This window comes from Campylobacter sp. LMG 7929 (genome assembly GCF_024723595.1).
Classification (GTDB): domain Bacteria; phylum Campylobacterota; class Campylobacteria; order Campylobacterales; family Campylobacteraceae; genus Campylobacter_D.
The window spans coordinates 112,783-156,494 of record NZ_JANQCY010000002.1 but is presented as its reverse complement, the minus strand read 5'-3'; the positions used below and the strand labels follow the sequence as shown (position 1 = coordinate 156,494).

The 43,712-nt window shown below is 28.5% G+C and carries 39 protein-coding genes and 1 tRNA gene (1 of these 40 running past the window's edge); 22 read left to right on the top strand and 18 right to left on the bottom strand.

Annotated features, from left to right (window positions below; all coding sequences use genetic code 11):
* Positions 1–20: 20 nt before the first annotated feature.
* The 9 genes from CAMP5118_RS01690 to rpsU all read right to left on the bottom strand — a co-directional run bounded on the left by CAMP5118_RS01690 (position 21) and on the right by rpsU (position 6,846).
* The gene (locus CAMP5118_RS01690) at positions 21–440 is read right to left on the bottom strand and encodes a PepSY-like domain-containing protein (RefSeq protein WP_263679336.1); all 420 of its coding nucleotides are present in this window, start codon (positions 438–440) and stop codon (positions 21–23) included.
* A gap of 63 nt (positions 441–503) precedes the next feature.
* Complete coding sequence (locus CAMP5118_RS01685; RefSeq protein ID WP_337205835.1) at positions 504–2,216, bottom strand: ATP-binding protein; 1,713 nt, start codon at positions 2,214–2,216, stop codon at positions 504–506.
* Between the two features lie 8 nt (positions 2,217–2,224).
* Positions 2,225–2,704, bottom strand: coding sequence for a hypothetical protein (locus tag CAMP5118_RS01680; RefSeq protein WP_337216448.1), 480 nt, complete (start codon positions 2,702–2,704; stop codon positions 2,225–2,227).
* Positions 2,701–3,192, bottom strand: coding sequence for a YajQ family cyclic di-GMP-binding protein (locus CAMP5118_RS01675; protein ID WP_337216447.1), 492 nt, complete (start codon positions 3,190–3,192; stop codon positions 2,701–2,703). The genes CAMP5118_RS01680 and CAMP5118_RS01675 overlap by 4 nt, the downstream gene beginning before the upstream one ends.
* Positions 3,182–4,114: a D-2-hydroxyacid dehydrogenase gene (locus tag CAMP5118_RS01670; RefSeq protein ID WP_337205838.1), complete on the bottom strand. Its 933-nt coding sequence runs from the start codon at positions 4,112–4,114 to the stop codon at positions 3,182–3,184. Before CAMP5118_RS01670 ends, CAMP5118_RS01675 begins: the two co-directional genes overlap by 11 nt.
* Positions 4,114–5,286: a glutathionylspermidine synthase family protein gene (locus CAMP5118_RS01665; protein ID WP_337215180.1), complete on the bottom strand. Its 1,173-nt coding sequence runs from the start codon at positions 5,284–5,286 to the stop codon at positions 4,114–4,116. The genes CAMP5118_RS01670 and CAMP5118_RS01665 overlap by 1 nt, the downstream gene beginning before the upstream one ends.
* Positions 5,287–5,295: 9 nt before the next feature.
* The gene (locus CAMP5118_RS01660) at positions 5,296–5,913 is read right to left on the bottom strand and encodes a UPF0323 family lipoprotein (protein WP_263702378.1); all 618 of its coding nucleotides are present in this window, start codon (positions 5,911–5,913) and stop codon (positions 5,296–5,298) included.
* Between the two features lie 72 nt (positions 5,914–5,985).
* Entirely contained in the window at positions 5,986–6,591 is a 606-nt protein-coding gene (locus CAMP5118_RS01655) for a LysE family transporter (protein WP_337216446.1), read from the bottom strand.
* Positions 6,592–6,633: 42 nt separating this feature from the next.
* Positions 6,634–6,846, bottom strand: coding sequence for a 30S ribosomal protein S21 (gene rpsU / locus CAMP5118_RS01650; RefSeq protein WP_002780697.1), 213 nt, complete (start codon positions 6,844–6,846; stop codon positions 6,634–6,636).
* A 184-nt stretch (positions 6,847–7,030) separates the two neighbouring features.
* On the opposite strand from rpsU, the gene ccoG reads away from it, so the two are divergent.
* From ccoG to CAMP5118_RS01625, 5 genes are all read left to right on the top strand, one after another.
* On the top strand, positions 7,031–8,407 hold the full coding sequence (gene ccoG / locus CAMP5118_RS01645; RefSeq protein WP_337216445.1) for a cytochrome c oxidase accessory protein CcoG: 1,377 nt from the start codon (positions 7,031–7,033) through the stop codon (positions 8,405–8,407).
* Positions 8,404–9,030, top strand: a complete 627-nt coding sequence (locus CAMP5118_RS01640; protein WP_263682807.1) for a TetR/AcrR family transcriptional regulator — start codon at positions 8,404–8,406, stop codon at positions 9,028–9,030. The genes ccoG and CAMP5118_RS01640 overlap by 4 nt, the downstream gene beginning before the upstream one ends.
* An 81-nt stretch (positions 9,031–9,111) precedes the next feature.
* On the top strand, positions 9,112–10,209 hold the full coding sequence (locus CAMP5118_RS01635; protein ID WP_337215177.1) for an efflux RND transporter periplasmic adaptor subunit: 1,098 nt from the start codon (positions 9,112–9,114) through the stop codon (positions 10,207–10,209).
* Positions 10,209–13,331 (top strand): efflux RND transporter permease subunit, encoded by a 3,123-nt coding sequence (locus CAMP5118_RS01630; RefSeq protein WP_337216444.1) that lies wholly within the window; start codon positions 10,209–10,211, stop codon positions 13,329–13,331. The genes CAMP5118_RS01635 and CAMP5118_RS01630 overlap by 1 nt, the downstream gene beginning before the upstream one ends.
* Positions 13,324–14,766: a TolC family protein gene (locus tag CAMP5118_RS01625; RefSeq protein ID WP_337216443.1), complete on the top strand. Its 1,443-nt coding sequence runs from the start codon at positions 13,324–13,326 to the stop codon at positions 14,764–14,766. Before CAMP5118_RS01630 ends, CAMP5118_RS01625 begins: the two co-directional genes overlap by 8 nt.
* Positions 14,767–14,784: 18 nt before the next feature.
* On the opposite strand, the gene CAMP5118_RS01620 is transcribed toward CAMP5118_RS01625, so the two are convergent.
* Positions 14,785–14,976, bottom strand: a complete 192-nt coding sequence (locus CAMP5118_RS01620) for a mini-MOMP protein (protein ID WP_039627274.1) — start codon at positions 14,974–14,976, stop codon at positions 14,785–14,787.
* A gap of 74 nt (positions 14,977–15,050) precedes the next feature.
* On the opposite strand from CAMP5118_RS01620, the gene CAMP5118_RS01615 reads away from it, so the two are divergent.
* The gene (locus CAMP5118_RS01615; protein WP_263679321.1) at positions 15,051–16,388 is read left to right on the top strand and encodes a coproporphyrinogen III oxidase family protein; all 1,338 of its coding nucleotides are present in this window, start codon (positions 15,051–15,053) and stop codon (positions 16,386–16,388) included.
* 25 nt (positions 16,389–16,413) lie between these two features.
* Here the strand turns inward: CAMP5118_RS01615 and hemJ are convergent, their stop codons facing one another.
* The 3 genes from hemJ to glmM are packed head-to-tail and all read right to left on the bottom strand — an operon-like array spanning position 16,414 to position 18,642.
* On the bottom strand, positions 16,414–16,863 hold the full coding sequence (hemJ, locus tag CAMP5118_RS01610; protein WP_263663669.1) for a protoporphyrinogen oxidase HemJ: 450 nt from the start codon (positions 16,861–16,863) through the stop codon (positions 16,414–16,416).
* Positions 16,857–17,312, bottom strand: coding sequence for a signal peptidase II (gene lspA / locus CAMP5118_RS01605; RefSeq protein ID WP_337216442.1), 456 nt, complete (start codon positions 17,310–17,312; stop codon positions 16,857–16,859). Before lspA ends, hemJ begins: the two co-directional genes overlap by 7 nt.
* On the bottom strand, positions 17,305–18,642 hold the full coding sequence (gene glmM, locus CAMP5118_RS01600) for a phosphoglucosamine mutase (RefSeq protein ID WP_039629248.1): 1,338 nt from the start codon (positions 18,640–18,642) through the stop codon (positions 17,305–17,307). The genes lspA and glmM overlap by 8 nt, the downstream gene beginning before the upstream one ends.
* Positions 18,643–18,773: 131 nt before the next feature.
* On the opposite strand from glmM, the gene CAMP5118_RS01595 reads away from it, so the two are divergent.
* From CAMP5118_RS01595 to CAMP5118_RS01580, 4 genes are all read left to right on the top strand, one after another.
* Complete coding sequence (locus tag CAMP5118_RS01595) at positions 18,774–19,949, top strand: DUF945 family protein (protein WP_337216441.1); 1,176 nt, start codon at positions 18,774–18,776, stop codon at positions 19,947–19,949.
* Positions 19,946–21,136, top strand: coding sequence for a replication-associated recombination protein A (locus tag CAMP5118_RS01590; RefSeq protein ID WP_337216440.1), 1,191 nt, complete (start codon positions 19,946–19,948; stop codon positions 21,134–21,136). Before CAMP5118_RS01595 ends, CAMP5118_RS01590 begins: the two co-directional genes overlap by 4 nt.
* Positions 21,137–21,181: 45 nt before the next feature.
* A tRNA-Val gene (locus CAMP5118_RS01585) sits at positions 21,182–21,257 on the top strand.
* A gap of 175 nt (positions 21,258–21,432) precedes the next feature.
* Positions 21,433–22,698: a tyrosine-type recombinase/integrase gene (locus tag CAMP5118_RS01580; RefSeq protein WP_039668989.1), complete on the top strand. Its 1,266-nt coding sequence runs from the start codon at positions 21,433–21,435 to the stop codon at positions 22,696–22,698.
* 268 nt (positions 22,699–22,966) lie between these two features.
* Here the strand turns inward: CAMP5118_RS01580 and CAMP5118_RS01575 are convergent, their stop codons facing one another.
* Complete coding sequence (locus CAMP5118_RS01575) at positions 22,967–23,626, bottom strand: helix-turn-helix domain-containing protein (RefSeq protein ID WP_002871903.1); 660 nt, start codon at positions 23,624–23,626, stop codon at positions 22,967–22,969.
* A 112-nt stretch (positions 23,627–23,738) separates the two neighbouring features.
* Here CAMP5118_RS01575 and CAMP5118_RS01570 point away from each other — a divergent pair, with 112 nt between their 5' ends.
* Positions 23,739–23,957 (top strand): helix-turn-helix domain-containing protein, encoded by a 219-nt coding sequence (locus tag CAMP5118_RS01570; RefSeq protein ID WP_002871904.1) that lies wholly within the window; start codon positions 23,739–23,741, stop codon positions 23,955–23,957.
* Positions 23,954–24,937 (top strand): AAA domain protein, encoded by a 984-nt coding sequence (locus CAMP5118_RS01565; protein WP_039668990.1) that lies wholly within the window; start codon positions 23,954–23,956, stop codon positions 24,935–24,937. The genes CAMP5118_RS01570 and CAMP5118_RS01565 overlap by 4 nt, the downstream gene beginning before the upstream one ends.
* Positions 24,938–25,010: 73 nt before the next feature.
* On the opposite strand, the gene CAMP5118_RS01560 is transcribed toward CAMP5118_RS01565, so the two are convergent.
* Positions 25,011–27,044 carry a DEAD/DEAH box helicase gene (locus CAMP5118_RS01560; RefSeq protein WP_337216439.1) on the bottom strand — a complete coding sequence of 678 codons (2,034 nt, stop codon included), beginning with the start codon at positions 27,042–27,044 and terminating at the stop codon, positions 25,011–25,013.
* The gene (locus tag CAMP5118_RS01555) at positions 27,044–28,657 is read right to left on the bottom strand and encodes a site-specific DNA-methyltransferase (protein WP_337216438.1); all 1,614 of its coding nucleotides are present in this window, start codon (positions 28,655–28,657) and stop codon (positions 27,044–27,046) included. Before CAMP5118_RS01555 ends, CAMP5118_RS01560 begins: the two co-directional genes overlap by 1 nt.
* Before the next feature lie 343 nt (positions 28,658–29,000).
* Between CAMP5118_RS01555 and CAMP5118_RS01550 the strand changes: the two genes are divergently transcribed.
* The 6 genes from CAMP5118_RS01550 to CAMP5118_RS01525 all read left to right on the top strand — a co-directional run bounded on the left by CAMP5118_RS01550 (position 29,001) and on the right by CAMP5118_RS01525 (position 37,936).
* Complete coding sequence (locus tag CAMP5118_RS01550) at positions 29,001–29,462, top strand: hypothetical protein (protein ID WP_039668992.1); 462 nt, start codon at positions 29,001–29,003, stop codon at positions 29,460–29,462.
* A 591-nt stretch (positions 29,463–30,053) separates the two neighbouring features.
* The gene (locus CAMP5118_RS01545; RefSeq protein WP_337216437.1) at positions 30,054–31,964 is read left to right on the top strand and encodes an N-6 DNA methylase; all 1,911 of its coding nucleotides are present in this window, start codon (positions 30,054–30,056) and stop codon (positions 31,962–31,964) included.
* Positions 31,961–33,262 (top strand): restriction endonuclease subunit S, encoded by a 1,302-nt coding sequence (locus CAMP5118_RS01540; RefSeq protein WP_337216436.1) that lies wholly within the window; start codon positions 31,961–31,963, stop codon positions 33,260–33,262. The genes CAMP5118_RS01545 and CAMP5118_RS01540 overlap by 4 nt, the downstream gene beginning before the upstream one ends.
* Positions 33,263–33,288: 26 nt before the next feature.
* A complete protein-coding gene (locus CAMP5118_RS01535; protein WP_087684860.1) occupies positions 33,289–33,963 on the top strand; it encodes a DUF4145 domain-containing protein in 675 nt (224 codons plus the stop codon).
* Between the two features lie 15 nt (positions 33,964–33,978).
* Positions 33,979–35,001, top strand: coding sequence for a DUF4917 family protein (locus tag CAMP5118_RS01530; protein ID WP_087684859.1), 1,023 nt, complete (start codon positions 33,979–33,981; stop codon positions 34,999–35,001).
* A gap of 13 nt (positions 35,002–35,014) precedes the next feature.
* On the top strand, positions 35,015–37,936 hold the full coding sequence (locus CAMP5118_RS01525) for a type I restriction endonuclease subunit R (RefSeq protein ID WP_337216435.1): 2,922 nt from the start codon (positions 35,015–35,017) through the stop codon (positions 37,934–37,936).
* Positions 37,937–37,967: 31 nt separating this feature from the next.
* Here CAMP5118_RS01525 and CAMP5118_RS01520 read toward each other — a convergent pair whose 3' ends face one another.
* Positions 37,968–38,588 carry a DUF305 domain-containing protein gene (locus CAMP5118_RS01520; protein ID WP_047208734.1) on the bottom strand — a complete coding sequence of 207 codons (621 nt, stop codon included), beginning with the start codon at positions 38,586–38,588 and terminating at the stop codon, positions 37,968–37,970.
* Positions 38,589–38,709: 121 nt separating this feature from the next.
* Between CAMP5118_RS01520 and CAMP5118_RS01515 the strand changes: the two genes are divergently transcribed.
* Positions 38,710–39,342 carry a hypothetical protein gene (locus CAMP5118_RS01515; protein WP_337216434.1) on the top strand — a complete coding sequence of 211 codons (633 nt, stop codon included), beginning with the start codon at positions 38,710–38,712 and terminating at the stop codon, positions 39,340–39,342.
* Positions 39,343–39,344: 2 nt separating this feature from the next.
* On the opposite strand, the gene ruvC is transcribed toward CAMP5118_RS01515, so the two are convergent.
* Positions 39,345–39,821: a crossover junction endodeoxyribonuclease RuvC gene (gene ruvC, locus CAMP5118_RS01510; protein WP_039619511.1), complete on the bottom strand. Its 477-nt coding sequence runs from the start codon at positions 39,819–39,821 to the stop codon at positions 39,345–39,347.
* Positions 39,822–39,944: 123 nt separating this feature from the next.
* On the opposite strand from ruvC, the gene dnaA reads away from it, so the two are divergent.
* The 3 genes from dnaA to gyrB all read left to right on the top strand — a co-directional run.
* Positions 39,945–41,273, top strand: a complete 1,329-nt coding sequence (dnaA, locus tag CAMP5118_RS01505; protein WP_087684857.1) for a chromosomal replication initiator protein DnaA — start codon at positions 39,945–39,947, stop codon at positions 41,271–41,273.
* A gap of 132 nt (positions 41,274–41,405) precedes the next feature.
* The gene (gene dnaN / locus CAMP5118_RS01500; protein WP_337216433.1) at positions 41,406–42,473 is read left to right on the top strand and encodes a DNA polymerase III subunit beta; all 1,068 of its coding nucleotides are present in this window, start codon (positions 41,406–41,408) and stop codon (positions 42,471–42,473) included.
* Between the two features lie 9 nt (positions 42,474–42,482).
* Positions 42,483–43,712, top strand: partial view of a DNA topoisomerase (ATP-hydrolyzing) subunit B gene (gyrB, locus tag CAMP5118_RS01495; protein WP_263679304.1) — the 5' portion only. The gene runs 1,089 nt beyond the window's last position; only the first 1,230 of its 2,319 coding nucleotides appear in the window; the start codon lies at positions 42,483–42,485; the stop codon falls past the right edge of the window.

Sequence of the window (43,712 nt, the reverse complement as noted above, 5' to 3'; positions counted from 1 at the left end):
CAATGAAGGATTTAAGTGAATTAATCATCAAATTTTTGACCTAAAATATTGCCTTTAAAATCTGTATAAATTTCCATCATATTATTTGTTCTAAATTTATAGCCATTTATTCTTTTATCTACTTCTACAATAGCTGCATTTGGTTGCGCTGCTTGTACTTTAGTTATTACTTCTTTTGGGATAAATCCTGTTGGAATGCCTTTGTATTTACCATCAACTTCTTTCCAGTCTCCATTAATGATAAAGTCAATTTCTGTTCCATCAACCAAATTTACTTCGTAAGAATCCACGTCTTGTTTTACATAACCTACATTTACACCTTTAAAATGAGTGTTTAAAAACTCTTGAGCCTTTTGAGGTAAAGCACTTGGACTAACAATCATATCTGCAAACATAGAACTTGCACAAACCAAACTAGCCAACATTAATTTCATTTTCATTTTTTCTCCTTTAAATAAAAGTTGAAAGAATGATATTATTTGCTTGTGAAATTTGTGTGAATTTTAATTTTTAAAGCCAACTATCTTATTTTTGTCAAATGAAGATTCTATTTCTTTTTCTATGGTGTGTAAAAAATCACTCATTTTAAAAACACCATCTTTAGAAATAGCCGCTTTTAAAGCCGTATTTTTAACCACCATTACAATTTGAGCTCCACTTAATTCATATGAGGCTAATTTTTTTAAATCAAAACTACCTTCAAATTTAGCATTTTTAGGTAAAGCTTTTTGCCATATCATTAAGCGTTGTTCATAATTTGGCTTTTTAAATTCTATTTTATACTCAAATCTTCTTGAAAAAGCCACATCTAAACTTTCTAAAAAGTTAGTTGTTGCTATGATAACTCCACTAAAGCGCTCGATTTGTTCCAAAAAAATATTTTGCATTTGATTATGCATTTTATCAGCACCGCCACTGCTTTCTACTCTAGTACTTAAAAACTGATCCGCCTCATTTAAAAGTAAAATAGGGCTTTGCTTACTTGTTTGACAAAGCTCTTTATAAGTATCAAAAATCTTTCTTACATTTTGTTCACTCTCGCCCACATATTTACTTAAAATTTTCGAGCAATCAAAACTCAAAATGGATTTTTTCATAGCTTTTGCCATACTTAGCGCACTCATAGTCTTACCCGTACCAGCAGGGCCATAGAAAATTATCTTAGCTTCTATATTTTTATTAGTTTTTATACCCCATTTATTTAATCTTTCTAAAACCTTTTTATCTTGTTGTTTTAATATGCTTTCTAATAAATCTTTAGTGCTTTGGGGCATAATAACATCATCTATATTGGTATTTGGCTCGATTAGCTCAAAAATATCTTGCTCTTTAACCAAATTTTGAAGTTTAATTTTTTTATTCTTCTTTGGTTCTTTAAAATTAATAATTCTTTGTAAAATATCATCACTTAAATAAAAAATCTTAGTTATATCACCCAAAGAATTAACAAATTCATCATATTCTAAAAGATTTGAACTAAGTAGCTTAGAATCTTCTTCCAATAAAGCTTTGTTTTCTTGTTTTTGAGCCTCATCCTCGCTAATTAAATGAAGCAAAAAATTAAAATCTCTACTATAAGAATTTTCAGTATTTAGCAAATACTCTTCTTTTAACAAACTAATAAATATCAAGCATTCTTTATCATTTAAAGCATATTCTTTAAAAATCTCTGCTAAAACATTAGAAATTTTACTTTTCTTTAAACGCTCTTTAATGTATGCTTCAAATATAGCTATATCTTTTTTAATATTCTTGCTTTGAGAGCTTTTAGCAAAAAAACGCAATCTTTGATAAAGCTCGATTTTAAAAAATTCATCTTTTAAATATGCAATATGATCTTCATAAATTTGATCTTGCATATAATCTTGTATGGTTTTATTTTCTAAGACTTGCAAGAAAACTTCACTTAAACTTAACTCACATTGTAGCAAATTTAAAAGCAAGCTTGAGTTTTTACTTGCTTTAAAATCAGAAAAAATTTGAACAATAAAACCTTTTTCTATAAGATTTTTAAGATCTTTTAAATGATCTAAATACTCATACTCATCATTTTTAAAAACTTCGCTAAGAAGATTATAAGCATTAATACTTGCATTTGCCTGCAAATAATTTTTGCATAAATGCTTTAAAATTAAAATTTCATCTTCACTGCATTGTAAGTTTTTATAAATATTGCTTTTAAAAGTATCATTAAGAAAAAGTTTTAAATCTTTCATATTTTCCTTTATATTGACTTTATGCTAAATTTGATTTTGGATTTTTTATCATTAAAACTCATATTTTTATCACAAACCTCATAAAAAATATCATAATTTTTACTTACAATCTTTTGAGTAAAACCACAAGAAGTAGTTTGTTTATTTTTTCCATAAAAAATAGGTTTTTTATAGATTAGATCTTGCAAAAAATCATCATAATATTCATTATTAAAAAATCTTTTATTAAAAAAAGTTTTTGCATAGCATATGCCATTAACACAAATTTTATCGCTAATTTTTAATTCAAGTAAGGCTTTAGAAGCACTATAAAGCTCTAAACTTGTAAAATTTTTTCCCTCATATAAAAAACAATAATCAGCAAATTTAAACTCTGGGGTTTTTAAAATAACATAAGTACTTTGTGCTTGTGTTTTGCTTTTTAAAGCACAAGAGCTTAAAAAAACACACACAAAACACAAAAAAACTATTTGAAGTAAAGTTTTCATTTAAGGTTTTTAAAACTAAGATTAAGTTCTAAATTGAGTTCTTTTACTATTTTCATCACGCTTTGTAAATCATCAATTTGCTTACCAACTACGCGAATTTCATTACCTCTAATGCTTGAAGTTACCTTTAGCTTGCTATCTTTTATAGCTTTATTAATCTTCTTAGCACTATCAGTATCAATAGCGTCATTAACTTTTAAATTTAGTCTAAAATTTGCTCCACTTTCCCTGCTTAACTCTTTAATACCATTAGGGTTTATCCCTCTTTTAATAAGCTTTGAAATAACAATATCTTTTAGCACTTCAAGCTTTGCTTCGCTAGAGCAAATAAATTTATAAACACTTTCTTTTTCATTTAACTCTATTTCACTTTTAATACCTTTTAAATCATATCTGCTATCAAGCTCTTTTTTAGCTTGCTCTAAAGCATTTTTTAACTCTTGCTTATCAATTTCCCCGCTAATATCAAAACTATGTTCACTTGCCATTTTCTATAAACTCCTTAAGATTATTAAATACAATTTGGACTAAATTTTGTATAGATTCTTCACTTGCCCATGCAACATGTGGAGTGATGATTAAATTTTCTTTATTTTTTATACCAAGTAAAGGATGATTTTTAATCATAGGTTCTATTTCAAGCACATCAAGCCCTGCTTTGATGTTTTTCTCATTCATAACTTGAGCTAAATCTGCTTCGTTGATGATTCCACCGCGTCCTACATTAATCAAAATAGCATCATCTTTTAAAAGCATTAGTTCTTTTTTACTTAATAAATTTTTTGTCTTATCATTTAAAGGTGCGTGGATGCTAATTACATCACAAGTTTTTAAAAGCTCTTCAAGGCTTACTTTTTCATATTCATCATTATTATTAGTCCCTGAGGTAGAATAATAACAAATTTTAGAACCAAACATTTGAGAAACCTTAGCCACTTCTTTACCTATAGCTCCAAGTCCTATAATGCCATGTTTTTTACCAGTTAAAGTATGCAAAGTCTTGCTAAAATCACAAAACATTTCACTCTCACACCATTTACCCTCTTTGCTCCATTTATCATAATATGGAATTTGATTTAAAAAAGCAAAAAGCAAGGCAAAGGTATGGCTTAAAACACTTTTTGTAGAATAACTAGCTACATTTTTTACCACTATACCTTTAGAATTTGCATAAGCTACATCTATATTATTTACCCCTGTACCAAGTTGTAAAATAAGTTTTAGATTAGTGTTGTCTATCACTTTTTTGTCAATGATGATTTTATTTATCATCACAACTTGTGCATTAGCTATTCTTGCAATAACCTCATCTTTAGAAGTTAAATCATAACTTACAAACTCGCCAAAACTTTCAAAAGCCGTTAAATCCGCTCCACCTAAGGTAGCAGCATCTAAACACACTATTTTCATTAATCTTTTACTATATGTCCTACAAATTTAGAATAATTATCAAGTACTAATCCACCTTTTCTAAAACCTAACCCACAACCCTCATAAGCAAAGAAAACTCCTGCTTGATAATAATCATTTTCATTTTTGTTAAACTCAGCAAATTCTTGATATACAAAGCGATTATTTTGATAATCTCCCTTTGTTTCAAAACTTACATCTCCATTAGCTTCTATAATAGAAACATTGGCTCCTTCTCTACCAAAAACAGGTTTTTTAACACATTTTTTACCCACTAAAGGTTGATCACTTGTTTCAAGCAATAAAGGATGATTTGGATAAAGCTCCCATAAAATTTTCATTATACCTTTACTTTGAAAAAGTAAAGTATAAGCAGGATTTAAAATGATTGCTTTTTGATTTTGCATGATTTGAGTTAAAAGCATAGCAAGCTCACCCTCTTCTATGGCTATACTCTCCCAAGGAATGAGTTTGAAAAAATACTCAAAATTTACATCATTTTTAAAAATACCTTCAGGCGAAAATTCAACCTCATCTATGTAAGAAAATTCACTCTCAAAACCTGCTTCACTAGCAATATGTGCTAAAAGTTTGGTTGTAATCATATCCTCATCACTTCCTGCAATTGAAGAAAATAATATCTTCCAACCTTCATAATATTTTTCAAACTCACTTACATCTTCTTCTAAAGTGATAAGTCTTTTAAAATTATCTTTTAAGGCTTCATATATATTATTAAATTGCGAGCTTTCATCTAGGTTGTTTTGCTTTAAAATAGCCCATTGTAAAATAGCACTTTCAAATAAAGATGTTGGAGTATCAGCATTAAATTCTATTAGTTTTATAGGCTTACCATCAAGCCCACCTGCTAAGTCAAACCTACCATATAAATGCCAATGCACATCATTTTCCCAACTCATCTTAATCGCATCAACCAAATTAAAAGGAATTCCAAGCTCATCAAAACGATCATTATCAATCACTTCTTGCGCAGCAGCTACAAACATATCATAAAGCTCATTCACTGCTTCATAATATGCATTTGCTTCATTTTCCCTCACGCAAACTAAGTTAGAATCTAAATAATCACTTCCATCATTATCTGTATGCCATGAAAAGCCAATTTGATCTAAATATGATTTTTCTAAAGGATTTACTTTTAAAAAATTCATTTTTTACCCTTAAGATCCAAAAGAGTTAGAAGAACTTGAGGTAGCCTTAGAGCCACCACCAAAAAAGCCTGATTTTTTCGCACTTGAGCTTGAAGTAGCACTTGTACTTGCTTTATTAAAGCTATTTACACTTCTTTGATAAGCACTTTGATTTGAAAATGCTCCTCTTTGTTGATTTGCAAAATTTTGATTATTAAAAAGCTTTGAACCTATCCAACTACCAAGTATAGCACCAGCTGCACTTGCAAGCAATGTTTCGCCTAAAGAAAGTCCTCCGCTACTCATTTGAGCGTTATTTGGATTTGTTAAATTTGAGGTACCATTGTCTATTTTAGCAGCTTCTTCTTGGATTAATTTATCCATTTCTTCTTTACTTAAAACTCTTTCAGTTCCATCAAGTTGTTTTAAAACCACCCTAGTTTCATCACTTGGAAATTGATCTTTGATTTTGTATTGATTTGGAGCGGTTTCTTCAATGATAACAAAAGCACCTTGAGTATTTGCTGCTTGGCTTAATGCATTATTAGAATCATTTGTATTGTTGCTACACGCACTTAAAGCACCGCCACTTATAGCAGCAATACCGCTTATCATACTAAGCTTAAGTATAGTTTTTATATGTTTCATAATCTTTCCTAAATTTATAAGTTTAACTTAATAAGATTTTAACAAAAAAAGTATTAATAAAAATTAATTGCTTTAATTTATCATAATCATTAAATTACTACTTAAAATAAATACAGCAAAAGCAAAAAATATAAAAGCACTTAAATAATCAATAAGTTTTAAATTCTTTTGATAAATTCTTACCATGAAAGGTTTTGAAAATAATAAAGAAATCAAAGAAAAGTAAATTATGGTTTCTAAGATCAAAACAAACACTAATATTATCAACATCCATCGCATTTGAGCAAAATCAAAACTTGCAAAAACACTAGCAAAATAAAAAATAACTTTTGGATTTGATAAATTTGTTATAATGCCACTTAAAAATGTAGATATATGAGTTTTTTGAACTTTTATATTACCTATTTTTGTATTTTTATAAATCCCATAAGCTAAATACAAAAGATAGCAAGCTCCAAAACTTGATAAAACGATTTGCAAAAATGGAAATTGATGAAAAATCACACTCAAACCGAGTATAGAAAGTATAATCCACATACTCATGGCCAAACTCACACCCAAACTTGCTTTTAAAGCACTTTTAATACCTTCTCTTAAAGCACAAGAACTTACTAAGAAAAAATCAGGTCCTGGTAAAATAAGTCCAAAAAAATGAATGATTAAAATCCAAAGAAACATAAAAAATAATCGAAGAAAAGCCGAAAATTCGGCTTTTTGGTATTAGAGTCTTGACTCGTAGCGTCTAAGCATATAAAGTCTTTTAAGCATTTTTTTGCGTGCTGAAATTTTTTGTTTTTTGCGAATTTCAGTCATAGGCTCAAAAAATCTTCTTGCGCGAACTTCAGTAACAACTAGATTTCTATCTACTTGTTTTTTGAATTTTCTATACGCTTCATCAAAAGACTCGTTAGGATGTACCTTGATTCCTGGCACGACCCTCACCACCTTTCGTTAAAAATTTGAAAGTTTTAATTATACCATAATTTTACTTGAAAATAAAATTTATTTTTGTAATAATTACATAAATAAAAATTAAATACAAATTCTTAATTAAGACAAAGTTTGGTTTAATTTTTCTAGTATTACAATTAAAAAAATATTCTACAAGGAAATCAAAATGAGTGCCTGTGTCACTAATTATACTAAGAAAAGATATATAGCTTATATCGTTTCCATGGTTATTTTCATTGCTTTGCCTTTTATCAAAATCAATGGAAATCATTTCTTTTTATTGAGTTTTGATCATAAAAAACTTAATTTATTTTTTATAGCTTTTGATACCCAAGAGCTTTATTTAATGCCATTTCTTATTATGGGTATGTTTTTAACCATACTTTTTGTTACTACCTTAGCAGGAAGAATTTGGTGTGCATGGAGTTGTCCTCAAACCATTGCTAGGGTTATTTATAGAGATTTATTGCAAACAAAAATATTTAAAATACACAAAAGCACAGCAAACAAACAAAAACAAGTAGATGGATTTTTTATCAAAAAAGCTTTAAGCATTGTGATTTTTTATCTTTTTTCTCTATTAATGATGAGTGCTTTTTTATGGTATTTTGTACCACCTGAAGATTTTTTTGTATATATTCAAAATCCTGCTGATCATTTATTGCTTTTGGGAATTTTATTTTGCGCTTCTTTGGCCTTTACTTTTGATATAGTGTATTTGGGCGAAAAATTTTGTGTTTATGTATGCCCTTATGCAAGAATTCAATCTGTAATGTTTGACAATAATACCGTTCAAGTCATTTATGATGATAAAAGAGGCGGAGTGATTTATGATGGGCATACTAAACTTTATCAAAAACCACCACAAGGTGAATGCATAGGATGTGAAGCCTGTGTAAAAATTTGCCCTACACATATAGATATACGCCAAGGAATGCAACTTGAGTGTATTAATTGTCTTGAATGTGCCGATGCTTGCTCGAAAATTCAAGCTAAATTTGACCGCCCTAGTTTGATTAATTGGACTAGTGCAAAAGCTATTGAAACAAGAGAGAAGGTAAAATATTTCAGATTTAGAACTATCGGATATTTAGTAGTTTTATGTGGTGTTTTTGCAGCCTTAGTTTTAATGGGAAGCAAAAAAGAAAATATGCTTTTAAATATTAATCGTTCTAGTGAGCTTTATCAAATTAGAAAAGCACATGATGGAGAATTAATTATTAGCAATGCTTATGTATTTTTATTCCAAAACACTGATAATAAAGTTCATGAGTATTATTTTGATGTGAAATTACAAGGCATTGATGATGGCTTAGAAATCATTAGACCAAAAAAACCTTTTAAATTAAAAGCCGGAGAAAAAGATAAACAAATAGTTGTACTAAAAGCTACTAAAAAACTAGCTGATAACGATAGAAAAGATACCGTAATACCTTTAATTATTCAAGCATATGCGCTTGATGATAAAAATATCATAATCACAAGAGAAAGTAATTTTGTCTATCCTAAAAACTCAATTATAGAGCACAAAAAACACCAATGATAAAAAAACTTTCTTCAAAATCTCAAGCAAGGCTTGAAAAAATCAAACAAATTGCTGCGGAGTCGTTTTTAGAAAACGGCTACGAAGCAACTAATCTTAAAGATATTATCAAGCAAGCTGGTGGTTCATTTTCTTGTGTATATGAGCATTTTAAAAGTAAAGAAGGTTTATTTGAAGCGGTTTTAAATGATTTTGCAGAAAATCATTTTCTAGCTATTTTGAAAAAAAATATGCAACTTTCACCCAATGCTAATTTAGAAGAATTTTTATATCAATTTGCTAAAGCTTATTTGGGAATTTTTAATGATGCTAAAACCATAGCTATAGTAAGGCTTTTATATTCTGAAATTTATAATGAAAAATTTGATTTTGGGAAGTGGTTTAAAGGAAGTAATAGAAAAGAAGTAGAATATGTTCTTCAAAAAAGATTTGAAGAAGAAAATAATGAAAATTTAGCCAAAAATGCTGAATTTTTAAGCTATACATTTTGTGCTATGCTTAGGGGAACCTTTTTTATACAAAGTACTTTTGAAAATAAGGTTTTAATGAGTAAAAAAGAGCAACAAAATCATGCAAAAAAAGTTGTTAAGCTTTTTACTCAAGGAATTGTTAATTTTAATTAACCAAAGATTGATAGAATAACAATCATACAATTTTGTAATATAAATTACTTTTTTAGCTAAATAAATAATTTAAGGAAACCAATGAAAACAAAACTTTTAACTCTAGCTTGTGCCTCGCTTATATTTGTAGCATGCTCAGATGATAAAAATGCACAAGTTAAACAACTCCCTCCTCAACCTGTAAGTATTATGACTATGCAAAGTGCTAATTTACCTTTAGAATTTACCTATCCTGCAAGATTAAGCACTGAATTAGATGTGGTGATCAAGCCTAAAGTAAGCGGTGAAATCAAAGCAAAATATTTCAAAAGTGGCCAAGCTGTTAAAAAAGGCGATAAGCTTTTTCTTATAGAGCCTGATAAATACCAAGCAACTGTAAATATGGCTTATGGAGATGCTTTAGTCGCAAGAGCAAATTTTGATGATGCTGAAAAAAATTTCAAAAGAGATCAAATTCTAATAGAAAAAAATGCTATTTCACAAAAAGAATTTGATGCAAGTTTGGCTAAATTTAATTCTACCAAGGCTAATTTAGAAAGTGCTAGAGCAAAGCTTGCTAATGCAAGATTAGACTTAAAATACACCGTGGTAAGCGCTCCATTTGATGGGGTTTTAGGAGATGCGCTAATGGATGTGGGTGATTATGTAAATGCTTCATCAACTGAGCTTGTACGCATTACAAACATTAATCCAATCTTTGCAGACTTTTATATTTCTGATGTAGATAAAATCAATATGAATAAAAATATTCAAAGTGGCAACTGGCAATTAGAAAATATCCAAGTGCAAGCTAATGTTGGCGGTGAGCTTTTCAATGGAAAATTGTATTTTATAGATAGTGTTATAGACACTCGTAGTGGTGGAGTAAAAGCAAAGGCTATTTTTGATAATAATAACTCAAGCTTAATGCCTGGTTCTTTTGCAAATGTTCATGTTGGTGGTTTTGTTCAAAAAGATGGTTTTGAAATTCCTCAAGCTGCACTTTTACAAGATGATAGCGCTACTTATGTTTATACCTTAGTAGATGGAAAAGTAGTTAAAACTATTGTTAATGTTATCTATCAAACTTCTGATAAAGCAATCATCGACAAGGGCTTAAAAAATGGCGATAAAGTGATTTTAAATAACTTCAAAAAAATCCGACCTGGTGCAAGCGTTAGCGTAATGGAGAATAAATAATGTTTTCTAAATTTTTTATAGAAAGACCTGTATTTGCTTCTGTTGTAGCTATTATCATTTCTTTAGCAGGGATTATAGGGCTTTATTCTTTACCTGTAGAACAATACCCTTCTCTAACTCCACCCGTTGTAAAAGTAAGTGCAAATTACTCAGGCGCTGATGCTCAAACAGTGGCTCAAACAGTGGCTATTCCTCTTGAAGACGCAATCAATGGGGTTGAAAATATGATTTATATGGATTCAACTTCAAGCTCTTCAGGCGATATGAGCTTAAGTGTGTATTTTAACATAGGTACAGATCCTGACCAAGCAACAGTTGATGTTAATAATAGAATTTCAGCTGCTATGGCAAAACTACCTGAAGATGTTAAAAAAACCGGTGTTAGTGTAAGAAAAACTGGTTCAAGCATTTTAGAGGTTGCCACTTTGTATTCTCCTGATGGTTCTATGGATTCACTTGAAGTATATAACTATGCTGCATTAAATATCTTAGATGATCTTGCTAGGGTTCCTGGTGTGGGTAATGCTGTGGCTATTGGCTCAAGAAATTATTCTATGAGAATTTGGCTTAATCCTGATTTATTAAATAAATACCAAGTTACTGCAACTGATGTTATCGCTGCAGTTAGTGAGCAAAATGCTCAATATGCTACTGGTAAGATAGGTCAAGAGCCTGTGGTAGAAAGATCTCCTTATGTGTATTCAGTAACTATGCAAGGAAGGTTAAAAAATACCAAAGAATTTGAAGATATTATCATAAGGGCCAATAGTGATGGTTCTTTTTTAAGACTTAAAGATGTGGCTGAAGTTTCTTTGGGCTCAAGAGAATATACATTCAATGGTAGATTAAATGGAAATGATGCAACTCCTATTTTGATTTTCTTACAAACTGGAGCAAATGCAGTAAGTACAGCTGAATTGGTACAGAAAAAATTTGAAGAACTTTCTAAAAGTTTTCCTGAGGGCTTAGCCTATAAAGTGCCTTATGATACAACTATATTTATTAAAGCTTCTATTAAAGAAGTGGTAAAAACTTTTTTTGAAGCACTTATTTTAGTTGTGATTGTAATGTATTTATTCTTAAAAAATTTCCGCTCAACTATCATACCTATGATTGCTGTGCCTGTTTCTATTTTAGGAACTTTTGCAGGATTATATGTCTTAGGCTTTAGTATTAACTTACTTACACTTTTTGCTTTAGTTTTGGCCATTGGTATTGTTGTTGATGATGCGATTATTGTGGTTGAAAATATCGATAGAATCATGCATGAAGATCCAAATATAAGCATAAAAGAAGCAGCTATTAAAGCCATGGATGAAGTTGCTGCACCTGTTGTATCTATCGTTCTTGTACTTTGTGCAGTATTTATACCTGTTTCATTTATATCTGGCTTTGTGGGAGAAATTCAAAAACAATTTGCTATAACTCTGGCAATTTCAGTTACAATTTCAGGTTTTGTGGCTTTAACTCTAACTCCTTCTTTGTGTGCGATTTTTTTGAAAAGAAACGAGGGTGAACCATTTTATTTTGTGAAAAAATTTAATGATATTTTTGATTGGTCTACTGAAGTTTTTGGAGCCGGTGTAGCTTATATACTTAAAAGAACTGTACGTTTTGTTATAATATTTTTTCTTTTAATAGGTGGTTTATATGGATTATTTAAATTAGTACCAAACTCACTTGTTCCAGCTGAAGATCAAGGAAATTTTTTAACTATTGTTAATCTACCTGCAGCATCTTCTCTTAATAGAACTACTCAATCCATGGATGCTATGGCAGAAGAACTACGCAAAAATGAAAACATAACAAATATTGTAGGTCTTATAGGTTATGATCTTTTCACAGGCTCTTTAAAAGAAAATGCCGGTGCAATGTTTGTGAATTTAAAAGATTGGAACGATAGAGATACTAGTAGTTTTGATTTAACAGGAATGTATAACAAACAATACTTTTTAAATCCAAATTTCCAAACTTTCTTTGTTAATCCACCGCCAATCCAAGGCTTAAGTTTAACTGGTGGTTTTGAAATGTATGCACAAAATCGTGGTGGTAAAAGCTATGATGAAATTCAAGCAGATGTAAATAAATTAGTTGAAGCAGCAAACAAACGTCCTGAGCTTAACAACGTAAGAACAACGCTTGATACTAATTTCCCACAATTAAAATTAGAAATTGATCGTGATAAAGTAAAACTTTATGGTTTAAATTTAGCTGATGTATTTAGTACACTAAATGCTACTATAGGAACTTATTATGTAAATGATTTTTCTATGCTTGGGAAAAATTATCGTGTAAATATTAGTGCCATTGGAGATTTTAGAAATACACAAAATGCCTTAAAAAACATCTTTGTTAGAGCAAAAGATGGTTCTATGATAGCCTTAGATAGCGTTTTAACACTTCATAGAGGAGTTGGACCTGATGATGTAAAACGCTTTAATATGTTCCCATCAGCACTAGTGCAAGGCGATCCTGCTCCTGGTTATACTTCAGGACAAGCAATTGATGCTATTGCTCAAGTTGCTAAAGAAACTTTGGGAGAGGATTATTCTATTGCCTGGGCAGGTTCGGCTTATCAAGAAGTCACAAGTAGTGGTGCAGGTCAAGTAGCTTTTGCGCTAGGACTTTTATTTGTATTTTTAATTCTAGCAGCACAGTATGAAAGATGGCTCATGCCTTTAGCGGTAATCACTGCTGTACCTTTTGCGGTATTTGGTTCTTTACTTCTTGTATGGCTTAGAGGCTTAGAAAATGATATATATTTTCAAACAGGGCTTTTACTTTTAATAGGTCTTTCAGCTAAAAATGCCATTTTAATTGTTGAGTTTGCTATGGAAGAACACCTTAAAAAAGGAAAAAGTATTTTTGAAGCTTCTATTAGTGCGGCAAAATTAAGATTTAGACCTATTGTAATGACTTCATTGGCATTTATTTGTGGTATTTTACCTTTATATTTTGCTTATGGAGCAGGAAGTGCAAGCCGTCATGCAATAGGCACAGGTGTTATAGGGGGTATGATAGCAGCTTCTACTATAGCCATTTTCTTTGTGCCTTTATTTTTCTATTTACTAGAAAGCTTTAATAAATGGCTTGATAAAAAAAGAGGTAAAATCAATGCGTAAGTTAATAATTTTTGCAAGTTGTTTTTTAATAACAGCTTGCAGTTTAAAACCAAATTTAGAAATCAAAGATGTAAATTACACTAAAAGTTTAGATCAAAACATTAGCATTAATAAACAATGGTGGAAAGCTTTTAATGATAATTATTTAAACACCTTAGTTGATCAAGCTTTAAAAAACAATAATGACTTGCAAATTGCATATATGAATTTACAAAAAGCTTATGAAACTTTAGGTATAGCAAGAAGTGATTTGCTTCCTAAGCTTGATGGAAGTGCTAGTGGAGCAAGAGGAAAAACTAGCATTAATGCTCCAAGCAACAAAAGTAATGAATTTGTCTATGGTAATGATTTTAACATGGGTTTAAATTTAAGCTATGAAGTAGATTTATGGGGCAAATACAGAGATACTTATGGTGCTTCAAAAGCAAAATTACAAGCTAGTGAGTTTGACTATGAAAGTGCGAGATTAAGCTTAATTTCTAATGTAGTAAAAACTTATTTTAATCTAGCAAGCTTAAGCGAGCAAGTAAAAATTTTAGAAGAAACAACCCAAAGTTATCAAAAAACTTATGAGTTAAAATTAGAGCATTTTAAACTTGGAGTAATTAGTGAGTATGAGCTTAACAAATTTAAAGCTGAGCTTGAAAATTCAAGAGTTTTACTCACAAATGCTAAAATTCAAAAAGAAGCTAACACCAAAGCTTTAAAAATCTTAACTTCAAATGATATTGATGATATACTTTATAATAGCATAGAGTATAAAAAAATAGGACAATACGAACTTAGCATACCTGAGGGCATTGGTAGTGAAATTTTACTTCAAAGACCTGATGTACAAGCTAGTTTAAAAACTTTAGAAGAAAAAAACTATCTTGTTGGAGTAGCTAGAACTGCATTTTTACCAAACCTTTCTTTAACAGGACTTTTGGGCTTTCAAAGCAATGATTTAGATCTTTTAGTCAAACATGGAAGCAATACTTGGAATGTAGCTGGAAATTTTGCAATGCCGATTTTTCATTGGGGTGAGATTATGAATAATGTTAATATTGCAAAACTTACCAAAGATGAAGCATTTTTACAATATGAAAATACCTTAAAAACAGCCTTTGGGGAAATAAGACTTGCTTTATTTAACCGCCAAAGCTATTATGAGAATGAGCAAAATTATAAAAATTTATTTCTAGCTCAAAGTAAAATTTATGAAATTTCCACCTTAAGATATGAAAATGGTGTGATTAACTTGGCTGATTTTTTACAAGATCAAAGAAATTACTTAAATGCTAAACTTTCTTATACTAACTCATCTTATGAGCTTGCAAATTCTATCGTAGATGTTATGAAAGCTTTTGGTGGAGGATTTAACGCTAAAGAAGAATCAAAAGAAAACATCAAAGCTATGGAAGAAAACTTAAAGGAAAACTTTTATAACGACTAAGTCTTTAAGGCTTAGTTGTTAATGCATTTGAATTTGAATTCTTTGATTAAAATTATTATTTCCTCTATCTTTTGGGCTATTATGCTCAAAACGATAACGCATACTACCTGAAACATTAACATCTTGAAAAATTTCATCTAAAGGCGCAGAATTTGACACGCTTATAAGCCCTAATAAAAATACAAAAAATGCTATAAAAATCTTTTTCATTATAAAGCCTTTGTAAAAATATGATACAATTATAGTCTTTTTAAATAACTACAAAATGAAAATTTAGGAAAAATATGAATTTTTTACAAAACTTAGCTCTTTCTTACTCACACAAAGCTATGCAAAAATCTTTAGAAAATGGTTTTGATGTGAAACTTTTAAAAGAAGGACAAGAAAAAAAAGTTAATCCAAAAAAATCTTATATGCTTTATGCTCACATACCATTTTGTCATACTTTTTGCCCATATTGTAGTTTTCATAAGTATTATTACAATGAAGATTTAGCAAAAAGATATTTTGAAAGTTTAAGAGAAGAAATCAAACAAGTCAAAGATAAAGGATTTGATTTTACTTCTATGTATGTGGGTGGTGGTACTACTTTAATCAACGAAGAAGAGCTTGCTAAAACTTTAGAACTTTGCAAAAAATTATTTAACATCAAAGAAATTTCTTGTGAAACCGATCCAAACCATATTGACCCGAAAAAATTAGAAATGTTTAAAGGGCTTATAGATCGTTTAAGTTGCGGTATACAAAGTTTTGATGATGATACTTTAAAAAAAGTAGCAAGATATCATAAATTTGGTTCAAGTAAAGAACTTCAAGAAAAACTCTCTAAAGCCATAGGCGTGCTTCCTATTATGAGTCTTGATTTGATTTTTAATTTTCCTTCTCAAACCAAAGAGCAATTACTCAATGATTTAGAAATAGCTAAGAGTTTAAAACCTCAACAAATCACAACTTATCCTTTGATGAAATCCAATTTAACTAAAGATAATATCGCAAAAACTTTAGGAGTAAGTTTTAAAGATAATGAATTTGAGTTTTATAAAATCATTGTAGATTTTTTCAAAGATTATGAAAGAAATAATGCATGGTCATTTTCTTTAGAAAAAAGTAGCTTTAATGATGAGTATGTAAGTAGCCATCATGAGTATTTAGGCGTTGGAAGTGGGGCTTTTAGCTTTTTAGATGGAGAACTTTTAATCAATGCTTTTAATTTAAATGATTATTCTAAACTCATCAAAGAAAAACAAAATGCAAATATTGCTAAAGCTAATTTTGGTAAAAAAGAAATCATCAAATATGTCTTTTTAACCGAAATGTTTACTGGTAAAATCGAGATTGATAAATTTAATAAAACTTTAGATTGTAATTTAGAAAAAGATCTTTTCATCGAACTTTTAGGCCTTAAACTAAGTAAAGCTATAAAAAAAGAAAACAATACTTTATATACAAGTGAATTTGGACGTTATTTGTTTATGGTATTAATGAAAGATTTTTACACCGGTATGGATTTAGTGCGTGCTGTATTTAGAGATGATAAACGCTTACAAGATAAAGAACGCATTAATATCATGCAAGAAAATGTTGATCCACTTGATTTTAAAAGTATGGAGTTTAAAGGATAAAAAGCCTTTAAAAAAAGGCTTTTTACTAAAACGGTCTTACCACCATCATAATAGCGATGATTATAAATAATATTGTTGGAATTTCATTATAAGCTCTAAAGAATTTCCCACTTTTTTTGCAAGTATCATTTTGAAGTTGTCTATAATAATAATAATTTTGCAAATGATAAATGATTAAAAGTAAAGCACAGGTTAATTTAGCATGCATATATCCACCTACCATTAACACATCTTTATTAGCCATCATCATCAAACTTCCAGTGATTGCAGTAGCTATCATAGCAGGAGTTTGGATATAAAAATACAATTTTCTTTCTTGAATTTTCACCACTTCCACAAAGCCTTTATTGTCTTTATGCTCTGTGTGATAAACAAAAAGTCTTGGCAAATAAAACATTCCAGCCATCCATGAAACAAAAGCCAAATAATGCACCATTTTAATCCATAAATACCATTCATTCAAAAAATCTAACATTTTTCTCCTTTTTTATTAAAAATTTCTTTTATTAAAATCAAAGCTACGCTAATGTTTATCATCACATCAGCTAAATTAAACACAGCAAATTCAAACCACTTATGCCAAAATACAAAATCCACTACACCTATATGCACAAAGCGATCAAGTAAATTTGAACACCCAGCAGATAGCATAATGGCAAAAGCGATCAAATGTGTTTTAAGAAACTCTTTTTGATAAAGCAAATACCCAAACAAAGCCAAAATAAAAACAAGCTGTATGTATTTTAAATACTCTCCTAAAAATGCAAACATTGAAAAGGCCACACCGGTATTATAAGTTAAAACTAAATCAAAAAATTCACCCTTATACTCAAGCCCTTGTAAAAACAAATACTTACTTGCTTGATCAAGTATAAAAATCAAAGCAAAAACAAGCCAAAATTTTAAAGGCAGGGTTTTAAGCATTCAATGCTTTCATAAAAAAGCTTTCAACAGCTTTCATTTCTTTTTCTAAAAGCTTAATGTCTTTTGCTTCAAGCAATAAGCGTATTAAATTTTCTGTACCTGAATACCTAAACAAACTAGCAATTCCTTTTTTTTCTAAATCTTTTTTTAACTCTTCTAAACCTGCAAGCTTGCTTAAGTCTTTTTTCTCTGAAATTTTAAGATTATGCAAAAGTTGTGGATAAGGCTTAACTTGATTTAAAATTTCACTTGCACTTTTTGCTTCACTAAGCATTAAAGCACTAAATTGTAAAGCAGCTACCAAACCATCTCCAGTTTTTGCATAGTCACTAAAGATAATATGCCCGCTTTGTTCCCCGCCAAAATTTCCACCACATTCTTTGAGTTTTTCAAGCACGTATTTATCGCCTACATTGCAAGTCTCATGCGTGATTTTATGTTTAGTTAAAAACTCTTTTAAAGCACCATTACTCATTATAGTGCTAACCACGCTTGATTTTAACTTGCCCTGTTTTTTCAAAAATAAAGCTAAAACACCTAAAAGACTATCTCCATGGGCTACTTCGCCTTTTTCATCCACAACAACCAAACGATCTGCATCCCCATCAAAAGCAAAGCCCACATCTGCTCTAAATTTCTTTACTTCCAAAGCTAAATTTAAAGGATGTAAAGCCCCACAATTTTCATTGATATTTAAACCATTTGGCTTATCATTGATCACAATTACATCTGCACCAAGTTCTTTAAAAACCGTAGGTGCTACCTTATAAGAAGCCCCATGAGCCACATCTAAAACAACGCGTAAAGACTTTAAAGTCAGCTCTTTAGGAAAAGAATTTTTTATAGAAACAATATATCTTCCTATCACATCATCAATTCTTTTTGCTTGACCAATTTGAGATTTTGTTGTTCTTGCTTCTTCTATGAGTTTATCATTAAAATAAATTTCTTCTATTTTTGCTTCTGCTTGCTCATCAAGTTTATTTCCATGTGCATCAAAAAATTTAATACCATTATCATAGTAAGGATTATGTGAAGCTGATATCATAATCCCTGCATCACAACGCATATCTTCAGTTAAAAACGCGATAGCAGGTGTTGGCATAGGACCTATTTCTATAACATTATAACCTATAGAAGTAAGTCCTGAAACGATAGCATTTTCTATCATATAACCGCTTCTTCTTGTATCTTTTCCTACTAAGATATTGTTTGTAAGGGCTTTGTCTTTAAAATAAATTCCAGCAGCCATAGCCAAACGCATAGCTAAAAACGAATCCAAAAACTCCCCTGCTTTACCGCGTACTCCATCTGTTCCAAAAAGTTTCATTTTTTTACCTTTGATTTTAAATAGTGCAATTATAAGAAAAAAAGTTAAGTAATGTATAAATGTGAGAATTTTATAAGCATTAGTTAGTAATAAAAATATATAATTTTTAAAATTTCACTTAAGGAAAATGAATGAAAAAAATCATCGCAGGGGTTGTAGTAGTAGTTTTACTAGCTATAGGGTTTTTTGTTTCAACTTCTTACATTAACACTATCAATGGAAAAATATTTGCTCAAATGAGCCAAGATACACCATATTACAGTGTTGAAGATGCTAACTATACCAAAGGACTTTTAAATTCCAAAGGAAGTTTTATAGCTACACTAAATGACTTGCCTTATAGTTTTAAAGTGAATGTGGATTTTTCTAATAATTTTTTTGCAAGTAATAATGCCATCGTTTCTATTTTAAATGAAAATGAAGATTTAAAAGGCATTTTCCCAAATGAAGAAATCTTTAAAATATTAGTTAGTGCAAAAGGTGGAGACATTAACATCAATGCAAAAATAAATGATATTAATTTTACCCGCAATGATACAAATTTAGTTTTAAATAATACATCTTTTAAGATTATAGGCTCTGAGGAATTTGTAAAAAATATGGAACTTAATCTAGGTTATGTTTTATTAGAACAATTATCTCATGAAGAAAAATTAGAAGCAAAAAATATCAAAATTTCTGAATTTCCTATACAAAAATTAAGTTTTAGTGATATTTTTAGCCCTAGTAGAAATAGTGAGCAAAATATAAGCATTGATAGTGCTAATTTTATAAGTTCTATTGCTTTTGACTTTGATAAATTAAAAATTTTTGCAAAAACAGCTCAAAATGCTCAAAATGATTATGATAGTGTTTTAAAACTAGATTTAGCTAAATTTAACCTTGCAAATGAAAATTTTATGCTAAATAACATTAACTTAGATATGAATTTTAATAATCTTTCTAAAAAAGCTTATGATAGCTTAGTACAAAACTCAAATACTGATATTTTTTCTATGATGCTTTTAGCAAGTCAGTTTTTAAAAGCAAACCCACAAATCATCTTAAATAACCTAAGCTTTGAAAAAGAAGATAAAAAATTTGACGCAAATGGACAAACTATTTTCACTGAAAATAATATAAAATCACAATTTCACGCAAACACAGAAATTCTTCCTAGTCAAATTTGGCCTGATTTTGCAAATTTTGATACTTATTTTGTAGATAATAATGGCTCTTATGTGCTTGATTTTATCTATGATGATTCTAATAAAAGTGATGTTACAACTATCATTAATGGCGAAAGACTTACCATAAATCCACAATGACAAATTTAAGCTTAACTTTTCGTCCTAAAACTTTAGATGAGGTTTTAGGACAAGAAAATTTAGTAGAAATTTTTAAAAAATTCATACAAGTTTCAAAACTCCCCCATAGTGTATTTTTTGGTCCAGCAGGTTGTGGAAAAACCTCTTTTGCAAGGGCTATAGCGTATGAGTATAAACTAGACTTTTATGAGTTTGATGGAGGAAATTTTAAGCTTGAAGAACTTAGAAAAATACTAAGTAATTATGAAAATTCTTTATATAAACCTTTGATATTTATTGATGAGGTACATAGGCTTTCAAAAACCCAACAAGAAATGCTTTTAATCCCTTTGGAAAATCAAAAATGCCTTTTCATAGGTGCAAGCACTGAAAACCCTTACTTTACTTTAACTTCAGGCATAAGAAGTAGAAGTATGCTTTTTGAATTTAAAGGTTTAGAGTATAAAGACTTAGAAAAACTTGCCACAAAAGTGCAAGAAAAACTCCAATGTAAAATCGATGATGATGCCAAAGACTTTTTAATCACTTCTAGTGCAAATGATGCAAGAAGTTTTTTAAATTTATGCGAGTTTGCTTTGGCTTTAGATAGCACTCATATCACGCTTAAAACTTTGAAAAAATTAAGAGCAAATGTTTTAAGCGATGGTACTTCAAGTAAAGACACACACTATAAACTAGCTAGTTCTATGATAAAGAGCTTAAGAGGAAGTGATGTGGATGCGAGTTTATATTATCTTGCGAGGTTGATTGATGGGGGCGAAAGTGCGGATTTCATCGCTAGAAGATTAGTGATATTTGCAAGTGAAGATATCTCAAATGCAAACCCGCAAGCACTTAATCTAGCCACAAGCACACTCATAGCAGTAAAAAACATAGGCTATCCTGAAGCTAGGATCATCTTAGCTCAGTGTGTGGTATTTTTAGCAAGTTCGCCCAAGTCAAACTCAAGCTATCTTGCTATAAATGAAGCACTAAATTATGTGCAAAACAACCCCGCATTAAAAATACTTCCTTATCTTGATAATAACAACCCACAAAGAAAAAACTACCTTTATCCGCATGATTTTGGAGGCTGGGTTAAGCAAAAATATCTAGAAAAAGATTTGAAATTTTATCATAGCAAAGGCATAGGTTTTGAAGCGCAGCTAGACTTATGGCTAAATGATATAAAAAAAGTTAAAAAGTGATTTTAAGCACAATGTAAAAATATTTTTATATAATTTTCATTTTTTGGTTCCGTAGCTCAGTTGGTAGAGCACCACCTTGACATGGTGGTGGTCGTTGGTTCAAGTCCAATCGGAGCCACCATTTTTTATTTCTTTCGATTTCTTTAATTTCCAAAAAATGCTTTTAAAATGCTATATATAAACAAACTAAATGATCTTTGATTTCAATTAATTTCTTTTGTGTTATAATTATTTTCAATTAATTAAGGTCATTATTAGGGTTCTTAAAACCTAATAGGGTTCTTTAAAGGAAAATAATGGCAAACATAGCAAAACAAAGCTTACAAGATAAAGATATTAGAAATTTAAAACCTAGTGATAAACGATACAAAAAAGCTGTAGGTAATCCAAAAGAGCTTTATGTTTTTGTATATCCTAGTGGCCAAAAAACTTTTAGTATTAAAATTAATGACAAATACACAAAACTTAAAGAATTTAGAGAAGGAATTTATAGTGTAGCTGAAGCTAGAAAAGAAGCTATTCAGTTTTTAAAAGAATTTGAAAAATGTAAAGATATACGATTGCTAAAAAATGGAAATGATAAATATAAGTTTAAAAACTTATTTATTCTTTATATAGATCAAAAACAAAAAAAATGTCTTAGCGATAGCTATGTTAAAAAAATTATACAAATGGTAGAAAAATATCTCATGCCAAGTTTAGGAAATTTAGATGTAAAAAACATAAAATATAGTGATTTATTATCTATATTTAATGCTATTTATAATCCAAATAATCCTTATACAAGTAGGTTAGAAACCATACACCGTTTAATCAATCATGTTCAGGGTATTTTTAGAATAGCCTTAAAAGATAGATATATTGATTTTGATCCTAGCGATGGCTTAAAAGATAACTTTGCTTCCCCTAAAAGATTTCAAAACAACCATAATATAGATACAAGATACCCTGCCTTAATTCAATCAGAAGATTTAAAAGAATTTATTCAAGATCTAAAGCAAGATAATAGAATGGAAAAACAAACAAAAAGGGCTTTGTATTTACAAATTCTTAGTATCAATAGACCTTTTAACACTGCTAGTGTAAAATGGGCTAATATTGATTTTGAAAAACAAATTTGGACTATACCAGCAAATGAAACAAAAACAAAAATTGCACATGAAATTCCACTTACAAAAACAATGATTAAGGTATTAAAAGAGCAATTTTTATTTAGCGGAGAAATTAGCGATTTTGTTTTTCCTGCACAAACCATACAAGGACATATTAATAGAGATAGCATAGGTAAAGCCATTAAAAATTTAGGAGGTAAAAATAAATGGCACAAGCGAGCTAGCTCTCATGGTTTTAGAGCTACATTTAGAACTATTTGCTCTCAACATAAGGCAGAGCTCTTAAAATTAAATATTAGCGAAGAAGTTATTGAAAGCGTTTTAGCACATAAAGAACTTAATCAAATAAAATTTTCTTATGAAAGAGAAAAAGCAACCATCATTCAAAAAAGAAAACTTTTACAATGGTATGATGATTATTTAAATAATTTAGAATTTTTAGGAATATAAATATATTATATTTTATTTCTCATAATTATTTTTATACTCTTTTTAATTTCATTAAAAAGAGTATAAAACCTTATATTACAGAACTTGAAACAGATTATAAAATTTTCTTTTTACTTTCTGTAGGAAAATTATCCATAAAATCAAACTTTTAGAATGTTTAACATATTTTTTTAAATATTCAATACTTCTTTACCTTATAAAAGCTTTCCTAACTCATTGTAAAGCTTAAGAATTCTAAGCCCTTTATTCATTTCTATCTCTTTAGTAATCATACTTCAAAATAAAATTTACCTTTTATAATTGCTAAAATGTCTACACAATCACTAAATTCACTATTATAAAATTTTATTTCTTCTCCACTCATAGTTTTAAGTATTATTTTATCAAACTCATGAAAATATTGAACTATAAGAATATTTTCTTTGTAATTAATGATGATTTTATCTCCATTTTCAGCATTTTTATTACTTGATACAACTAAAATATCACCATTTTTTGCATAAGGCTCTAATTCATTATGTTTTACTTTTAAAAAACACAAATCAAAATATCCCATACCATCAAATAAATGATTTAAAAATAATGATTTTATATTAAATGTTTCTAAATATTTTCCATCTATATAGTTTTTAACTCCATCACATATAGCACAAATACTTTCTTCTATTTTCTTAAATTCAAGTTTTTTACTTATATCTATATTGTATTTTTTAAAGGCCTCACTTAGTGTCATATCAGAATCAAAGTATTCAAACCCTATCCCTGTTGCTTGCAAAATTTTCCATTTTGCACCTTGAGTAATAGAATTTACATTGTTTTCATAAGAATTGATACTACCTTTAGTAATACCTACTTTTTCTCCAAATTCTCTTTGGCTTAATCCGTAAGCATTCCGCAAATCTCTTAATTTTTCACCTATCGTTTTCATAAAATATATTCTACAATAAAATAATTTTAAAGAAAATAAAAAAATTTAATGATAATTATTGACAATTTTTAGAAAATAAATTATTATTTTATGAAAATATAAAGGATAATACATGCAAATTATAGAACCAAAAAACAAAAATTTTTTAACCCCTAAGCAATTAGAATGCGAATTTGGAATTAGTCTTAGTAAACAATATAAAATGCGTATGCAAAAAAATCAAAATCAAGCTAACTCCTTGCCTTTTATTAAATTAGGAAAAACAATTCTATATAAAAGAAGTGAGATTGAAATATGGCTAGATAAAAACATGGTCAAAGGGAATTTATGAATTCTATAAAGAGCAACAAGCTACTACTTGATATTGTTTTTGAAAAGAATTTCAAGCAAGTAAATATAGAAAAACTAGAAAACATTGATTTTGAATGGTTGATAGATAGTTTTCTTGTAAAACAGTCTTTAGTAATGTTTTATGCTAGCGCAGGAAGCGGTAAGAGTTATTTTATGTTATATTTAAGTAAATATCTACTTGATAATAACAAAATAGATCGTATATTTTATTTTGATGGCGACAATAATGAAAGAATACTGAAAGAACGAAAAGGAAGTGAATTTTTAAAAAGTTCAAATTTTTATTATTTTTTTTCTAACAATACAAATAAGTTTAGTCTTTTTAGAGATTTAAAAAAAGCTAAAGATTTAAAAAACACATTAATTGTAATTGATAGTATTAGAAATTTTATTCAAGATGATTTTAATAAAGACTTTACAATGATTAAAGTTTTTGATGAATTGCAAAAAATAAGAGATAATGGAGCTACTATTATTTTTCTGCATCATCAACCAAAACAAAAACCAGATGAAAATAATAAAGCCTACAAAGGTGCAACAACTTTTTTAGATAGTGTAGATGAAGGATATTTTTTACATAAAAAAGATATTAAAACAGATGAAGAGTTTGTCATTCTTTTAGAGCCTCAAAAAAGAAGATTTGTTACAAAATCTCAGGCATTTAAAATAAACACATTAAATTTAGAATTTGAATTTGTGGATTATTTAGAATTTGCAGAAAATCATAAAACACAAATTACCCTTAATCTCGTTAAAGAAATTCTTAATGAAAACAAAAATGGTATTTGTCAGCAAGATTTAGCAAGTAAAATCAAAAAGAAAATTGAACAAGATTATGTAGAAATAGTAGGTAGAAATGCTTTATGGAAACTGCTAGATAAATATAAAAACATTTATTGGAGTATTTTTTATGAAGCACAAGAAAAAGGTGGAAAGAAGAAAATTTTTAAGATATTATAATTAATCTTGATTTGATAGTTCTTTAAGTAAAACTATTCGCTCATACTCAAGAACTATCACATGCTAACAAAAATCAAAATAACCTACCTTGCTTTTCACCTCTCATATATTCAACAAACATTTCTTCATTTATATTTTCTTCAACCACTCCATTTTCACATTTCCATATTTTCCAATCACCACCGATTTTCACGGGAATGTAAAAAATATACCCTGTTTTTTCACTTGCATAAGTATAAGCTTCTTTTAGTTTTTCAATTTTTTCTTTATATGAAGTCTCATCTATATTTGAAGAACTACTTTTATTTACACTTTTTACTTCAAAAATATGAATTTTATTTTGCTTATCTTTAAAAATAAAGTCGGGATAACTTGTGTGTTTTCTTGTGTAATAATAATCAAATTTAATATTTGATTTATCTATGAAATTCTTACCAAATAAAGAAACTTCTACATTATTAATTTTTATTTTTTTGCAACATATATCTTTTAAATTAGCAAGGATTGTAAACCACTCCTCTTCAGCTTCACTATCAAATTGAAATCTACTCCCTTTACTTTCCCATATCCAATCAGTAAATATAACTGAACTTCCGTTGCTATCAAAAAAACTATAAATATCATCTCTTAATTGAACTTCAACTACATCTCCATATTTTTCATAATCTTCAACAACAGAACTTACCTTATTGCTGATATTATCTAAATTAGCATTAAACACAAACCATTTATTAAAATCTGTAACAAAATCTCTTTGCTTTTCTTTTACTTTATCACTACAAGATTGAAATTTTTTATAAGCTTTAAAAATAGACTCATTATAGTATTCTATATCATTGTTAATACAATCTGATATATCTATATCATCTAAAGCAACCTCTCTAAGAACAGTGATTTTAAATGGAGCAAATTCTTTAATTATTTCGTTTTCAAATAAACCTTTATTAATTTCACCCTTTAATTTTACTATTGTGCGTTTATTTTGATCTTCTTTAGGTTTTATACCATAAACATAAGCTGTGCTAAAAATTTCTTGAGTATTTTTATCTAATTTTTCAAAATATGTTAAACAAGGATTACGCCTTATACGTCCAATAACTTGCTCATCAAGTTGTTTAGATTGTGAATTTCTAACTTGATAAAGCATACAAGCTCTAGGCATATCAAAGCCTTCTGTTATAACCATTTTAAAGATTACAACGTCAATAGGAAAATCATTTTGTTTAACATAGTTTTGCCACAGGCTTTTATTTTTTACTTTTTCTAATCTACTATTACTTTCATAGCCATTTTCTTTTTCTACAAAACATACCCATTTTAAATCTTTTTCTTTCAAAACTTTTTTGATGATTTCCATTTCATATTCTGCATTATTTTGATTAGAAATTTGTATTATAAAAGCAGGAACTATCCCTTCTTTATTATAAACTTCTTTAATGCTTTTAAATTTATCTAAAGCTTTGCTTAATCCACTTTCTAAATCTTCTTCATCTTCTATATATTCTACTTTTTTAATCAAATTTGCACTAACAGCGTCGTTTTCTGATATACAAACATCAAATTGATCGTTTTTAGGAGTAGCTGAAAAATTAATAACTTGAGTAAAATAATTTGATAACTCATTTAGCAGATTTGTAGCTATATGGCTTTCATCTCTTATTAAAATTATTTTTTTACCTAGATTTTTGCAAGTTTCTAAAAATACTAATAAGCTTTTTTCTTTACTAATTCTACTTGCTTTAGTATATTGTGAAGTAGGCAAAACAAACACATTATGATTTATATCAATATATAGACTATATTCTGTATTTTTTGTATTTTCTGCACCACTACTAATGTAAAAAGGGTTTAATCTTGTAAAAGTATTTAAAGATAAATTTGCAAAACTTTCAAAATTTTGTCCTGCTAATTTTCCTTTAGAAAGAGTAGAAACTATAAAAATAAAATCATCATCAATTTCTAGCATTTTATTCATCAAGCTTGCCATCATATATGTTTTACCACTTCCAGTGGGTGCTTTTAAGGTGATATTTTCTTTCCCTTGCATGGCTAAATTAAACAAGGAATTTACAGTTTCATTTTGTAATTCTATAATTTCTTGTTTCATCATTCACCTTCTATTTTTCTGCAAGTTAGCTCAAATTCTTTACATATCCATTCTATTTTATCATGGATATTTTCAAAATCTTTTCCATAAAGTTTTTCATCTATTTTTTCAAAAACTGAATGATCGCTTGAAGCAATATTTTCAATTTCACTAACTTCTAAGCTATCTCCATAAGGAGTATTTTTTTCCAACCATTTAAAATCTTTACTTTCATCATAACATTCTCCACTCATGATTCTTTTTAAACGCTTTGAAGTAACATCTAGGGCAATTCCATTTGGATTTAAATCTGTTATTTCATTATTAGTAACTAAAATAAATTGTCTATTACCACCATCTTGTTTGTTTAATTCCAAAACAGCATGTCCTGTAGTTCCACTGCCTGCAAAGAAGTCTAAAATGATAGATTCGTTATCATTAATAATTTTACAAAGATATTGAATTAAACTAAGTGGTTTGTTGTAGTTAAAAATTTTATTTTGAAAAATTTCTTTCAGCTCACTAGTAGCTGTTTCATTTGTACCAACATTATCTTTTTTAGAAATTTCTTTCGATATTTCATATAATATTTTATTAGAAATATAATTTGTTGGAGTTACACTTCTACTTCCATCTCTACAATATCTAATTGCAAATTTGTCACCTTTCACAATCAATTTTGTACCATCTTTAACTTCTTTATCTAAAAATTCTTGCGTCCACCTAAAATTACCTTGTAATCTAAAATTATTAACTATTTTTCCATTTTGCACTAAAACATCATCCAATAATTCTATTTTATCTCGTTTTCCTTTAAGATATACACCATCTTTTAAATTAGTATCAACATAATTAGCTAAAAAATTTAATTCTATTACAGAATTACTCTCATTATACAATGGAGCATCTCCTCCAGAAATATATTTAGCAATCATCTTATCATTATTAATATTTTTCTGATAGCAAAGGACATATTCATGTGTTTTTCGCGTTTTGCAAGATAAACTTGGAGGTGTTTCTGTTTTGTTCCAAATAAAAGTTTCTACAAAATTTCCCTCACCAAAAACTTCATCAAACAAACATTTAACATAAGCTTGATTTCTATCATCGATACTACAAAAAATAACACCATCATCTTTTAAAAGTTGTCTTGCTAGTATTAATCTTGGATAAAGCATGGAAAGCAAATTATCTCTTGTGATTGCATTGTTGTAATTAGTTTGTGCAAATGCACCTAAATCATCTTTTCCATAAGGTGGATCTATATAAATTACTTTAATTTTGTTTTTATAGCTAATCAAAAGATTTAAAAGTGCAGGATAATTATCGCCTATTATAAGTTTATGAGTAATTCCACCTTGATCAAAACTAAGATTCTCATTCTTTTTCAAATATCTTATTGTTTGTCCTTCATTTTTCTCCAAACGCACATCAAAATGAAAACCTGTTCTTTTATAAGTCATACCTAGAGCTGATATTTTCAAAACTTCTGTTTTATTTTCTGCATTATCGATAAGTTTTATTAGAAAATCTGCATTTTCTTTTTCTAATATACCATTGCTTGCACGATCTAAAATTTTTATTTTTTCTTCTTCTTTTAATTCTTGTAAGCTTTGCAATTCATTTCTTTCCATTTTACGCCTTTCTTAAATATTATCTAATAAATTATTATTCATTTGTTGAGTAAAATCATGATATTTATTTTGTGAAATTATAATAAAAATACATAAGATAATTATTTAAAATATTTTTAGATATACATAAAAATTACGAATCATAAATTAAAAAAATAATCTCAAAAAATCATTTTTTCTATGAGCCTCGCAGAGAATATTTTGTTATTTACTTAAAAAATGGTGTCATTTTTTGGAGTAAATAGCTATCCTGCTTTTACTAAAATTTTCATCTTAATTTTTATATTTATAAGACAAAATATTTTATACTTGTAATTAAATAAAAATCAAAAAAAGGAATGTTATGAATTTTAATTATCCAAATATAAAAAGACTAGAATCTATTTTAAATGAAACATCATTTCATCAAATTTATAATTTATGGATAAATAAACAAATTTCTCACTATGCTTTAAAAATATTAGAAAGATGGGCTGAAAATTATCCAAATACAATCAAAACTTTAGGAATGTCAGATCTAATAACTTTGGTATTACCACAGGAAAAAATGGAAATTGAAATTTTATCTAGTGCAAATTCAAAAAAACAAATAGAAAATGGTTTAACTACTATGGAAATATTACAAGAAGCAGAAATAGATTTGAACTATTATATAAAAACAAATCCTCAACTTTATTCTCCACTTTTTCAAGAAACCATGCAAGAAGATAAAGTACAAAAACTAGAAAAAAATATTAACGATGACTACTGGAAATTACAAACACAAATCATGGATTTACAACATGAAATAAAAGATTTAAATTAGTTAGTAATTTAGAACTATCAATAAATAAATCACAGAATGCATAAATACTTAAAAAGTATGTATTGTAATTAATATAATACTACTATAAAATGTCGCTTTATTCTCTTTTTATAAAAATTAAAAAGAGAATAAAAATAACCAAAAAGAAAAATAAAAAATTTTCTTATTAAATTATCAGGATAAAAAGTTATAATAATCTCATCAGAGGAGGATAGTGGCGGGATGAGACCCTCTCCTTTGATTAATCTGCATTAAAAATTCTACAAATAGCTTTGCTTTAAATTTTTGGCTTATTTTAATATTCTTATTAAAAAAAGAAGATATAATTTTGCTAGAGGGGGATAGTGGCGGAATGAGACCCTCCCCTTTTTATATTTTAAATAGGGTTCTTTTTGGGGTTCTTTAAAAAATATAAAAAACTGTAAATATCTAAAAATAAGCCTTTATAAATATTAGTTAAAACTCAATCGGACCACCATTTTTTATTTCTTTCGATTTCTCTTATTCAAAGCATAGATTTAAAACTATTTATAAGATTTTTATTGATGATTTTATATAATATATTATAAATAAAAATAAAAGGAAAACATCATGAATCAAAGTCAATTCCAACCCATTATCAACTTCATATGGAGTGTGGCAGATGATTTACTTCGTGATGTTTATGTAAAAGGCAAATACCGCGATATTATTTTACCTATGACGATTATAAGAAGAGTAGATGCGGTTTTAGAACCTACAAAAGATAAAGTTCTCAAAACTTACGACACTTATAAAGATAAATTTGAAAATTTAGATTTTATACTAGGTGGAAAACAAGGAAACAACCTAGGCTTTTCTAATTATTCTAAATTTAGCCTACAAACCCTTCTAAATGATCCAAAAAATATCAGAATAAATTTTGAAAATTATTTGGATTGTTTTAGTGAAAATATCAAAGATATCATCTCAAAATTCAAATTCAAAAACCAACTTGACACCCTAGAAGAATCAAACATACTTTTTGGAGTGATAGAGAGATTTTGCTCACCTAGGGTAAATTTTGGTATAGAAGATATCTTAGATGAAAAAGGAAATGTTATCCATAAAGGCTTAAGCAATCTTGGCATGGGGTATGTTTTTGAAGAGCTCATTCGTAAATTTAACGAAGAAAACAACGAAGAAGCCGGAGAGCATTTCACTCCAAGAGAGATCATAGAGCTTATGACACATCTTGTATTTTTACCCGTAAAAGAACAGATCAAAAAAGGAACATGGCTTATTTATGATAATGCTTGCGGAAGCGGTGGAATGCTCACAGAGTCAAAAGAATTCATCACAGATCCTGATGGTCTTATACAATCAAAAGCAAACATCTATCTTTACGGACAAGAAATCAACCCCGAAACATACGCTATATGCAAAGCAGATATGCTAATAAAAGGCGAAGATCCAGATCATATAAAATTTGGCTCCACTTTAAGTAATGATCAACAAGATAAAAAATTTGATTTCATGCTTAGCAATCCACCTTATGGCAAGTCTTGGGAAAATGATCAAAAAATTCTAGGTGTAGAAAAGAAAGGTTCAAACTCAACTTGCAATGACCCAAGATTTAGCGTAGGTATCACAAGCAAAAGCGATGGACAAATGATGTTTTTGCTCAATATGCTTAGCAAGATGAAAACAGATACCCCTTTAGGCTCTCGCATCGCAAGCGTGCATAATGGCTCATCACTTTTTAACTCAGATAGTGGCATGGTAGCCATAAGAAAACACATCATAGAAAAAGACTATCTTGAAGCTATAGTCGCTCTACCTACAAATATGTTTTACAATACAGGAATTCCTACTTTCATATGGATCATCACCAACAAAAAGCCAGAACATAAAAAAGGCAAAGTCCAGCTTATAAACGCTACAAGCGAAGAGTATTTTTCAAAAATGAAAAAGTCTTTAGGCTCTAAACAAAATGAAATGACAAAAGAACATATAGAAAAAATCACTAAGTTATTTTTAGAAAATGTTTCTAACAAAGACTGCAAAATTTATGACAATGAAGACTTTGGCTATATTAAAATCACCATAGAAAAACCAAAAAGTATAGAAGTTTTAAAAGAAGATGAAAAATTTGCAAAACTCAAAGATAAAGACAAAATCTTAGAAAAATTACAAGAGTTAGAGCAAAACCCACAAGATTTTGAAGATAGAAACGAATTCATAAGCTTTTTAGGTGTAAAACTCAAAAAAAGCGAAGAAAACCTCATCATCGATAGTGACAAAACCAACAATACAGAAAAAATCCCACTCAAAACAAACATACAAAGCTACTACGACACAGAAGTAAAACCCTATGTGAAAAATTCTTGGATAGCTTGGGATAGTGCCAGTGTGGGTTATGAAATACTTTTTAACAAATACTTTTATACCTATACTCCACCAAGAAAACTAGAAGAAATAAACAGCGAATTAGAAAAGCTAGAAAAAGAAGTGCAAGATCTTTTAAAAGAGATCATGCAATGAAAAATTTCAAAGATAGCGGTATAGAATGGCTTGGGGAAATTCCAGAGCATTGGGAGGTAGTAACACTGAAATATCTTGTAGAAAAAATTATTGGAGGAGGCACACCTGATACATCAAATTTAGATTATTGGACAAATAATAAAAAAGATGGGTATTTGTGGGTATCTATTGAAGATATAACAAAATCAAGTTTTATAACAGATACCAAAAGATATATTACACAAAATGGTTTAAAATCTTCATCTGCAAAATTAATTCCACCATTTTCTATTCTTTATTCTATTTATGCGTCTTTAGGAAAAATTGCTTATTCTGATCAAATATTGACAACAAATCAAGCAATTTTAGGTATTCAATCAAATCATAAATTAGTATTTTATAAGTTTTTATTTTATTATTTATGCAATACCACAAATTATGTAACAATCCTTTCTAGTATGACTACCCAAAACAATATTAGCTTATCAGTGGTAGCAAATCTTAAAATCCCACTTCCACCATTAAAAGAGCAAGAACAAATCGCAAATTTTTTAGATGAAAAATGCGAAAAAATTAAAAATTTCATAGAGAAAAAAGAAAAACTCATCAACCTTTTAAAAGAACAAAAGCAAGCCTTGATAAACGAAACCATCACAAAAGGACTTGATAAAAATGTAAATTTTAAAGATAGTGGCATAGAATATCTCGGAGAAATTCCACAGCATTGGAAAGTAGTTAGACTTGGGTTAATATTAAAAACAAGTAGCGGCACTACTCCGGATAGTGGTAATGATAAATATTACAAAGGAGGACAAATTGTTTGGATTAACTCAGGAGATTTAAATGATGGCTTTTTGAAAGATAGTAAGAGAAAAATAACTCAAGATGCTCTTGATGATTATTCGGTTTTAAAAATTTTTGATAAAGATTCTTTAATTATAGCAATGTATGGAGCAACTATTGGAAAAACGGCTATATTAAAAGTGAATGCCTGTGTTAATCAAGCCTGTTGTGTATTGGAAAAAAGTGCTTGGTATAATACTTTTTATTTGTTTTATTTATTTAATAGATATAAAAAAGAACTTATTTCAATGGGAAGTGGAGGCGGACAACCAAATATTAGTCAAGATATAATTAAAAATCTTAAAATTCCACTTCCACCATTAAAAGAGCAAGAACAAATCGCAAATTTTTTAGATGAAAAATGTAAAAAAATAGATTTATTGATAGAAAAAACCGAAAAACAAATAAAACTCATAAAAGAATACAAAACCGCACTCATAAACCAAGCCATATGCGGTAGGATTAGAAAGAACTAAATTAACTATAATTTGGAGGTTAAATTATGAATAAATATATTAAACCATTTTTTAAAGGAAAAGCATTTAATTGTCCTCATTGTAGAGCATATTCAAGTATGCAATGGGATGATTTTTTAGAAAGAAATATTTTGAATACTATAACTATAAAACAAGTAGAAGGATATTCTTTTTTTGAATCTACTTGTTATCTTTGTAAAAGGAGTGTTATTTGGTATTTAAAAGATGAAAATCCGAAAATATTCTTTCCAAGGGAAGTTGCTATTCCTCCTGAAGAAAATATGCCTGAAAATGTTAAAGAAATTTATGAAGAAGCATCTTTAGTTTTAGGTGACTCTCCTAGAGCTTCATGTGCTTTATTGCGTCTAGCCTTGCAAGAATTAATGAAGTATCTTAAAGAAAATATTCAAATATATAATGGATTAAAAAATAGAAATATTAATGAAGATATCAAAGAAATTATAAATATTGGAAATTTTTATCAAGAACAAAAAGAGAGTTTAGAAGAAGCTATGAATTCTATCAGGTTGATTGGCAATAAGGCTTCTCACCCTTCTGAATTAGATATTAATGATAATTCAGAAATTGCAAATATTCTTTTTGAAATGATTAATTTTATCGTAGGAGAAATTATTACAAAACCAAAAGAAAGAGAAGAAAGATTAAATAAATTAAAAAGTGCTATAGGTGAAAAACAATAAATCATAAGGAAAAATATGGAAAATAAATTATTGACATACGATGAAGTTTTAAAACAAACAGATGAAAAAAGACACCTTCTTTTAGGAAATGGTTTTAGTATGGCTTATGATAAAAATCGTTTCTCGTTTACAAGTTTGTTGCAAAGTGCTATTGATAAAGGTATTATAAAAGAAAATTCAAATATTCATCAAATATTTAAAAATAATAATACTAGTGATTTTGAAGAAGTTGTTAAAATCTTAGAAAATACTTCTAAAATTTTAGAAATTTATACCCAGAATGAAAGTTTATGTAAGCAATTATTAGATGATTCTAAAAAATTAAAACAATTTTTAGTTGATATTGTTACAAATAATCACCCAGAAAAAATAACAGAAATTTCGGATAATAAATTTAATTCAACTATAAATTTTATAAAAGAATATAGGAATATATATTCATTAAATTATGATTTATTATTATATTGGACTACTGAAAAATTAAGAGAAAAAATAAATGATAAATTAATACAAGATAAAGTAAAATTTATTGATGGTTTTCACAATAGCGATAATGGATATGATGTAGTATTTGATAATAATTCTCGTAAAAATACATGTTTCTATCTGCATGGAGCTTTACATATTTTTGATAGTGGTAATGAAATAATTAAAAAAACATATTCAAGAACAGGTAAACCATTAAAAGAGCAAATTACAGAAGAACTTAACAATAATAGATATCCAGTTTTTGTATCAGAAGGTACATCAAAACAGAAAAAAGCAAAAATTATCCACAATGCATATCTAAATCATTGCTATAAAAGTTTATCTTCTATAGGGGGAAATTTAATTATTTTTGGAACAATGTTAAAATCAAACGATGAACATATACAAGATGCTATATTAAAAAGTAAAGTTATAAATATATATTTTGGAGTTTCAAATTTAGAAAAAGGCAAAAATGACTTAAATAGTTTTATTGAAAAAAACAATAATTTAGAAGAAAATAAAAAGCAAATTTTCTTTTACGATTATAAAAGTGTAAAAATTTGGTAAAACAAGGAAAACAATGACTAACTACCAAGAGAAAGATTTAGAAAATTTCATAGAATCATATTTATTGGAAAATAATGGCTATATCAAAAGAACAAATGAAAATTACGATAAAAATTTATGTTTAGATGTAGAGCTTTTTGAGAATTTTTTACAAGCTACGCAAAGTGTAGCACTCGAAGAGCTTAAAAAGCGTTGTGGGCAAAACTATAAAAAAGAACTTTTTAATCGTATTTTCTCACAGATCAAAACCAAAGGCATAGTCAAAGTCTTACAAAGCTATGTGGAGATCAAAGGCATTAAAATTTACCTAGCCTTTTCAAAACCAAACACTAGCGCAAACGAAGAAAGCGTGAAAAAATACGAGCAAAACAACCTTTCTATCATACGCCAGCTTCACTATAGCACACAAAATAAAAACTCCCTTGATATGGTGATCTTTTTAAATGGCTTGCCCCTTATCACTATAGAACTTAAAAGCCATTTCACCGGACAAAATGTCTTCCATGCTATAGATCAGTATAAAAAAACCAGAAACCCAAAAGAAGCTATATTTAGCCTTACTATAGTGCATTTTGCACTAGATAATGATCTTTGCTATATGAGTACAAAATTAGATCAAGATGCGACTACGTTTTTGCCTTTTAATCTTGGTTTAAACAATGGTAGTGGCAAAATAGGCTTAGCAAATGGAGCAGGCAACCCACCAAGTGATGGTATAAAAACAGCTTATTTATGGGAAAAAATCTTTAAAAAAGATACTTTGCTAAATTTATTTTTTAATTTTGTACAAGTTGTGAAAAAGGAAAACGAAGAAATCATCATCTTTCCTAGATACCATCAATTTGATGTAGTAGAAAAACTACTCGCCCATGCAAAAGAAAACGGCACAGGGCAACGCTACTTGATACAACATAGTGCAGGAAGTGGCAAGAGTAATTCTATATCTTGGCTTGCACATAATCTCGTAAGCTTACATAGACTTGAAAAAAACATCTTTGATTCTATCATCGTAGTAACCGATAGAAAAGTGCTTGATAGGCAAATAAGAGAAAATGTAAAATCTTTTTCACAGAAGACAAAAGACCTAGTCGAAGCCATCACTCATGGAAGCAAACAGCTTAAAAATGCTTTAGAAGAAGGTAAGAAAATCATCATCACAACCATACAAAAATTTCCTTTCATTTTAGATGAGATCAAAACCTTAAAAAGCAAAACTTTTGCTATCATCATCGATGAAGCACACTCTAGCCAAAGTGGAAGCAATGCTCAAAAAATGGCTGAAGTCATAAGAAGCAAAAGCTATGATGAAAATCAAAATTTAGATGATGAAATTTTAGAAATCATAAAAAATAAAAAACTCCAAAGCAATGCTTCTTATTTTGCATTTACCGCTACGCCTAAGCCAAAAACCTTAGAAATGTTTGGTATGCCTTGTGATGTTAATGGAGAGCAAATGTTTATCCCTTTTCATCTTTACTCGATGAAACAAGCCATAGAAGAAGGTTTTATACTTGATGTATTAAAAGGCTATACAACGTATAAAAGTTACTATAAACTCATATCTTGCACAAATGACAATCCAAAATACGATAAAAAAAGAGCAAACGCAAAACTAAAAGCCTATGTCCAAAACAATATAAAAACAATCGAACAAAAATCACAAATCATGTGTGAGCATTTTTTCCAAAATAGTTTTAAAAAGATAAATGGCAAAGCAAAAGCTATGGTTGTAACAAGCTCAAGAGAAAATGCTGTGAAGTATTATCTTGTTTTTAGAGAGTATTTAAGAAAAAATTATCCACATTTTAAAGCTATAGTGGCTTTTTCAGGTGAAGTAAATTTAGAAGGTGAAATTTATAGCGAAAGTAGTTTGAATGGTTTTTCAGAAAATGCTTTAAAAGATGAGTTTAAAAAAAATGAGTATCGTTTTTTAATCGTTGCGGAAAAATACCAAACCGGATTTGATGAGCCATTATTACATACGATGTATGTAGATAAAGCATTAAGCGGAGTAAGTGCAGTGCAAACTCTATCAAGACTAAACCGAACTTGCAAAAACAAAGAAAATACTTTCGTACTAGACTTTGCAAACACCCATGAAGATATAGCAAAATCTTTTAGTGTATTTTATGAGCAAACTTACTTAAGTGAAGCTACAGATGATAATAGAATTTTTGATTTAAAAGCAAATCTAAATGAATATGAAATTTACACCCAAGAAGAAATAGATGATTTTACAAATGCCATTTTAAAAAATGAAAAAGAAAATGTCATTCATTCAAAATTAGACACAATGTTAACTAGATTTGATCAAAAAAGTGATGATGAAAAATTAGATTTTTATAATAAAGCAAGGACTTATCTTAAAGAGTATTCTTTTTTAGCTCAAATATTACCCTATGAAGATATAGAACTTGAAAAGCTTTATATACTACTTAAAAAACTTACTAGTAAGATTATCTTACCTAAACCAGAGGACTTAGCTAAAGGAATTTTAGATAATGTGGATTTTGATAGTTATCGCTTACAACTTAATAAAACACAAGATATCATTTTACAAGGAAATGGAGAGCTAAAACCTTCTTTTGCAGATGGTTCGAGCAAAAGTGCCGAAGCTGAATTAGAAGAGCTTTCAAACATCATCAAAGATTTTAACAACAAATACGCAAATATAGACTTTAACGAAAGCGACAAAATAGCTAAAATCTTATATGATATAAAAGATGATATAGCAAAAAATGAAGAAATACGCGAAACTTTTAACAAATCAGGTATGCAAAATTCGCGCATTAGATTTGATGAAATTTTAGAAGACAAAATTCAAGATCTTTTAAATTTAAATTTAGAGCTTTTTAGACAATTTACTCAAAATAATGATTTCAAAGACAAAATAGCAAATACAATGTTTAATATGATCTATGAAAATGCAAAATGATATCTAGGTAGTTTTACCAAACTACCTATTTTTACATATATTTTAATAAATTTGTAAATTCTTGAATTTCTTTTTCTTGATCTAAGATGATTTTTTTCGCTATATCAGTGATAGTTTTGTCTTTAGAGTAAAATAAAATTTGTTTTGAAGCATCAACCGCACCTTGATGGTGTGCTATCATCGCTTCTAGAAAGTCTTTATTAATGTTTTTGCTTTCTTTAACCGAACTCATTAAAATCATCATTTTTTGCATTAACTCTTTTTCTTCTTGGACAAATTTTTTATAAGTTTCTTCATCAATTTGAGTTTTTGTATAAAGATTTTTATCTAGAATTTCTTGAAATTCTTGGATTTCTTTTTCTTGAGCTTTGATGATATTTTGAGCGATTTTTTTCATCTCTTCACTTTTAGTATGTTCTAATAAAAGCTTAGATGAATCAATAGCACCTTGATGATGTGGGATCATATTAGCTAAAAAATCTCTTTCTATATCATTGCTTTGTACTAAAGGATTTTTCATCATAGGTTCATGCATACTCATCATGATTTGTGATGAAATACTTCCAGAAGCTCCATGATGAGCATGGTGAGAATTTGCAGCAAATAAAGCACTTGCTAAAACTAAACTTGAAACTATAGTTTTTATTTTCATTTTTTTCCTTAAACTTTTAATTTAAAATCAAAAATATATAAAAATATCACAAACTAAAATTAACAAAAAAATTCAATTTTTTTTTGTTATAATTTATATAAAAATATCACAAGGATGGAAAATGCTTAAAGAACTACTTGAAATAAAAAAAGAAATGGAACCTATAATTCATGATTGTTCAGTAAAAATTCAAGTAGCCGCAAGAGAAGTAATCGTAAGAAAAAGAGAATATGAAATTTATGGGCCTATGATAGATAGAGTATATCTTGATAATGCCATTTATATTAAAATTTTTGGTAGTGGGCGTGATACAAAAAGCACTAAAGTAGATATTAAAAACGGCCTTTATATGGTGTATGTAGCTCCTGATAAACCAACTAATCAAGAAATCATGAATAAACTAAAAATCGCATTTGAAAGTATAGATAATAAATTCATTTCAAGAATTTTAGAGCTAAATAGAAGAATGAAAGAAGTGATTAATAAAACCCAAGCAACCCTAGCAAAAGCATCTAATATGAATGTTTTAATAGAAACTAATCTAGGTGAAGCAAGTGCAGCACATAAGTTTGTAATAACCATCAAATACCTGAAAGATAATCAAAAACTAGAATTAAAAAATTCAAAATCTGCAGGTAGCTTTAGAGATACCAAAAATCACATCAACCTAGTAGTAGAAAAAAGCACTGATTCAGCAGTATGTGAAAAACTTTTACATGATGTTGAAATTTATTTCATAGGTAGTGGAAAATAAAATCACTTTTTTACTCTCAAATTTGCTAAATGCGTCAAAGCCACCGCAATAGCATCTGTGATATCAAGTGGCTTGATATCTTTTGAAATTCCAAGCAATCTTTTCACCATAAAAGCTACTTGTTCTTTAGTAGCTTTTGCTTTACCTGTTACGGTTTTTTTCACTTGTAAAGGTGTGTATTCTGCAAATTCTCCATGAGTTTGTAAGATTTTTAAACTCAAAGCTCCACGAAATTGTGCTAACTTTAAAACCGTTTTTGGATTATAAGCAAAAAATATATCTTCTATAGCTACCTCATCAAATTGATGATTTTTAAAGATTAGATCAAGTCCTTCACATAATTCTGTGATTTGATACTGTAAATCATTAGGTTTGATTTTGATAAGCCCTGCTTCTATGAGTTGATTTTTATTATTTATTCTTTCTACAATAGCATATCCACAATATCTAGAACCAGGATCTATCCCTAAAACTTTCAAACTTTTCACCTTTTTATTCACATAGATGTGAAATTTAAATTTTTATGTGAATAATTTTAACCATTTTTTATAAAAAATAAGCTAGAATTTTAAGTTTTACATCATAAATTTATAAGAAAAATAATGAATATAAAAGATTTTTTACTTGAGTTTAAAACTGAAATTAGTAATAACGAATACAATACTTACATTTCTCACTTACAATTTAGTGAAAAATTAAGTAAAAATAATATCTTAGTATTTATCGCACCAAATCATTTTTTGGCTAAATTTATACAAACAAAATACGCACAAAAACTAGCTTATTTTTATGAAGTAAAAACAGGGATTAATCCTCAAGTTAAAATCATCACAAATGATCAAAAGGTAGAGAAAAAACATTTTTCTACAGATATTTCACAGATTAAATTTCAAAGCACTATTTTAAATCCTTCTTTTACTTTTGAAAGTTTTGTTGTAGGAGATTCTAATCAATTTGCCTATGCAACTTGCAAAGCTATTACCGATAAAAGTAAACTTGGAAAATTATACAACCCTATCTTTATCTATGGCCCTACAGGACTTGGAAAAACTCACTTGCTTCAAGCTGTCGGAAATGTGTGTTTGGATAATGGATATAAAGTTATTTATGCTACAAGTGATAATTTTATCAATGATTTTACCATGCATTTAAATAACAAAACCATGAGTAAATTTCATGAAAAATACAAAAATTGCGATGTTTTACTCATCGATGATGTGCAGTTTTTAGGTAAAACAGACAAAATTCAAGAAGAATTTTTCTTTACTTTTAATGAAATCAAAGAAAAATTTGGACAAATCATCATGACAAGTGATAATCCTCCAAATATGCTAAAGGGCATAACAGAACGCTTAAAAAGTCGTTTTGCAAACGGGATCATTGCAGATATCACTCCACCTCAGCTTGATACAAAAATCGCAATTATCAAGAAAAAATGCGAATTTAATGCTATTTATCTCAAACCTGAAGTCATAAGCTACATCGCTACTTCAATGGGAGATAATATCCGAGAAATAGAAGGTATGATTACAAATTTAAATGCTCAAGCAAGGCTTTTTAACCAAGAAATCACTTTAGAAATTGTTAAAAGCTTTATGAAAGATCACATTAAAGAAACAAAAGAAAATATTAGTGTTGAAGATATACTTGCTGATGTTTCAAAAAGCTATAATCTTAAACCTAATGATATAAAATCAAACAAAAAAACACAAAATATCGTCATGGCAAGAAGGGTTGTGATATTTTTAGCAAGAGAACTTACGACTATGTCTATGCCTCAACTTGCTAGATTTTTTAATATGAAAGATCACACCGCCATTTCACATAATATTAAAAAAATTCAAGAACTAATGAGTGAAAATGAAAACTTAAAAGCCATAGTAGAAGAATTAAGAAATAAAATTTTGACAAAAATAAAAAGCACCCTGTGAATAAAAGTGAAAAACAAAAAATTTTATTCTACGAGTAAAATTTCTATAAAAAAAGACTTTTAAAAAGCATTTCACATTTTCACATTGCCTATTATTATGATAAAATAAATTTAAAAAATAAAGGAAGTAAAAATGAAAATTAGCATTAACAAAAACACTTTAGAATCTGCCATAGTTTTAACTAATTCTTATGTAGATAAAAAAGACTCAAGCAATATCGCTTCTCACTTACTTTTTGAAGTGGTTGAAGATAAATTAATCATAAGAGCAAGTGATTATGAAATAGGTATTAATTATAAAATCAAAAAAATCAAAGTTGAAAGTGCAGGTTTTGCAACTGCTAATGCTAAAAGTATTTTAGATATTATAAAAAGTTTAAATAACGAAGATGTAGTCTTAGAAACCATAGAAAATTTCCTTTTTATTAGACAAAAAGGAACTAAATATAAACTTCCTATGTTTAATTATGAAGATTTTCCAAATTTCCCAAGCACAGAAGGAAAAGATAAATTTGATATTGATTCAAGTGATTTAAGTAGATCTTTGAAAAAAATCCTACCTGCAGTTGATACAAATAATCCAAAGTATTCTTTAAATGGTGCTTTACTTGATATAAAAACTACTCACATCAGCTTTGTAGGAACAGATACTAAACGCTTAGCAGTTTTTACACTAAATAAAACAAGTGAAAAAGAATTTAACCTTTGTATTCCTAAAAAAGCTATTTTAGAAATGCAAAAAATCTTTTTTGAAAAAATTGAAATTTATTATGATGAAAATATATTGATTGCAAAAAATGATAATTTTGAGTTTTTTACAAAACTTATCAATGATAAATTCCCTGATTATGAAAGAGTAATTCCAAAAAATATTACAAAGGAATTTATTTTTAAAACTGAAGAATTTATGGATGCATTGAAAAAAATCAATGTAATCACTGAAAAAATGAAATTAAATTTCCATAAAGATAAACTTGTATTTGAAGGTATTAGTTTAGATAATATGGAAGCAAAAACTGAACTTGAAATGGAACTTAATATAGATGAGGAATTTAATCTTTGCATTAAAAATAAATTCATCACTGACTTTTTAAATTCTATTGAAAGTGAAACATTTAAACTTAGCATAAATGAACCTCATATGGCATTTTTAGTTTCAAGTGAAGAATTACAAACTGTAATTATGCCAGTTATTTTATAAGGAAAATAAATGCAAGAAAATCAAAATTACGGCGCAGGAAATATTAAAGTTTTAAAAGGCTTAGAAGCTGTTAGAAAACGCCCTGGTATGTATATAGGTGATACCAACATAGGCGGTCTTCATCATATGATTTATGAAGTAGTAGATAATTCTATCGATGAAGCTATGGCAGGTTTTTGTGATACAATCAATGTAGAAATTACTACAGAAGGCTCTTGTATAGTAAGTGATAATGGTAGAGGAATTCCTGTGGGAATTCACCCTACTGAAAATATACCTACTTTAACTGTAGTTTTAACCGTACTTCATGCAGGTGGAAAATTTGATAAAGATACTTATAAAGTTTCAGGTGGTTTACACGGGGTTGGTGTAAGCGTTGTAAATGCTTTATCAAAAAAATTAGTTGCTACAGTACATAGAGATGGAGAAATTTACAGACAAGAATTTTCAGAAGGTAAAGTCACAAGTAATTTTGAAACCATAGGTAAAAGTAAAAAAACAGGGACAATCATAGAATTTTGGCCAGATGATCAAATTTTCGAAGTGACTGATTTTGATTATGAAATTTTAGCTAAAAGATTTCGTGAACTTGCATATTTAAATCCAAAAATTACTATAAATTTTAAAGATAACCGCGTAGGAAAAGCAGAAAGTTTTCATTTTGAAGGTGGTATAAGTCAGTTTGTTACAGATTTAAATAAAAAACAAGCTTTAACTAAAGCCATATTTTTCAATGTAGATGAAGAAGATGTAAATGTCGAAGTAGCATTGCTTTATAATGATAGTTACAGTGAAAATTTACTTTCTTTTGTAAATAATATTAAAACTCCAGATGGTGGAACGCACGAAGCAGGTTTTAGAATGGGCTTAACTCGTGTTATAAGTAATTACATTGAAGCAAATGCTAGTGCTAGAGAAAAAGATTCTAAAATCACAGGTGATGATGTAAGAGAAGGTTTGATAGCAGTAGTAAGTGTTAAAGTACCTGAACCGCAATTTGAAGGACAAACTAAAGGAAAATTAGGTTCAAGCTATGTTAGACCTATAGTTTCTAAGGCTTCTTTTGAGTATTTGACAAAATACTTTGAAGAAAATCCTATCGAAGCAAAAGCTATCATGAATAAAGCTTTAATGGCAGCTCGTGGTAGAGAAGCAGCTAAAAAAGCTAGAGAATTAACCCGAAAAAAAGAAAGTTTAAGTGTAGGGACTTTACCAGGAAAATTAGCTGATTGTCAAAGT

What these genes read in the sequence shown, in the direction of transcription:
- CAMP5118_RS01690 (WP_263679336.1), bottom strand. Translation starts at nt 440, where the DNA reads ATGAAAATGAAATTAATGTTGGCTAGTTTGGTTTGTGCAAGTTCTATG.
- CAMP5118_RS01685 (WP_337205835.1), bottom strand. Translation starts at nt 2,216, where the DNA reads ATGAAAGATTTAAAACTTTTTCTTAATGATACTTTTAAAAGCAATATT.
- CAMP5118_RS01680 (WP_337216448.1), bottom strand. Translation starts at nt 2,704, where the DNA reads ATGAAAACTTTACTTCAAATAGTTTTTTTGTGTTTTGTGTGTGTTTTT.
- CAMP5118_RS01675 (WP_337216447.1), bottom strand. Translation starts at nt 3,192, where the DNA reads ATGGCAAGTGAACATAGTTTTGATATTAGCGGGGAAATTGATAAGCAA.
- CAMP5118_RS01670 (WP_337205838.1), bottom strand. Translation starts at nt 4,114, where the DNA reads ATGAAAATAGTGTGTTTAGATGCTGCTACCTTAGGTGGAGCGGATTTA.
- CAMP5118_RS01665 (WP_337215180.1), bottom strand. Translation starts at nt 5,286, where the DNA reads ATGAATTTTTTAAAAGTAAATCCTTTAGAAAAATCATATTTAGATCAA.
- CAMP5118_RS01660 (WP_263702378.1), bottom strand. Translation starts at nt 5,913, where the DNA reads ATGAAACATATAAAAACTATACTTAAGCTTAGTATGATAAGCGGTATT.
- CAMP5118_RS01655 (WP_337216446.1), bottom strand. Translation starts at nt 6,591, where the DNA reads ATGTTTCTTTGGATTTTAATCATTCATTTTTTTGGACTTATTTTACCA.
- ccoG (WP_337216445.1), top strand. Translation starts at nt 7,031, where the DNA reads ATGAGTGCCTGTGTCACTAATTATACTAAGAAAAGATATATAGCTTAT.
- CAMP5118_RS01640 (WP_263682807.1), top strand. Translation starts at nt 8,404, where the DNA reads ATGATAAAAAAACTTTCTTCAAAATCTCAAGCAAGGCTTGAAAAAATC.
- CAMP5118_RS01635 (WP_337215177.1), top strand. Translation starts at nt 9,112, where the DNA reads ATGAAAACAAAACTTTTAACTCTAGCTTGTGCCTCGCTTATATTTGTA.
- CAMP5118_RS01630 (WP_337216444.1), top strand. Translation starts at nt 10,209, where the DNA reads ATGTTTTCTAAATTTTTTATAGAAAGACCTGTATTTGCTTCTGTTGTA.
- CAMP5118_RS01625 (WP_337216443.1), top strand. Translation starts at nt 13,324, where the DNA reads ATGCGTAAGTTAATAATTTTTGCAAGTTGTTTTTTAATAACAGCTTGC.
- CAMP5118_RS01620 (WP_039627274.1), bottom strand. Translation starts at nt 14,976, where the DNA reads ATGAAAAAGATTTTTATAGCATTTTTTGTATTTTTATTAGGGCTTATA.
- CAMP5118_RS01615 (WP_263679321.1), top strand. Translation starts at nt 15,051, where the DNA reads ATGAATTTTTTACAAAACTTAGCTCTTTCTTACTCACACAAAGCTATG.
- hemJ (WP_263663669.1), bottom strand. Translation starts at nt 16,863, where the DNA reads ATGTTAGATTTTTTGAATGAATGGTATTTATGGATTAAAATGGTGCAT.
- lspA (WP_337216442.1), bottom strand. Translation starts at nt 17,312, where the DNA reads ATGCTTAAAACCCTGCCTTTAAAATTTTGGCTTGTTTTTGCTTTGATT.
- glmM (WP_039629248.1), bottom strand. Translation starts at nt 18,642, where the DNA reads ATGAAACTTTTTGGAACAGATGGAGTACGCGGTAAAGCAGGGGAGTTT.
- CAMP5118_RS01595 (WP_337216441.1), top strand. Translation starts at nt 18,774, where the DNA reads ATGAAAAAAATCATCGCAGGGGTTGTAGTAGTAGTTTTACTAGCTATA.
- CAMP5118_RS01590 (WP_337216440.1), top strand. Translation starts at nt 19,946, where the DNA reads ATGACAAATTTAAGCTTAACTTTTCGTCCTAAAACTTTAGATGAGGTT.
- CAMP5118_RS01580 (WP_039668989.1), top strand. Translation starts at nt 21,433, where the DNA reads ATGGCAAACATAGCAAAACAAAGCTTACAAGATAAAGATATTAGAAAT.
- CAMP5118_RS01575 (WP_002871903.1), bottom strand. Translation starts at nt 23,626, where the DNA reads ATGAAAACGATAGGTGAAAAATTAAGAGATTTGCGGAATGCTTACGGA.
- CAMP5118_RS01570 (WP_002871904.1), top strand. Translation starts at nt 23,739, where the DNA reads ATGCAAATTATAGAACCAAAAAACAAAAATTTTTTAACCCCTAAGCAA.
- CAMP5118_RS01565 (WP_039668990.1), top strand. Translation starts at nt 23,954, where the DNA reads ATGAATTCTATAAAGAGCAACAAGCTACTACTTGATATTGTTTTTGAA.
- CAMP5118_RS01560 (WP_337216439.1), bottom strand. Translation starts at nt 27,044, where the DNA reads ATGAAACAAGAAATTATAGAATTACAAAATGAAACTGTAAATTCCTTG.
- CAMP5118_RS01555 (WP_337216438.1), bottom strand. Translation starts at nt 28,657, where the DNA reads ATGGAAAGAAATGAATTGCAAAGCTTACAAGAATTAAAAGAAGAAGAA.
- CAMP5118_RS01550 (WP_039668992.1), top strand. Translation starts at nt 29,001, where the DNA reads ATGAATTTTAATTATCCAAATATAAAAAGACTAGAATCTATTTTAAAT.
- CAMP5118_RS01545 (WP_337216437.1), top strand. Translation starts at nt 30,054, where the DNA reads ATGAATCAAAGTCAATTCCAACCCATTATCAACTTCATATGGAGTGTG.
- CAMP5118_RS01540 (WP_337216436.1), top strand. Translation starts at nt 31,961, where the DNA reads ATGAAAAATTTCAAAGATAGCGGTATAGAATGGCTTGGGGAAATTCCA.
- CAMP5118_RS01535 (WP_087684860.1), top strand. Translation starts at nt 33,289, where the DNA reads ATGAATAAATATATTAAACCATTTTTTAAAGGAAAAGCATTTAATTGT.
- CAMP5118_RS01530 (WP_087684859.1), top strand. Translation starts at nt 33,979, where the DNA reads ATGGAAAATAAATTATTGACATACGATGAAGTTTTAAAACAAACAGAT.
- CAMP5118_RS01525 (WP_337216435.1), top strand. Translation starts at nt 35,015, where the DNA reads ATGACTAACTACCAAGAGAAAGATTTAGAAAATTTCATAGAATCATAT.
- CAMP5118_RS01520 (WP_047208734.1), bottom strand. Translation starts at nt 38,588, where the DNA reads ATGAAAATAAAAACTATAGTTTCAAGTTTAGTTTTAGCAAGTGCTTTA.
- CAMP5118_RS01515 (WP_337216434.1), top strand. Translation starts at nt 38,710, where the DNA reads ATGCTTAAAGAACTACTTGAAATAAAAAAAGAAATGGAACCTATAATT.
- dnaA (WP_087684857.1), top strand. Translation starts at nt 39,945, where the DNA reads ATGAATATAAAAGATTTTTTACTTGAGTTTAAAACTGAAATTAGTAAT.
- dnaN (WP_337216433.1), top strand. Translation starts at nt 41,406, where the DNA reads ATGAAAATTAGCATTAACAAAAACACTTTAGAATCTGCCATAGTTTTA.